Below are 53,749 nucleotides of genomic sequence, written 5' to 3'. Positions count from 1 at the left end.
ATAAGCTTGTAAATTCTGCGTGCATTGACATCGAACCCGCCATTATATAAACTAGATGAGAACCAGTTTATTCGACAGGCAGGAGGGACATTGCGATGCCGAAAAAGCCCAGCCGCACGACGTTTCATAAGCGTCTGGATCATATGGTTGCCCAGCTCAGGGAAGATATCGTCAGCGGCAAGCTCTCCGTCGGAGAACACCTGCCGTCCGAGGTGGAGCTCGGCAAGCAGTACCAGCTCAGTAAAAATTCGGTCCGCAAAGGACTGGAAATGCTGGTGGACGAGCAGTTGATCGAGAAGGTGCCGAGAGTCGGCAACCGGGTCAGCAGCCCCGCGGTCCAGGGCAGCGTTACGATCAAGCTGGGGTATTACACCTCTGTCATGGAGCAGATGGACTTGAACCGGCTGCTGTCGGATTTTCATGTTGCCTATCCGCATATCCGGGTGCAGACGGTAGCCCTTCCTTACGATAATTACGCGCAGGCGATCGAAGAATATATGAAGGGCGGCATGGTCGACGTATTTACGATCAACCATACCGATTATCAGCTTGTGGTGGACAGCGGCCGGCAGGAGTGGCTGGAGCCCATGAGCCCGCCCGCCGGGCAATACCCGTTTCTGCAGAACGCCTTCAAACACCGCGACCGGTACTTGGCGCAGCCGTTCGCCTTTTCCCCGGTTGTGCTGTGCTATAACCGCGATCATTTTGCCGACAAAGGTCTGGAGGAACCGGACAGCGGCTGGACGTGGGACGATTTGACCGAAACGGCGCAGAAGCTCGCGGATGAGCAGGGGCGGTTCGGGTTTTATTTTTATTTCCTGTCGCAGAACCGGTGGCCGGTATTTTTGCTGCAAAGCGGGGACGCGGTCCGCTACGACGCGCAGGGGCGTCCGTCGTTTTGCGGGACGAAGCTGATGGAAGGGCTGCGCAAATGCCGCGAGCTGGTCTACACGGAAGGCATGTTCCCGCGGTTTGCGGCGGAGAATGATGCCGACGCGGAAGCGCTGTTCCTGCAGGAAAAAGTGTCGATGATCATGACGACCTATTTCAGCTTGAACGATATCCGGGAGGCGGGGTTTTCTTTCGACGTGGCGCCGCTGCCGTACCTGAACGAGCCGAGGACGCTGCTGCTTTCGGTTGCGCTTGGGATGAACCGTCATTCGGAGCAAAAGGAAGCGGCGCGAACGCTGGTTGATTACCTGCTGGGAGAAGCGGCCCAGCTGACGCTGCGTCAGAACACCTTCAGCATTCCGAGCCTGAAGAAGGCCGCGGAATGGCGCGGGAAGGGAACGGTCAAGCATCCGTCGCGCTACCCCATGTACCGCGAAATTATTCCGTCGTTCCGCTGGACGACGGACATTCATCTGAACGCGAGACAGGTGGAGGCGATGCACCGGGAGCTGAAGTGGTTCTGGTCCCGGATGGAAGAGGAAGATACGATTTGCCGTCGGCTGGAGGAGGCGATCTCCTGAAGCCGGACGGCTTTTCTTTTTTCTGGGGCTGTGGAATTTTTTTGCGGACGGTTGACAGCGCTTTCCGAGATCGTTATAGTATAAATAAATACCAGATATGATCTAGTTTGTATCTGAAATCGTTTTTTCATGAACTGGATCATTATTGGTTCTTATGACTGAAAGGAGGACGGCCCGTCCGTCAAAAGAAAGCAGAGTTAACCGTCGATCAACGTCCGGTGGGTCTGAAACAAGTCATGGATTCGTCAGTTCAGTCTACAAGCGAGGAGGGTCACATCTATGACCAAACGTGCATTATCGATGATGCTGCCGGCTGTGCTTTCGCTCGGCATCATATTGTCCGGCTGCGGCTCGGATGATGCGAGCAGTTCTAACAACGCAGCCGCTCCTGGCGCGGCCGGGGATAAGGTAGCCGGAGAAATTACCGTATGGGGGCATCCTTACGTTGGCGACGATAAGAAGGAGCAGCTCAAAGCGTTCTGGAACGATACGATCGCTGCGTTCAAGCAGAAGTATCCCGACGTGAAAGTGAACTACGAAGAGATTCCGTGGAAAAACCGGGAGCAAAAAATATTGACCGCGCTCGCTGCCGGGTCCGGTCCGGATGTCTTCTATCAGCTTCCGGATCAAATTCCGCAGTTTGCCGGCAATAATGCCTTGGAGCCGCTTGACGCCTACGCTAAGGACATTCATACGGACGATTTCAGCAAGGGAGCGTTAGCCGGTGCAACTTATCAAGGCAAAATGTATGCGCTTCCGATTCTGCAGGAGGTCCAGACGCTGATCTACAACCCGGACGTGATCAAGGCGATCGGCGAAGATCCGGCGAAGCTGCCGACGACCTGGGACGAATTTGACCGCTGGGCCGAGAAAGCGAAGGCCAAAGGCTACTATGCGCGTAACTTCGAAGGCGGCGCGGGCTGCTGCAATGCGACGCTGTACCCGTTGCTGTGGCAGAGCGGCGGCAACGTGACGGACGGCGGAGGCGGCATTATTTTGAACAATGACCAAGGCGTACGGACGTTCGAGTATGTGAAGAAAATGTACGACAACGGCTGGATTCCGAAGGACTCGATCTCCAACGACAACCAGTTCCCTGAATTTTTGTCTGGCAAAATGCTGGCGGTCTGGGGACAAGGCTCGACGCTGGCTACGCTGAAAGCGCAGAAAAAACCATACGTGATCGGGGCGCCGCTGAAAAAGGAAAAGCAGGCGAGCTTCGGCACGGTAGGCATGTTCATCGTCTCGAAAACGAGCAAAAATAAAGCCGCTGCCGTCGAATTCGCCAAATTCCTCACGAATACGGATACGGCCAAGGCGTTCAATAAATTGACCGGCTATTTGCCCGTACGCAAATCGGCGGGCGACATTTATAACGACGACCAAGACATGAAGGAATTTATGAAGTACGCAGATCTGACGATCCCCGGTATCTCCCATCCGGCCGCCCGCGGGTTTATGCCCAAGATTCAAGCGGAGATCGGTGCGATGCTGGAAGGCAAGAAGACGCCGAAGCAAGCGGCCGAGGCCGCCGCCGAAGCGCTTAAGCTCGACGCGAAAAAATGATTCGAAAATTTAAAGTGGCGGGGAGGGGCAGCGACTGCCGCCGCCTCACTCAGCGCCTCGGACCTGCCGGAGGTGACGATTCGCCGTATGGAATCCGTACGAAACTCGCATATCGAAAAGCACAGCAGGCTGTCCGGCCGGATCGCGCAGAGCTGGAGAAAGAACGCCATCATCTACGTTTTTCTGGTGCCGGTGCTGCTGCATTTTCTCATATTTCAGTTCGCTCCGCTCGTTTTCAGCTTCGTGCTGACTTTCATGGATTGGCCGATGATCGGCGAGCCGTCCTTCGCGGGCCTCGGCAATTGGGAACGGTTCCTGCAGGATAAACTGGCCTGGCGGTCGATCTGGAACACGGTGCTGTTCTCGGTCTATTATATCGTGCCGACGATGGCACTCGGCTTGATTTTGGCGCTGCTCGTCTACTCCAGAGTCAAACTGGCGGGACTGTTCAAAGGGATGTTCTTCCTTCCGGTCGTCACGTCGTTCGTCATCTTGTCAGGCATCTGGGCCTGGCTGTTCAAAGGAACGGACTACGGGGTGATCAACCATCTGCTCAGCTATGCGGGAATCGAACCGCAGCTCTTTTTCTCCGATTCGAGGCAGGCGCTGCCGGTGCTGGCCGCTTTGAGCATTTTCAAAGTATGCGGCAGCACGATGGTATATTATTACGCCGGGCTGCAATCGATTCCGGGGCACCTGTACGAAGCGGCGAAGATGGACGGTGCGACGGGGTGGCGAACGTTCTGGAGCGTCACGTTTCCGTTGCTGCTGCCGATTCATTTTTACGTGGCGATCATTACGACCATCGGTTCGTTTCAAATTTTCGACTCCGCGTTTCTGCTGACGGGAGGCGGCCCGGATTATTCGACGACGACGATCGTGTACTACTTGTATCAGGAAGGCTTCACGTCGCTGCGCTTCGGGTACGGCAGCGTGCTGGCGTACGTGCTCTTTTTCATCATTTTTACGATTTCGCTTGTGCAGCGCAAATTTCTCGGCAAAGACGTGTCCTATCATTAAACTTCGCGGAGAAAGGGGGCGAACGGCATGACGGCTTGGCGAAAAGCGCTGGTCTATATCCCGCTCGTGCTGGCGGGCATCGCGTTCATGTTCCCGTTTGTCGTCATGGTGCTGGGTTCGTTCAAAAAGCTGGATGTGGCGCTCGCCGATCCTTCCTTTTGGATTCCCGACCGGCCGACCTGGTACAACTACGGTTACATTTTCAAGAGCGGCAGCATGATGCGCTGGCTGTTCAACTCGCTTGTCATAACGTTGCTGCCGGTGGCGACGCAGATGTTTTTCGCCGGCGTGCTCGGATATATTTTCGCCAAGAAGCGGTTTCGGTTCAAAGAGACGATCTTCTGGTGCTTTATGGCGATGGTCATGATCCCGAATCAAATGTTAATTATTCCCAAATACATCATGTTCAGCAAATTGCATTGGATCAACACGTATTCCGCCATTATCGTGCCGGAGCTGTGGGCGATCATGGGCATATTCCTGGTGCGGCAGTTCATGCAGACGATCCCGAAGGATCTGGAAGAAGCGGCTTATCTCGACGGGGCCGGAGATTTCAAAATTTTGTTCCGGCTTATGGTGCCGCTGGCCAAGCCGGCGCTGGCGACCGTCGGAACGTTTGCGTTCATCTCGTGCTGGAACGATTTGTTTACGCCGCTTATTTTTACGACGTCCGAGAAAATGTTCCCGCTCACGGTGGGTCTCGCATCCTTGTTGACCAAGGAGGGCAATTTCGGCTTCGAAATGGCCGGGGCGGTCATCTCGTTCGTTCCGACGTTTTTGATCTTTTTGTTTTTCCAGCGTTACTTCACCGAAGGCATTACGATGTCCGGCTTAAAATAATGGATTTAGATTCGGTTGGGAAAGAGAGAGGGGAGACCATCATGAGGGCAGTAGTCGCCATCAACGGAGAGGCGGAGGTCAGACAAGTGCCCGAGCCGGTCGTGGAGCCGAATATGATTCTGGTTCGCACCATTTGTTCGGCGATCAGTCCGGGCACCGAGATCGAAATGAAAAAGCGGGCCGGCGCAAGTCCGGTCTCGCTCGGCTACAGCGCGGTCGGCACGGTGCTCCAAACCGGAGAAGGGGTAACGCATGTCCGCCCGGGCGACCGGGTCGCCTGCTACGGAGCCCCGTACGTGAAGCACGCAGAGCTGCTCGCCGTGCCGAAAGCACTTGCCGTTCCTCTTCCGGACTCTTTGTCGGCCGAAGAGGCGGCGTTCGTCGGACTCGGAGCGATTGCGATTCACGGGCTTCGGCAAGCAGAGCTGCAATTCGGAAGCAAAGTAGCCGTGGTCGGACTGGGCATTCTCGGCCAGCTCACCTGTCAGATTGCGGAAGCGGCGGGATACCGGGTGTACGCGCTGGACTTGCTGGAGGAGCGGTGCTCGATGCTCCGGCGTTCCGGGCTCCAAGCGGTGTTTGGTTCCTACGAAGAGCTGGAGGACTCGCTGCGGGCGGATTATTTGGTCGAAGGCGCGGATGCGGTCGTCTTGTGCGCTGGCGGCGGGGGCGCGGAGCTGTTGAACCGGTCGCTGGGCTGGCTGCGGGACCGGGGCCGCATTGTCATTGTCGGAGACATGCATGCGGAGCTGTCCCGGGAGCTTATGTTCGCCAAAGAAGCGGAGCTGCGCATCGCGCGTGCGGGCGGCCCGGGGCGGTACGACGCCGCTTACGAACAGGATGGCGTCGATTACCCGATCGGCTTCGTGCGTTGGACGGAAGGGCGCAACATGTACGAATATATCCGCTTGCTTGGCGAGCGGAAGATTGACGTCATGCCGCTCGTTTCCAAGAAGCTTCCGGTGGACCGGGTAGAAGAGGCGTACGAATGGTACTTGCGCGCTCCGAAAGAAACGCTAGGCGTGCTGCTTACTTACTGACCGGAGGATTTGGGAACCTGTCTTCTTGCTATAAAAACAAAACAAGCCTTGCCGCAATTGTGCGGCAGGGCTTGTTTTGCAATTCCCATAAATGACACGATAGATTAGACCGTAAGCAAAAGTAAAATGATCGAGGTTAAGCTGAAGCACGTATTGATCAAGCAAAGAAACAGTACGACTTGCTTCGGATTCAAGCCGCTGCGCAGCAGCCGGTAATGCGCTTGGCTGGCGTCGGCTTGGTAGATCGGCTTGCCGTTCATCATCCGCTTGAACACGACGAACAGGTTGTCGAAGATCGGTACACCGAGCGCCAAGATCGGAACGAGCAGCGATAGTACGGTCGCGCCTTTGAACGCCCCGTCCAAGGCGATGACGCCGAGCAGAAAGCCGAATAGCGTCGCGCCCGCGTCGCCCATAAACACTTTGGCCGGGGGCTTGTTGTATTTCAAGTAGGCTAGCGCCGCTCCGACCAGGATGATGGCGAGCATCGCCGAATCGGACTGCGCTTTGGCCAGCGCGACAACGAACAGCGTGACCGCCGAAATCGCCGATAAACCGCCGGCCAGCCCATCCATGCCATCCGTAAAGTTAATGACTGTCGTCACCCCGAAAATCCACATGACCGTCAGAAAAAATTGCAGCCAAACCGGCAGAATGACGTCGCTTCCGGTGAACGGATTATGGAACCCGTAAAAGACGACGCCGGAGCTGTACACGATGACGGCTGCGGACAGCTGTACGATCAGCTTCGGCCAAGCGGCGAGTTCCTTGCCGTGGGTTTTGTACCAATCGTCCACCATGCCGATGACGAGGATCAACAGCGATCCGGCCAGGATGGCGGCGGACTGCTTCCAATCGTCCCGCACGAAGCACAGGTAGGTGATCACGAATCCCGCGAAGATAGCAAGTCCGGCCGTCAATGGGATCGGTTCTCTATGTATCTTCCTTTCGTTGTCGACTTTGGGTTTGTCGACAAAATCGATGCGAAACGCCAAGCGGCGCAGCGGGGGGATGAGCAGGAATACAATCGTAAATGACATGAGAAACGCGGCCACGTAAAGAATAAAAATCCCTCCACATTCCGTCAATAATCGAGTGGCTATGATTTTCCATTATACCACACGGCTTATCCGAGACAAAGCGCAGTCATCGGTTTATCAGGATTGCGTCAGGCAGCCTGGGCGTATGAGATCGGTATCAGGCTGCTACAAGCTTGCGTTTTCGTCTTTTGCCGCCGTCTCCTGCGGAGCGGGTTGGTTGTTCCGCCGCGAACGGTTTATTCTGGATTTGATCCATGTCCAGCCGCCGGCAAGCAGGGCGAGGACGATAACCCATCCTTTTTTCAAAAAGAGAGCAATCATGGCGAGAAACCCGACTTTTTTGGCAACGGCAAGCCCGGCGCCGCCTAAGATAAGGGCCGATAGCCCGTATTCCGCTACTTTGTCCTTCGACGCATCGAAGTCCTCGTACCGTTGGCCTTGTTTTGCAGCAATTTTGGGAATGATCTGACTGGCCAGCAGCTCCTGATCCTTCGCACGATGCTGAGGGTCGGAGATGAGAACGATCGAAATGTAACCCGTTCGGGTCAGCATACGGACGTTATAGTTCACGAGCGCTTCCTTTTGAGCGTTCTGGGCCGCAATCGACCAGGTAAGGTTATGCGTCTTCTCGTCGTAAAAAGGCTTCACGTCCCAACCGGTCACCTGCAGTTTGTTTTCATCCGGCACCTGCTTGTTCTGTTCTTCCGTTCCTTCCCGGTAGCTCTTGAGAATCGCATCGGTATCCAAATCTTTCTTCTCTTCGTCTTTAATATGTCCGGTATCGATATATTCAAGAATGACTTCCCATTGCTCTTGCTCGTTGACGGGAAAAATGCTGCCGATTTCTTTGCCTGACGGAATATCTTTCGAATCCTTCAACAGCTTGCGGGTGTCGTCGCCGTTCAGAAAAACGAACGGAGTGCCCAAATCCAAAGTGGCTACCGTCCCGAGGTCAACCTTGGTTCCCCCTTGAATCCAGCGGTAGTTGTTTCCTTTTGCTCCTTCGCCCTCGGCCGATGCTTGTCCGGCGACAAGCCCCAGCGAAAGCAGAAAGATGAAAGCAAGACGTAACGTTTTCAATCCAATCCCTTCCTTTTGTCGGTTCTTTGTTAGGACATACTTTCCTTTTATCGGATCGGTGAGCAATAAATTAATAAATCTAAAAAAAATTTAATAATAAAATATTTATCCGTATCGGTATCGCGCGGGCCAATTCGTTGCGAGTCAGGTGTTTGCCCCATATTTTTCGGCTGCAAGGGCATAATACCGACGACGAAAGGAGGAATAGTGCAAATGAGAGACGATTTGGCAGGCGATACGGAAGCTTGGCTGGACAAGCTGCACGAAACGCAGGAGAAGGATGAGAAAAACCGGGAGCATCAGGGGAAAGGCCATCCCGGGAAGCAGTTGCCGACAAAGCGGAAAAGCAACCAAGACTGATACCGTACTGAAAGCCCGCCGGAAGCGTTGATCCGTCGGGCTTTTGCATGGATCCGGCGTGTGACAGGGACGTCAGCTTGGTGTCAGTCAGTTGTCAGACAGCCATCAGCCAGTCCAAGCGCAACCACCTCTCTCTTTGTAACGTATAACTTTACGCTACCATAGAGAGGGGAAGAAGGAATGATGAAGAAAATGGCGCTGCTGGCGGCAGGAATGCTGCTGGCGGCTGCGGGAACGGCCTCCGCTTATGAAGCGCAGTTGAAGCCGTTTGCGGATCTGGCGCCCAAGGACTGGTCCGAGGACGCCGTATACTCCTTGTCTGCGCTCGGGGTGATCGAGGGCTACGAAGACCTGACGTATCGTCCGAATGATTCGCTGTCCCGGGAAGCGTTCGTCAAGCTGCTCGTGAATGCCGCGCGGCCGGATGCCGGGAACGTTCAGGGCAAAGCGGATGCGAAGCTGACGGATGTGTCGGCGGAGCGCTGGTCTTATCCTTATATTACCGAGGCGCTGAATAAGCAGTGGATCGATTTTATGCCGGATGCGTCGGGGGCGCTTCGTCCGGAACTTGCGGTGAAGCGGGAGGAAGTGGCCGCCGCCATCGGAAAATATTTGCTGAGCTTGGAAACGCCCGATGTTGCGAAGCGCTGGACGGAAGCCGAATGGACGAAGGAGCGGGAGCTGCGGCGCTTTTCCGATGATGGGGCAATAAGTAAGAGTTTGGCGCCCTACGTTTATTTTGCCGTCCGCCAAGGGATCATGGAAGGCGATGCGAACGGGTTTCGTCCCGCCAGCTCTTTGACGCGCAAGGAAGCCGCCGCGACGATGTACCGGCTCCTGAATGCCGGAATTGCGCAGCAAAAGCTAGAAGTTACAGGCTTCTATGCGATCCGTTCATACTCTGCCATCCAGCGGATGCCGCTGCTCGATCGCGCCGCGTTCGGCTGGTCCCGTTTATCCTACGAGGGAGCCGGAAGCGCGAAGCTGGATACGAAGTCGACGGAGTACCGGTTTCCGGACGGCTGGCAGGAGCCCGTCGATGCCGCCACCCGGGCGAAGCTCGGCAAGGAGCTGATGATTTTCGCGACCGAGCCGCGCGATCGCGTGAAGGAGTTTCTCCGGGATGCTGCGGCGCGGAAAAGCTTTGTCGAATCGCTAAAATCCGTGCTATCCGAATCAGGAGAGGCGTTCACGGGAGTTTGCCTCGACCTGGAGGGGCTGAAGGAAGCGGGCGCTGCAGCGGACTATGTGGCGTTTTTGCGTGAAGTGAAGGAGGGCCTCGGGAGCAAAACGTTAACGGTGGCCGTCCCGCCGACATATTACTATAAAGGGTATGACCTGCGCGGAATCGGCGAGGTCGCGGATAGCGTCATTTTGATGGCATACGATTTCACGCATCAAGATTCCGGGCTTCCATCGGCTCCGCTGCCGCTGGTTAGCGATACGGTGAAGCAAGCGCTCCTCTCCGTTCCTAAAGAGAAGCTGGTGCTGGGCATCTCGAAGCAGGCGAATCAGTGGGTCGCGACGGGAGGAAAGGTGACGCTGGCGCAGCCGGAAATCGCGGAGGTGGAGAAGCGGATGGCTTCCCCGGGCGTAGCGTTGAACCGCACTTATCCTTATTTTCTGAAGCAAATCGCTTTTCAAGACGAGCGCGGAAGCCATACGATCTATTACGAGGATGCGGACAGCATCGCAAAGAAGCTGTGGCTGGCCAAGTATTACGGACTAAAAGGCGTCTCGCTGTGGCATATGGGGAATGTGACCGCAGCCGATTGGGATACGATAGCCAAGCGCTAAAACGCAAAAAGGCAAATGGCTGCACGCTGATGGACAGATCGTCGGGCGTGCGGCCTTTTTGGCTTGTGCGGGGCTAGAGCAGAGCTGAGGGGCGCTCTTCTTTTTGAAGCAGGACGAACGAACAACGGTGGGGGATCGTCAGCTCTGTCACGCTACGGAACAGCCCGGCCATTTCTTGATCGACCTGCTGCCTGCTATCCGTATTCAGTTGGGAGAACCAGGAGATGGAGCGGACCTTGCCTCTCCAGGCATCCGGTGTAAAATGCAGCTCGTAGTCGAATTGTCCGCTGTCTTTTTCCCGAAAACCGCTCTCCGCCCATTCGTCATACCATCGCAAGGGAAACCCGTTGCGCCGCTCCGGGCTTTCAGCCATAGAACCTGGAGCCTTCAGCTTGCCATCCGGCATCTGCCTGCGGATCAGCTCGAACGTTGCGCGGACCGCTTCGCTCTCGGTCGCCAAGATGACCGAATCGACGACGGCCAGGAAGCCGCCCGGCTTAAGCAGCCTCCGTACTTCGAGGACGGCCTGCTGGCGGTCGAACCAATGCCATGCGCGTGCGGCCGTGACCAGATCGAACAGGCCTGCGGGCAATTCGGTTGCTTCCGCAGGAGCCTGCACATAGACCACGGAAGAGTCGCTAGCGTCTGCGACGCGGCGCGCTTCACCGACCATTTCGGTCGACGGTTCGATGCCGGTCACCGCTGCCCCGCGGCCGGCCAAGAGCCGGGAGAAGCTTCCCGTCCCGGCGCCGAGATCGACCGCTCGTGCACCGGTCTTCAAGGCGCCGTGGGTTTCCAGCCAATCGGCCAGCCTCGCAGGCAGTTCGTCGCGGTAGCGGGCATAATCCTGCGAGACGTTTCCGAAATTCACTTGTTCATTCATCCTAAATCGCCTCCTGAATACAGTATATTTCAATTGGCGATTAGGTAAATTTTTAATATTCGTTCATGATGAAAAATTATTTTTATGTCATGGACAGTTACATAAATGAGGTTCGGTAGCGTGGCGGGAACCGGAATATTTCCGCTCCTTTTATACCGCAAAAGGGGATTATCCGTTTTTCCGGATACCCCCTTTTTTCGTGCAAAGTAATCTTCTGTGCGGCTATTCCGGGAACGTCACGACGCCGATGGCGTTGCCGTCCGGGTCCCATGCGTCGAAGAAGCGCATGCCTCCTGCTCCGTGAATCTCGGATGTGCGGACCTGCCGCTCCGTAAAATAAGCGTACGACGCATCGACATCCGTAGTGTAAAAGTTAAAGGCTATATGCCGCGACTCGGGAAGCTGGTCCGTTTGATACAGGGTGAGTCCCGTTTGCAGCGGACCCGGTTCGTTAAACCGGAAGCCGACATAGCTGCCGTCCGGGCTTTCATAAACGATCCGGAAATTGAACAGGTTCATGTACCATTCTTTCGACCGGGAAATGTCCGTAACCGGGACAAAGACGGTGTCGATCCGTTTGATGTGTTTGCTCATCTGAAAAAACCTCCTTTGGATGCGTTGGATTTGGAAGATCGGGTTCCCGTAACAAGAAACGGAAGCCGAGGGCAAAACCGTACACGGTTTCGCAAAAAAGGTTCATGTGCTCACCATCAGCTTGTTACCATCCAGGTCCTCGACGGTAAAGTACAATTTGTCGGGAGCCAGCCTGTGTATGCCGCCGATTCGATAGCCTTGTCGATTCAGCCGCAAATACGCGGTGTAAATCGCCTCGGGGTTTCGCCCCCGAAGTCCGTCGACAAGGGCTTCGAACAACGTTGCGGGCGGAGCGGCTTGCCGTTCACCTGGCTGCGGGCCGTCCGCTTCCGCAGGCTCTGCCGCCAGCGCTCTCAGCTTGTTCCTTGCCCGGGACCGGGCGGCTTGCACCGCGCCTTCCGTAGAATCGATCATCGCTGCGGTCTCCCGCGCCGTAAAATCGAATACGTCCATCAGCAGCAAAATGACGGTCTGGCTAACGGGAAGCCGGTGAGCCAGCGTTTCCAGCAGCTCGCGAGTCCGGAGCCGGTTGTCTTGAAAAGCGAGCTGCGCCAAGTGAGCGTCTGTAAGCGGCACGGCGGGCTGGCGCATCATTTTGCGCTGCTTGTCGATCCACAGGTTTTTGGCGATGCGGAATAAATACGCTTTGCTAATCGGACGGTCAGGCTGCTCGCGCAGCACTTGCAGCACGCGAATAAGAGCTTCCTGAGCCAGGTCTTCGGCTTCCCAATGCGAACCGGTGATTTTCAAACAGTACTTGTTCAAGACGGATTGAATGTGGCGCATAGTACCTCCCCGACAAACCCGCAAATTCGGATTGCTCAACCTAATATTTCTCCAAAAGGAAACAAATACCTCCTTGTAAGCAATTTTCGTATAAAACCCTAATTATTGGTTACGTTTGCGGAATTATTAGTATAAACCGTGAACATTATGATCAAATAGTATACAATATATAAATGAATAGTGTACAATAAATGAGAATGACATGAAGACAGAAAGGGTTGGGGCATTACATGAAAACGACGGAGTACAGCTTCGATACGGCGGCGCTTCTTGCCGGGGGGAACGTTCATTATAATTTGTCGGTTCCTGTTTTGGTTGAAGCCGCGTTGAAGCGGCAGGAGGGGGAGCTTGCATCCAGCGGGGCGCTGCGGGCCTTTACCGGAAAATTTACGGGCCGTTCGCCCAAGGATAAATATATCGTGCAGGAGGCTTCCGTCGACGGCCACATCGCTTGGGGAGCCGTCAACCAGCCGATGGCGGAGCAGCACTTCGATCGTTTATTAGCCAAAGCGGCACAATATATGAAGGAACGCGAGCTGTACGTGTTTGACGGCTTCGCTGGTGCGGATGAAGAATACCGGCTGCCGATTCGCGTCGTAAACGAATATGCGTGGCACAATCTGTTCGTGCGTCAGCTGTTCATTCGGCCGACGGCGGAGGAATTGAAGGAGCACCGCGCGGAATTTACGGTGATTGCGCTGCCCGGCTTGCAGGCCGACCCTGCCGCAGACGGGACGAAATCCGGCACGTTCATCGCCGTTTCGATGGAGAAGCGCATCGTGCTGATCGGCGGCACGGAATATGCGGGCGAGATGAAGAAGTCGATTTTCAGCGTGTTGAACTATTTGCTGCCTTTCCGCGGCGTGTTTCCGATGCACTGCTCGGCCAACGTAGGAGACAAGGGCGACGTGGCGCTGTTCTTCGGACTGTCCGGCACGGGCAAAACGACGCTGTCCGCCGACCCGAACCGCCGTTTGATCGGCGACGACGAGCATGGCTGGTCGGACCGCGGCGTGTTCAACTTCGAGGGCGGCTGCTACGCCAAGTGCATCGGGCTTACCGAAGAAAAGGAGCCGCAAATTTGGAGTGCGATCCGGTTCGGAGCCGTGCTGGAAAATGTGGTGCTGCGCCCGGACACGCTGGAAGCGGATTACCATGATGGCTCCCGCACGGAAAATACGCGGGCCGCTTACCCGCTTGAATCGATAGCGAACGCGGTGATCCCCGGTACGGCGGGACATCCGGAGACGATTGTCTTCCTGACGGCGGACGCGTTCGGGGTGCTGCCTCCGATTGCGAAGCTGACGAAGGAGCAGGCGATGTATCATTTTCTGTCCGGCTATACGTCCAAGCTGGCCGGGACGGAGCGTGGCGTGACGGAGCCGGAGGCGACGTTCTCCGCTTGCTTCGGGTCGCCGTTCCTGCCGCTGAGTCCGAGCGTCTACGCCGAAATGCTGGGACGCAAGATTGACAAGCACGAATCCCGCGTCTACCTGGTGAACACCGGCTGGTCGGGAGGGCCTTACGGGGTAGGCAAGCGAATGAATTTGGCGTACACCCGCGCGATGGTCACGGCAGCCTTGGATGGCACGCTGGAGCAAGCGGAGTTTATTCCGGACCCGGTATTCGGCGTGCTGGTGCCAAGCCACGTTCCCGGCGTACCGGACGAAGTGTTGCAGCCGCGCAGCACGTGGGAGGACAAACAAGCTTACGACGCCAAAGCCCGGGAGCTTGCTGAACGGTTCGTCCAGAACTTCGGGAAGTTCGCAGATGCGCCTGAGGCAGTTCGCGGCGCCGGTCCTCGTTTGAGTTAAACTTAATTTGGAATACGTCAGTACCAGCCTGCAACAACGATTTTATCGTTGCTGCGGGCTTTTTGGCGTTTCTTATTCGCAGCATTAGGCCGCCGCTCTCACTTTAAGTTGGGATTAAGCGACTTTTCACTTTTTTTTTACAAACGGATGCTACATTGAAAGAGGTGATCAATGCTACATCGATTCAGAAAGGAGATACGCGGATGGCGTGGCTGCGCTACAAAAAATGGATCATCGGCGTCCTCGGCCTCTTGGTGGTCGGAGCCGGAACGTATGTGTATTTGCAACAAAAACCGAAAAAGTCGGCCGCCAGCGTACAGGAAAAGACGGTCGAGGTCAAAAAGGGGGAAATCCGGTCAACGGTATCCGGCACTTCCCAGTTTGAGGCAAGAGACATGCAGAACATTATCGCTCCTGCAGACGGAACGATCAAGACGATGAACCTGACCCGGAACCAGCCGGTGAAAAAAGGGGACGTCCTGGTGGAAATCGCCGATCCGGCGCTCGAAACGAACCTGCAGGAGGCGCGAACGAGCCTTCAACAGATGGAAAATGATTTGAACGATCTGCAGACCCAGCAGGGGAATATGCGCATCACCGCTCCGATCAGCGGCAAACTGACGTTGTCCGGCAACCTGGACACGGGCTCGAACACGACCAAATCGAGCCGTATCGGCACAATTGCGGACTTGTCCTCGTTAACGGTGAAGCTGCCGTTTTTGCTGGAGGATGCTTCGCAGCTGAAAAAGGGCGATGCGCTCGATTTGGCTCCCGACGGCTTCCTGTTGACGAAGACAGGGACGATCGCTTCTGTAGGAACTTTAACGAGGTCGGACAGCTCCGGCGCCAAGCTGGTCGATGTCGAAGTAACCGTAGCGAACGACGGGACGTTGGATGCCGGGATGAAAGTGAAAGGGACGGCGACGATTGGCGGACGCAGCGTCGACTCGCAGGAGAAGGCTGCGCTGGATTACATAAAAACCGAGACGGTGTTCGCTGGGGCGAACGGAAGCATCCGCGAACTGAAAGTCAAGTCCGGAAGCCATGTAGACAAAGGCGATCTGATCGCCGTGATCGGCAGCGACACGCTAAGCGGCGATATTTTGAACAAGCAGGCGACGATCGAGCGTCAGAAGGCGACGATTACGAGCCTGGAGGACAAGTTAAACCAATTGACGCTCAAGGCGCCTTTTGACGGGGTATTTTCTACGGATTTTGCCAACAAGAAAACGAATGTGCTGGCGAGCTATCCGGTAGGGGCCAAAGTCGAAGGGACGACCTTGTTCGGCGCGGTGGCCAGCCTCGATTTCATGCAGCTTCCCATTCAGGTCGACGAGCTCGATCTGCCGAGCGTGAAGAGCGGGATGAAGGCGGAAGTGACCGTCGATTCGCTGCCGGGGCGCAAATTTGAAGGAGAAGTGACCCAGGTGTCCACGGTCGGCACGACGACCAACGGGGTGACGTTCTACGACGCAGTGGTGGCGGTCAAAAACACGGGCGACCTGCGCTACGGTATGACGGGAACGGCGAACATTTTGATCCAGGATAAAAAGGACATTCTCGTCCTGCCGATGGAGGCGCTCCAGCAGCAAAAAGGCAAACGGTTCGTTACCGTGGAAGGGCCCGACGGCAAGCGGGAAGAGAAGGAGATTAAGATCGGCATCCGCAGCAAAACGGATGTGGAGGTTACCGAAGGGCTCAAGGAAGGCGACAAAGTCGTCGTGCCTGTGCGGCAGCAGCGGCAAAATTTGAGCCAGGCCGAGATCGACAGGCTGCGCCAGCAGTTCCAGGGCGTCCAAGGCGGAGGATTTCCGGGCGGCGGCAATTTCCAGTTTGCTCCAGGCGGAGGCGGTGCAGGAGGCACGGGCGGCTCAGGGGGCGGGAACCGCTCCAACGGAGGCGGCGGCCAATCCGGCAGATAACGGCGAAAGGAGGAATCCCGGCATGGAACCGATGATTGAGCTGAAGCACATTACGAAGGAATACGAACGGGGCGCGGAAAAGCTGCGCATATTGAACGACCTGTCGCTCACAGTGGAGCGGGGGGACTTCGTCGCCATCGTCGGGCCGAGCGGCTCCGGGAAGTCGACCTTGATGAACACGATCGGCTTGCTGGACGTGCCGACCTCCGGCTCCTACAAGCTGGACGGCGTGGCTACCGAGAAGATGACGGACAACCAGCTTGCAGAGCTGCGGAATAAAAAAATCGGATTTATTTTTCAACAATTCAATCTGCTTCCCAAACTTACGGCGCTGGAAAACGTGGAATTGCCCTTGCTCTACTCGGGCGTGCCGGCCAAGAAGCGCCGCGAAACGGCGCTCCAGATGCTTGAGCTGCTGGGAATGGGCCAGCGCGGCCATCATAAACCGAGCGAGCTGTCCGGGGGGCAGCAGCAGCGGGTAGCGATTGCGCGCGCGCTGGCGGTGTCCCCGTCGCTGATGCTGGCTGACGAGCCGACGGGAGCGCTCGATTCCAAGACCGGCAAGGAAGTGCTGGAGCTGATTATCCGGCTCAACGAGCAGGGCAATACCATCGTTCTGATCACGCACGATCTGCATATCGCCGAGAACGCCAAACGCGTGGTATCGATCCGGGACGGCCTGATCGTCCGTGACGAGAGACTGGCGGAGATTCCGGCCGGAGCGGCGGGTGTGACGGCATGAGATCGACGGAACTGATCACCATGGCGCTGCGGACGGTGCTGTCCAATCCGATGCGCACCATGCTCACCATGCTCGGCGTGATTATCGGCGTCAGCTCGGTCGTCACGCTCGTTGCGATCGGACGGGGCACGTCGGACCAGATCGAAAAGCAGTACGAGAACCTGGGCACGAACATGCTCGTCGTCAACGTGCTGGGAACGGGGCGGGCGCAGCAGCTTGATTACAACGATCTGATGCAGCTGGAGCAACTGCCGGAGTTTTCGTCGATCGCCCCGACGATCAATAAAGCGAACTCCAATATCAAGTACGACCGGACGCAGGAGAAGTTTACGGTGACCGGCACGAACGACCGCTATCTCAGCATTATGAAAGGCCAGCTCGAGACCGGACGCTTTATCGTCGACGCCGATCTTGAATTCCGCAACCCGGTTGCCGTGCTCGGCAGCGAGGTGTCGAAAACGTATTTCGGCACACTCGACCCGACGGGCGAGCAGATCAACATCGACGGCGTCGTCTTCACGGTGGTCGGCAAGCTGAAAAGCAAAGGCACCGGGGCAGGCGGGACATCGATGGACAACGCGGTTTTCGTCCCGCTCACGACGGCGCAGCGCACTTTCAAGCTCGGCAATATCCGGACGACCTATATCGATACGCCGACGAAGGAAGACATCTACAAAGCGCAAGATACGATCAAGCAGTATTTGACCTATAAATTCAAAAGCGACCAAGGCTTCAATCTCATCAATCAGGATGAGCTGATGAACGCGCGGGTCGCCGCATCAAGTACGCTCACGAACCAACTGATCAGCGTAGCCTGCATCTCGCTGCTTGTCGGCGGCATCGGCATTATGAACATTATGCTGGTCACGGTCAGCGAGCGGACGCGGGAGATCGGCATCCGCAAGTCGATTGGGGCGAAGCGGCGCAACATCCTTATGCAGTTCCTCGTCGAGGCGACGGTCATCAGCGGCATTGGCGGCCTCATCGGGCTGCTGCTCGGCAGCGGTCTGGCACTTGTCTGGCCGATGATCAATCCGAATCAGACGACCAAGCTGTCGATGGATATCGGCTTGTATGCGTTCCTGTTCTCCGTGCTCGTCGGCGTCGTGTTCGGCTTGTACCCGGCAAACAAAGCGTCCAAGCTTCGTCCGATTGACGCGCTCCGCTTCGATTAATCTTGACATCCAGTTTTTACTAAAGGAGGAACAGCTTTTGAAAAGCTTAAAAATGTTAACGAAACCGTCCCGTACGGCTTGGCTCGGAGCGCTGGCGATAAGCGCCGTATGCCTGTCGGCTTCTGCGCCGGCCGTTTATGCGGGAAAGCCGGGCGTTTTCGTAGCGAACGATACTTACTTTACGCTGGAGAACGCATCGCTTGCCGCGGGCGGCGATTCGCCGCTGATGCAGTTCTCGCTGAAGCTTCATAACGGCGGCAACGGCGCGGTCGATTTCAACGGCTACGGCGTCCGGGTGGTGGATGCGGCAGGGAATCGCTATCCGGCGCGTCTAGGCAGCAAGCAAAGCGCCCGCGTCCAGCCGGGCAAGGAGCAGACGTTCGATTTTTACTCCCAGCTTGCGCCGGGCATCAAGGCCGAGGGGCTGAAGGTGGACCTGTACGCCTGGGACGGAAGCGGGGCGGATCAGACGCGCGACATCGGCGCGCTGCCCGTGACGGACTCGCTCCCCGGAGGGGTATCAACGGCTTCGCAGACCATTGTGCGACTCAAAGACGCAGACCCTGCAGCCAAGGAGGATGTATTCCTGACGTTCGTGCAGGGGGACGGCTTCCGCGTCGTAGAGAACGGCAAGCCGTATCTGTATATGAACCTGTATGTGACCGGCAGCGGCAAAACGGAAGTAACGCTTCCATCAGGCCTTCAATACCGGCTGCTGACGTCCGACGGACGCACGCTTGCCGCCGCCCTTTCCGGCTCCGACAATTCTTCGCTGCTGCCGAATGAAACCGTTCAGCGGACCGTCAAGGCAGAGCTTTCCGAACAGTCCGTCGGTCCGTTGACTTTACAGTTGGTGACGTCGGATGCGGGCGAGGATAAGGTGCTCGGCAGCCTGCCGCTTGGCGAGCTTCCGCCGGCGGTCAAGCTCGGCAGCGAGAAGCCGCTGGCCCGATACGGAACGGGCAGCGGACTGACGGTCGTCGCCGAGAAAGCGACGGCCATCCGTCAGGAAGACGGCGTGCTCATGCAATCCACCGTGACGGTGCGCAATGACAGCGACCGGATGATCGCGGTACCTGCGCTGACCGGAGCTTACCAGTTCGGCAAAGACGGCTCGGCAGCAGCTTCGGAAGCCCGTTCCTCGCGAGACGCTTATTTGGCGCCGAAAGCGGCGGTATCGTTCAGCTACACGGCGCTGCTCCCGTCCGGCGTCGAGCCGAATGCAGCGCAGCTTGTGGTCCGTGTGAAGGAGGATGCGGGAGGGACAAGCGCCGGCTCGGGCACGACAGCGTCCGCCAGCGGCGGGAACACGTCTGCAAGTGCGAATACGGCCAACAGCGGCGCCGCGGGAAGTGCCGCCAGCACGGGAACAAGCGCATCCGGCACAACGTCCGGTTCGTCCGCCGGCGGTTCCGCTTCGGGCTCGTCCTCTGCGGGGGGAAGCACGGGCGGTACTAATGCCGCAAGCGGCACGAGCGGACAGACGAAGACAGGGACGAGCGGAAGCGGCGCAACAAGCTCCTCGTCTGGCACGGCATCCGGCTCGAAGACGGACGGGCGGCCGGTTATGGTCGTCGGCCTCCAAGGCGCTGCGCAGCAGTACAACCCGACGATGGCGGCCAAAAGCTACGAGTACGGTACGCCGCTGCCCCTTGCGGCAAGCAGCCTGATCGACTCGAAGCTGGACATGTCGCTTGTCGAGCTGCATTTGCACGAAAATACCGATTACGGGTACAAAACGGCCATAGCCAAAGTGAAGTACACGAACCGCGGAAGCTCGGTCCTGACGCTTCCGGACATCGGCACGGAGCTGCTGAACTCGCAAGGGCTGGCTTTCCCTGGCGTCCGGCAGACGACGGCGGCTGCCACCATCATGCCCGGAACAAGCTATGTCGTCGCTTATTCGTTCATGGTGCCGGCGGACGAAAAAGGGGATAATATCGCCTTCCGGGTGACGGATCCGAAAGCGATCGCGCCGGCCAAGCTGGATCTCGGCACGTTCCGCGTCGCCGCGCAGCGGGAAGAGGAATACGGCAAAATCAGCTTCTATCCGTTCGATGTCAACATCGATGCGAACAATCTGGCGACGACCTACAGCACGTCGACCGGCTATTCGTATCATCTGAATTTGTCGCTAACGATCGAGCAGCGGGAGCCGGTCATCATCGACCAGAACTTTTCGAAGATGGAGTTCGAGCTTGTCGACGGGCTCGGCCGGGTGCTCGGCTCGCAATCCGCCGGCTTCACCGGCACGCAGAAACTGATTACCGGCACGCAGCGCATTTCGTTCACGAACGTCAAGACGGAGCAGATCGAATCGGGCGTGACAATCCGCGTATACGAAACGATCGATACGCCGAACGGACCGGCCAAACGGATGGTCAGAGAGTTCCAACCGTAAATGCCCCCTCTGTCAAACAGAGGGACAGCAAAAGAAGGCATCCCCGGCCGTGCTTGCCACAGCCGGAGGATGCCTTCTTTTTCAGCGGTCGAGTCCGCTTATGACCGGTTGATGAGAAAAATCACAAAAAAATAACTTGAATCGGAACAGCAAATCTGTTTTGATGAAAAAGTGACTACCAAATTTAACCTTCGCTTACAAAAAAGGAGTGTTTTCTCCTCGTGGCTGCAAGTCCGAATGGCACATCCGCTCCGCTGCGGAATGAAGAAGATATGAACTCCGCCGGATCGTCCCAGGCTCACAACGGATTTTTGCGGCTGCTGGAAATTGGCGCCGCTTCCGCAAAGCTGGGGCTGACCTCCTTCGGTGGACCGGTGGCGCATCTCGGTTATTTCCGGGACGAGTATGTCGTCAAGCGCAAGTGGCTGGACGAGCGGGGCTACGCCGATCTGGTCGCCTTGTGCCAGTTTTTGCCCGGGCCGGCCAGCAGTCAGGTCGGTATCGGACTCGGCATCATCCGCTCCGGCTTGCTTGGAGGGGTGGTCGCTTGGCTCGGCTTCACGCTCCCGTCCGCTCTCGCCATGGCACTGTTTGCGCTTGCGCTGCATGGGACGCCCGTCGCCCAGGCCGGGTGGCTGCACGGGCTGAAGCTTGTCGCCGTTGCCATCGTCGCGCAGGCGGTGCTCGGCATGGGCCGCAGTCTGGCGTCCGACCGGCCTCGCGCCACGCTGGCCGTTGGGGCGGCCGCGTTCGCCCTGCTGGCCCCCAGCGCCGTCACGCAAGTGGCCTTGATCGCCGCCGCCGGCCTGTTCGGGGCATGGCGGTTCCGCCGGGCGGCCGAAGCGCCGCCCGAGCCCGTTCGCGTACCGGTCGGCCGGACCGCGGGCGCGATCAGCCTCGCGCTGTTCGCCGTACTGCTTGTCGCGCTGCCGCTGCTTCGGCAGGCGGCGCCCGGCATGGGGCTCGCGCTGGCCGACAGCTTTTACCGCGCAGGCGCGCTCGTCTTCGGCGGCGGGCACGTCGTGCTGCCCATGCTGGAGCGGGAGGTCGTCCCTGCGGGCTGGGTGAGCCCGGAGACGTTTCTGGCCGGGTATGGCGCGGCGCAGGCGGTTCCGGGACCGCTCTTCACGTTCGCCGCTTATCTCGGTGCTGCGGCCGCAGGAGGCGCCGGAGCCGCGCTGGCGACAGCCGCCGTCTTTCTCCCTGGCTTCCTGCTCGTCGTCGGCGCGCTGCCGTTCTGGAACGCCTTGCGGACGCATGCGCGCATGCAAGGGGCGCTGACGGGCATTAACGCCGCCGTCGTCGGCCTGCTGCTCGCGGCCTTGTACGATCCGATCTGGACGTCCGCCGTGCGGACTCCTGCCGACTTCGCGGCGGCTGCCGTTCTGTTCGGCCTGCTCGTCTTCTGGAAGCTGCCGCCTTGGGCGATCGTCCTCACAAGCGCCTTTTTCGGATGGGTGCTATCCTTGGGATTGGTCTAAACCTGCACATCAGACATCATGGCTCGCGACCCGCCCGAGGTCCGGGCTATTTTTTTCTGCGGAACAGGCGAGCGGCTCCTTTGCCAAGCTCCGTAAGCAGGACCATGACCGACAGCGCGCCGAGCGCATACGGGACGACAAGTGGAATGGCGCGCAGATCGGTAATATGCACCCAACGCAAAAAAAGCGGGTACAACAGCATCAGCACAACCAGGATTGCAGTTTTCACGGGCATTCGCCTCCGGGGCTTACATAGATTTCGACAATGAAATAAATTTCGCTGCCGAAACGTCAAAACCTGCCGCACGGAACGGGTGGGAAATGATTCCATTGGCCGTTCCGATCCGGGCGCGAAAGCTTCATTTTGGAATTTGTTAAATTTAGCAGATGTTCAATTATGGATTGACGGATGACCACCCTCATACTATGATAACATTATCGCTTTAAAGCATGTACACGTTAAATCCAGGAGGTCCGAAATCATTGAAAACATCCGCTAAACTGTTATCCCTGCTGATCGCAGTACCGCTGCTGGTCGCAGGCTGCGGGACCAAAGCGCCGGCACCCGCCAATTCGTCCGGAGGTGGAGACGCTTCCAAGCCTCAGGACAAGAAAGTTGTCAAAATCGGCATCTCGCAAATTGTCGAACATCCGTCGCTAAACGCGACGCGCGAAGGCTTCCTGGCCGCACTTAAGGACGGCGGCTTTGTCGACAAAGTGACCATGGACGTAGATTACAAAAACGCGCAAGGCGACGCTACAACGAACCTGACCATCGCTCAGAAGTTCGCCGCCGACAAAAAAGATCTGGTATTCGCCATCGCCACGCCGTCGGCTCAAGCCGCCGTGCAGAACGTGAAAGATGCGCCGGTGCTGTTCGGAGGCGTGAGCGATCCGGTGTCCGCGAAGCTCGTTAAAAGCCTGGACAAGCCGGGCGGCAACGTAACCGGTGCCGCGGATACGCATCCGGACGCCATTCCGAAGCTGATCGACTTCATTGCTTCCGATTTCCCGAAGGTCAAGAAGATCGGGATCGTGGCGAACGAAGGCGAAGCGAATGTTGCGTTCATGGTGAAGACGGCGGAAGCGGCGTTTGCGAAGCATAACATTCAAGTCGTCAAAGCATCGGTTGCGAACAGCTCCGAAGTGAAGCAGGCCGCCGAATCGCTCGTGGGACGCGTCGACGCGATCTACATCACGCTCGACAATACGGTTGTAAGCGCCGTCGAATCGATCATCAAGCTCGCGAACGACAAGAAAATTCCGTTCTTCTCCAGCGACCGCGATTCGGTAGAAAAAGGAGCTCTCGCCACCTACGGCTTCAAATATTACGATCACGGCTACCAAGCGGGCAAAATGGCCGTCGAGATTCTCAAGAACGGCGCCAAGCCGGGCGATATGAAAGTCAGCTACCCGGACAAGCTTGACCTGATCATTAACCTTGATGCCGCCAAGCAGGAAGGCGTCGAAGTCACCGACTCTATGAAAAATAAAGTACAGGATAAGAAAAACCTGCTCAGCGGTTCGGCAAAATAACTTCGTAAGACCCAGGCAGAGTGACCTTCCGAACGGACTCAAGGTCACTTTTGCATTTCTTTGCAGGAGGATGGACATATGCAAGACGCGTTGACAGGTTCCTTGGAACTCGGCATGCTGTATGCCATTATGGCGCTCGGCGTGTATCTTACGTTTCGAATTTTGGATTTTCCCGATTTGACGGTGGACGGCAGCTTCACGACCGGCGGCGCGATTGCCGCGGTCTTGATCTCTTCCGGCGTATCTCCGGCGCTCGCCACACTGGCGGCCTTCGGAGGCGGTCTCGTGGCCGGAGCTTGTACCGGACTGTTGCACACCAAAGGCAAGGTGAATGCGCTGCTGTCCGGGATTTTGATGATGATCGCGCTGTATTCGATCAATCTGCGGATTATGGGGAAAGCAAACATTCCGCTGCTTGGAGAAGATACGCTGCTGACGGACGTTCCGCTGCTGTTGGTCATGCCGATCGTCGTGCTGGTTGTCAAATTTGCACTGGACTGGTTCCTGCATACGGACCTGGGCCTTGCGCTCAGAGCAACCGGAGATAACCCCCGGATGATTCGCAGCTTCGGTGTGAACACGGACAACACGATCATCGTCGGCGTCAGCTTGTCCAACGGGCTTGTGGCGCTCTCCGGCGCCTTGATCGCGCAGTATTCGGCCTTCGCCGAAATTACGATGGGGGTCGGGATGATCGTCATCGGGCTTGCTTCGGTCATTATCGGGGAAGCGCTGTTCGGCGCGAAGACGGTATTTCGTGCGACACTGGCCGTCGTGCTGGGCGCGATCGTTTACCGTCTGATCGTGGCGATGGCGCTTCGCGTCGGCTTGGAGCCGACGGACATGAAGCTGATGACCGCGCTCATCGTTATCGGCGCTTTGACGCTCCCGATGATCCGGGGCAAGCTGCGTCAAAAATCGGTCATCCGGCAACGGGCGGCCGATCTCGAAAATTCTCGTGCCCGGAACGTTTCAGCGGGAGGTGGTCGATAATGTTACGCGTCGAACATGTTTCCAAGCTGTTTAATCCGGGGACGCCGGACGAAAAGCTCGCCTTATCGCATATTAACCTCCAATTGAAGGAGGGTGATTTTGTCACGGTGATCGGCAGCAACGGCGCCGGCAAGTCCACGCTCATGAATATCATCTCGGGCGTGATGACGCCGGATCTCGGGAAGGTCGTCATTGGCGGAAACGAGGTCGAATCGATGCCCGAGTACCGCCGCAGCGCATGGATCGGCCGGGTGTTCCAAGATCCGATGGCCGGCACCGCGCCAACGATGACGATCGAGGAAAACCTGGCCATGGCGTACAAGCGCAGCGAGCGCAGAGGGCTCGCCATCGGCGTTACGGGGCGCAGGCGGACGATGTTCCGCGAGCAGCTCAGCCGGCTCGGCATCGGGCTGGAGAACCGGCTGAACGCCAAGGTCGGCCTGCTCTCCGGAGGAGAGCGGCAGGCGCTCAGCCTGCTGATGGCGACCTTCACCGAGCCGCGCATTTTGCTGCTCGACGAGCATACCGCAGCGCTCGACCCTTCGCGGGCGGAGCTGATTACGTCGCTGACCGAGCAGATCGTCGCCGAGCTTAAGCTGACGACGCTCATGGTCACGCACAATATGGATCAAGCGATCCGGCTCGGCAACCGGCTCATCATGATGGATAAAGGACGCATTATTTTGGATGTGCCGGAGCAGGAGAAGCGGGGGCTGACCATCGAAGGGCTGCTGCAGCAGTTCGAGCGGATCCGCGGCACCAAGCTTGCGGACGACCGTGTCGTGCTCGGTTAAGAGCAAAAGAAAAACGCCCAGCGCAACAGGCGAGGCGTTCCGTATAACCGATAGGATGGAAAAGCCATCGAACCGTGAAGGTTCGGTGGCTTTTTGCAATGCTAACTCTTGCGGCCTTTCAGCAGAAACAGGATGGCGAATTGGGGAAGCACCAATTGCCGTCTCCAGCGGGACGGCTGCCGCAGCAGGCGGTACAGCCATTCCAGATTCAGCTTTTGCCAGACGATCGGGGCGCGTTTGACTTTGCCTGCGATGACATCCAGGCTGCCGCCGACGCCCATCGCGAGCTTGACGGATAACCGGCTTTTGTACTTGAAGATCCATTTTTCCGCCCGCGGCGCGCCCATGGCGACGATGAGAAGGTCGGGCTTGACGCTTGCGATCTGCTCTACGAGCTGTGGTTCATCGTCAGCGGTAAAGAAGCCGTTATGCCGGCCGGCGACCTTGAGGCCCGGGTATTGATTCTTGATGATGTCGACGGCTTTCTTGCTCGTCTCTTCGTCGGCCCCCAAGAAGTAGAACGACCATCCGTGCTCGTGGCCGAGCGCCAAAAGCCGGAGAAGCATCTCGTAGCCGGTTACACGCTCGGGCACCGGCTCGCCCTTAAACCGCGAAGCCAGGACAATGCCGATGCCGTCGGGCGTAATCATGTCCGCCTGCTCGACAATGCGCCGCAGCTCGCTATCTTTTCTTGCATTCATCACAATTTCGGGGTTGGCCGTAATCAGGTGAAACAACTGCGGATCGTTCCGGTCCAGCCGGCGATGCAGCTCGTTTACGGTTTCGTCTAAAGATAGTTTGGAAAAGGGTACGCCTAAAATGGAAACGGTTTGCATCGGTATCTCCTCTACGTTCATTTCCTCCATCTTACCACAGAATTGCCGGGGAGGAGAACATCCCGCAAAGGACCGATGCGGCCGCTCCCGACGAATATGCCGGCTGCTAGCCCCTCCGGTTACTGCCGGATTAAGCCGTTCCGCGCCAAAAACTCACCGTTAAACGTAATGGGCACGCCCGCACCGTTACGCTCCGCATGAATATGAAGATGCGGCTCCGACGTATTTCCCGAATTGCCGACAAGGCCGATGGGTGTATTCACATCCACGGTATCTCCCACTTTTACCTTCACGCTGCCTTTTTGCATATGCGCGACGTACACTTTGGTATCCAGGCAGCCGATCGCGACATGATTGCCGGCGGGCGGCACGCCTTCCGGCAGCTTTTCCGACAGGGTGGGCGCTCTGTCCTCGAACCCGTCGACCGCTTCCAGCACTTTGCCGTTGCACGGGCTGTACAGCGTATCGCCGTAGATGGCATAGGCTTGCAGCTCGTTGGGGTAGATGCCGTTTGTTCTCCAGCCTCCGGCATTCAGTTTCACGACATCCAGCGCGTATTGCTGCGGCAAGTATTCGTGGTGGTAGTTGACGATCGTCCGGCTGCCGCCGTGCGCGACGTCATAAGTACCGCCGCGCAGCGGAAAGCGCAGATCGACCGCCTCTTCGGACGCTCGGTGTCCGGTCAGCGCGTAAGCGCCCAGAAAAACAAACAGCGCGGCGAAGACTGCGGACAGCGCAGGGCCTACCCATGAAACGAAAGAACGCGGCGGCCACAGCGGCACGTTCCGGTTATTTCTTACGGCGCGCACGACGGAATAAAGCCAGAACGCGATGAGGGCGTAGCGGAAATAATAGCCGACCCAATCCCACCTTCCGACGTTCAAAATGTAGATGCCATAGGAGGTGGCAATAAGGAACCATCCGAAGCACGCCAGCTTGCTCTGGCGTTTCCGCCCGAGCTCGATCATGAAATAGACGGGGAAAAACAAGCTTGTCAAAAATAACATCACAATGCTGAACCACATGCATATCCTCTCCTTTCGCTCAAGTATAACTAGCCGGATTTACTTCGGGTGAAACAGCAGCTTACCGGAGCCTTAATTTTTTGCCGTTAAGGTTCCGTTAAGAATCCGTTCCTCTGCGAGTAAACGCGGTGTGGTATGATAAGTGAAGCGATATGCCGGGGAGGAAGGATATGGAATGCAGGCGAACGAAGCAACCATTTTACTGGTCGACGACGAGCCGACCATTGTCCGTATGTTGAAGAAGGTGCTGGAAAAAGAAGGATTTGCTCATATCGATACGGCGGCGACGGGCGAAGAAGCGCTCGCGGCGTGCGACAGCAGGTCTTATGATTATATTGTGCTCGACGTAATGCTGCCTGGGCAAAGCGGGTTTGAGGTATGCCCGAAGCTCCGGCAGCGCACCGATGCGCCGATTCTGTTCCTGACAGCGCGCTCTTCCGATCTGGACAAGCTTAGCGGCTTCGCCTTGGGCGGAGACGATTATGTGACCAAGCCGTTCAATCCGCTTGAAGTGGCTGCCCGGATCAAAGCGAAGCTCAGAAGGATTGTCAAGTCCGCGGAAGGGCCCTCCACGCAGGGCGTCTACGATTTCGGGCGGTTTCGGCTGAATGAGCTTGCGGGAGAACTGACGGTTGAAGACAGGCGGATTCCATGCCCGGCTCAGGTGTTTCAGCTGCTCTTGTTTTTCTGCAAGCATCCGAACCGGATTTTCAACAAGCAGGAGCTGTACGAGCGGGTATGGGGCGACTCCGGCTTCAGTGACGATAACACCGTTATGGTCCATATTTACCGCATCCGGGAGCGCATCGAACGCAATCCTGCGGAGCCGGAATTGCTGGTAACGGTCCGGGGGCTTGGTTACAAGCTGGTAAGAGGCGGAAATGATGACGTTTAGGCGGGCCGATGGAGCGGCGAATGAGGAGCGGAATGTAGGGGAAGGTCCGGCTCCCGCCTCGGTCTCGTCACCTGTGTCGGACGGAGGCAAGCGGGTCATCCGGCGGCTTATCGGCCATTTCAGCCTGCGGCTGATCGTGACCGGCATTCTGCTCGTCGTGTTGGCAGTCTTGATCTTGTACTGGATGCAGCTAAAGCTGCTGGATCTTGATGCGGGCCGCAGCTTTGCGCAGGCCGGCATGCTGAAGCTGATCGACACGATGGAAGTGGATGAGACGGGAACGCCTCATTTTGACGAGGAGCTGCTGGACCTTGTGAGAAGCGAAGGTGGCTGGCTGCAAATGCTCGACAGTCAAGGGAGAGCAACCTATTCGGTGTATACGCCCGGGGACGTACCGACCGCTTATAAGCCGGGGGAATTTGAAGCTTACTGGAGAAAAAAGGAGCCGTTTCCGTATGATTTGGCCGTATGGATTCGGCAGCGAGGCGGCGTAACCTATACGCTGCTCTATGGCGTCATCCCGGAGGAGAAGCGTCTGCTGGAGATGATCGTGGAAAAGGCCGGCGCGCCGGGGCCAAGCTCGATGCTGCCTGCAGGCTTGGAGGACCGGCTCAAGGAGGCGGATGCCGCGTTGCAGCTGCTGGACCCGTCCGGGCGGCAGGTTGCTTTGTTCGGCAGCGCGGGGAACGTGTTGACGGAATACTCCCTTCAGGAGCTTGCACTCCGGTCGGTTTACGGCAACAGATACGATCTCAAGCAGGCCTCTCATTACGATTCCCGCACGCAGTATACCTGGGTTGTGACCATCCCGTTTCATGAGAAAGGGATTTTTGCGGGAGTTCTGAAAAACGAGATCAGCGTCGTGCTCGTTGCGTTTGCCGGCTTGCTGATGACGACGCTGCTCCTGTTCCTGTTGCTGTCGCTCTGGTACGCCAACCGGTTCGGTGGACCGGTGCTCCATATGATCGACTGGCTTCAGCAGCTCGGGCGCGGTCAGTTCCGCGAGCCGCACGGACTTCGGGGTCCCCGCAGCCTGGACCGCAAGGGCCGGCTGCAGCGCCGGTACCGTTTGTTCGCTGACGTGTTCCTTTCGCTAAGGCGGCTGACCGGCATTTTGAGCCGCAACGAGGAGATGCGGGTCAAGCTGGAGCAGACGAGAGAGGAATGGATCACCGGAGTATCCCACGATTTGAAAACGCCGCTCACGTCGATCAAAGGCTATTCGCATATGCTGGAAGCGCCGGATTACGGCTGGTCGACTGACGAAATCCGGGAATTTGCCGGCGTGATCCGCGAGAAGGCGCAATATATGGAGCTGCTGATCGACGATCTCAGCCTGACTTACCGCTTGCAGAACGAAGCGCTGCCGCTGGAGCTGCGGGAGACGGAGCTGAACGATCTGACGGACATCGTCATTCGCCGTTTTCGGACGAATCCGAGATTTTCGGGTGCGCATATCGTCTTTCGACCCGCCCCTAGTCCGCTTGTTACCCGTGTAGACGAACGATGGCTCAGCCGGGCGATCGTGAATCTGCTGGCGAACGCAGTCCTGCACAACCCCGAAGGAACGGACGTGGAAGTAAGCGTCGCGGAGGACGGAGAGGCCGAAAACTTCGCCCGCTTGGAGATCCGCGATAACGGCTGCGGGATGGATGAGGAGACGGTCGGCCGGCTGTTCGAACGGTATTACCGCGGTACGAATACCGAGGGAGGATCGGACGGAACGGGGCTCGGGATGGCGATTGCCCGGCAGATCGTTCTGGCCCACCACGGGAATATCCGGGTGGAGAGCGAGCTTGGCCGAGGGACGGTTGTGACGATATGGCTCAGGCAAGCTTCGCCACAGGTTGAGGCTGTGTAGCAGGATCAGGTATAATTTTCCTTAACGTGAGCAGGGGAGGAAGACAATATTGATGGACGAGACGTTGAGGATAGCCCGGGAGGTCGCCTGCGAAGCGGCCGCAGCCGCAGGAAAGCTGGCGAAGGAGCATTTTGACCGGGATAAAGAAGTGATGGCCAAAGGAAATCAAGGGGATTTGGTGACCGCGATCGATCATTTGGCCGAGAAGGAAATTTTGAACCGGCTGCGGGAGCGGTTCCCGGACCATCGGATTCGCAGCGAGGAGAGCGGCTGGTCCGGAGCGGAAAGCGATTGGCTGTGGCTGGTCGATCCGCTGGACGGGACGAATAACTACGCGATCGGGCTGCCGGTATATGGCGTATCGCTGACGCTCATTTACCGGGGAGAGCCGCGGCTGGGCGTCATCTACGATTCGCAGCTGGAAAATTTGTATGTCGCCGAGCAGGGAAAAGGAGCTTTGTGCAACGGGCTGCCGATTCGCGTCAAGACATCCGCAGCCGCCGGACGAATGACTTTGGGCTGGATTCAAGGGCATGACGTCGGCAAGGGCGGACAGGCTACGATGCTGAAGCACCATCTCGACGCGGGCAGCAAACGGGTCCTGTCGCTATGGGCGCCGACGCTGCTGTGGAGCATGCTCGCGCGCGGCGATTTGGACGGCATCGTGCTGTACAATTCCGAAGGCGAGGATTTGTACTCCGGCCTGCTGCTGGCAAAGGAAGCGGGGGCGGCGGTCGTCGACTTCGACGGCCGGCCGTTCGAAGGCATGAACCCCGAGCCGTATATCGTCGCCTGCCCTCCGGACCGTCTGGAAAGTCTGCTTTCCATGGTCCGGGCGGGACTCGTCGGGTAGGCGCAACGGGGGGGAGGAGAACCGGAGTGACTTATCCGATCCGGGTTCGCGCCTGCGCGCTGATCCTCCGGGACGACAGCGTGCTGCTGATCGAATTTACGGATGCAAACGGGACTCATTACAATCTGCCTGCCGGAGGCGTCGAAGCCGGGGAGTCGGTCATCGAAGCGGTGATCCGGGAAGCGCGGGAGGAAGCCGCTACTGACGTCGAGGTCGGACCGCTGGCCTTCGTGTACGAATACGCCCCGCATCGAAGCGACCACGTGTATGGCGCCACGCCCAGCGTCCACCTTATATTCGATTGCAAGCTGAAGGAAGGGTCCGTGCCCGCAATGCCCGCGTGCCCCGATCCGAATCAAACGGGCGTGCGGTGGATTCCGCTTTCCGAGCTGGACAAGATCGTATTGTACCCCAACCTAAGAAGGCAGATTGCCGATTATGCCGCGAGGCGGACCGGGACGCCGGTATTCTTCGAGGAGCATCAGCTCGACAAGTACCCGCTTCCATCTTCCTAAAACAGCAAAAACCTGACGATGCGCAGCCCCAAGCCGGGCCGGCCGTCAGGTTTTTCTTTTTCACCGCTTCGTTACAAAATGCTTGGCAGCACCTTGATTTCACGATCCAGCTTGGGCAGGAACGAATAATTCGGATTAAAGGTGAAAATCCGTTTCATCTGGCAGGACAGCATCACGACGGCCGTCATCGCTTCAGTAAGTGAGAAGCGGTAGTTCGGAAAATCGATAATGAGCCGCTTCGATTCCCGCTCCAACTCCGGCGTTCCCGGCACGATCGTCAGCACGCCCTGCTGGACCGCTTTTTCCATCGTGTTCAAGAAGAACTGCGCATCCGAATAATCAAAATGATTGCGCAGCCATTGGTGCGTTTCGAAAATTACATAGTTCGTCGTAGCCAAATGCCGGTCCATATCGTCCAGGTCGAAGAACAGCGACCGGGCCTTCAAATAGTACGGGTCCTCCGGATTCATAAACGCCATCAGGGCGGACTGTTCCAGAAAGACGGCTTGATGCAAGGCTGCGGAATCATGCACGATCATAGCTCTGCACCTCCTCGCCCGTATACCGTTCCTTCCGCTTCGTCAAGCCGTCGAGCTGCAGCAGCGGATTTTTTTCCTTCTGCTCCAGCGTCGCTTGAAATGCCATCTCGTGGGACCGCACGGCAAAATATTGGTCGATCATATAGTGAACCACGGCGCTGACGGTCGTCTGTTCGGTTTCGGCCATTCGTCTGCACTTATCGTAAACCTCGGGCTCCAGCTCGATGGCGGCGGTCTCGACGGCTTCTCCCTCCGTCGAAATGAGCTGGGATGCGGCGGATTTCCACTTCCTCAGCTGGCTCTGCATGAAATCCTTGGAACTGCTCATGGGCGTCACCTTCCACAACACAATTTATATGGGCTTGAATGCGCAAGCCGACTTCCTTATACTGTTCGACAAAAATCGCCGTTTTTGGGGGATTTTCGCCTTTATCTGAACGTGTTCATGCTTTGAACATAGTTATTTAACCGTTTGGTCCGATTTTGAACACAATTTGCTCAAATTTTTCGTGTAACGTTAAGGAGTACGGCCCCTTTTTCGGCTAATCCCCCCGCAAAATAGGGGGGGCGGGAGAATGCTATAGTATCTTCACCGGCAAAAGGAGCATTGTCTGCATGAATTCTTGGAAAGTACTGGTCGCCGACGATGACCCGAACGTCAGGGAGATCATTCGGCTTTATTTTGAAAAGCAGCACATCAGCATGATTGAGGCGCAGGATGGCGAGGAGGCGCTTGAGCTTGTCGAGAAAGAAGCGCCGGACATCGTCATTCTCGACGTCATGATGCCGAAGATGGACGGCTTCGAAGCATGCCGCCAAATTTTAAAGAGATTCGATATTCCCGTCATCATGCTGACGGCGAAGCGGGAAGAATTCGACCGGGTGCTCGGGCTTGAGCTCGGCGCCGACGATTACGTCACGAAGCCGTTCAGTCCGCGGGAACTGGTAGCGCGGATCAAGGCGATCTTCCGCCGGATGCAGCGCCGCAAATTGCCGGGAGAACCAGATGAACCGGTTGCCATCACGTTTGAGGGGTTATCCATCAACACGGAGCGCCGCGAGGTGCTGGCCGGGGAGGAGCGAATCGTTCTTCGCCCGAAGGAGTTCGATCTGCTGACGCATCTGGCCCGGTCGCCGGGGACGGTGTATACGCGGGAACAGCTGCTGGAGCAGGTGTGGGGCTACGAGTTTATCGGGGATATCCGGACGGTCGACGTGCACGTGAAAAAATTAAGGGAGAAGCTGCTCCCGTACCGCAGCGACTGTATTCATACGGTGTGGGGCGTAGGGTATAAATTCGAGGTTCAGGAATAATGCTCGGTATCGGCAGAAGCATTTTCCGCCGGCTGCTGTTCGGCCATATGTTCACCATGCTGCTGGGCCTGTGCGTCGTCGGGTTTCTGCTTTCGCTGCTGACCAAGGGCTACATCGTCGATTCGCAAAAGGAAGAGCTGCTGCGCAAGGCGAAGCGGGTCAACCTGGCGATTCAAACCGTCGCCGTCCCGGACGATCGCGTCAAGGAGCAGCTCTTGTTCTTCGATCAGACGTTTGACGCGCGCATTTGGCTGTTCGACCGGAGCGGCAAAATCGCTGCCACCTCCAGCAAGGACGAGGTGTACGTCGGCAAATCCGTCGACTCTGCCGTCGTGCGTAAAGTCTTGAACGGCGAAGAGGCGCTGCTGAACGAGCCGCGGTTCGAGGGGCTCAAGGAGTCGATGCTGTCCGTCGTCGTCCCATGGGGCAAGGACAATGAGGTATACGGAGGAATCGTCCTGCACGCCTCGGTGGCCGGAATGAACGAAACGATCACGTTAATGCGGGAAACAATCCTGTGGGTCACGCTCGTGGGCGTGCTGCTGTCGGCGGCGACGGCGTCGTATTTGTCGTGGTCCATCTCCCGGCCGCTGCGGAGGATCGATAAGCTGGCGCTGCGTATCGGGCATGGAGATTACGGCGAGCGGATCGAGATTTATTCGAACGACGAGATCGGAGAGCTGGCCGCCACCATCAATCAAATGGCGGACAAGTTGCAGCGTACGGACGAAGACAAGCGCAAGCAGGAGCAAATCCGCCAGGACTTCCTGGCGAACGTATCCCACGAGCTGCGAACGCCGCTGACGGCTATGCAAGGGTTTCTGGAGGCGCTGCAGGACGATCTGATCGACGATGCGGCCAAGCCGAAATATTACGACATCATTTACAAAGAAACGCTTCATATGAATCGTTTGGTGGATGACATCGCCGATCTGATCAAGCTGGAAAACGACGAGATTGCCTTGTCCCGCAGCCCGGTGGACGTGCGGCAGTTATTTGCGCACATCGCCGCCATGTTCGGGCCGGAGGCTGCCGAGCGCAACACGACGATCGAAATGCAGACGGAAGAGGGACTGCCGGACGCGTATGCGGACCGGGACCGCTTCGAGCAAATTATGAAAAATTTAGTGAAGAATGCCGTGAAATTTACGGAAAACGGCAAAATCTTGCTGAGCGCCCGCGCGGAAAGCGAATTGCTTGTCATTCGCGTGGCGGATACCGGCATCGGCATTTCTCCCGACGATCAGGAGATGATCTGGGAGCGCTTTTTCAAGGTGGACCGCGGCCGGAGCAAGAAAAGCAGCGGTACCGGGCTCGGACTGGCTATTGTCCGGGAGCTGGTCGAGTTGCACGGCGGGACGATTACCGTCCGCAGCGAAGTCGGCCAAGGAACCGTATTCGAGTTCCGGCTGCCGGCGGCTCAGAACGCAATACACGAAGGAGGAAGACAACATGTTAAAGCGATTTGATACGCTGTACGGCATTGATTTGGGAACTTCGAATACGGTGATTTACCAGCACGGGAAAGGCATCGTTCTACGGGAACCGTCCGTGGTGGCGATCCGGCAGGATTCGGGCGAGATGGTGGCGGCCGGTACGGAAGCGCAGGCCATGATCGGCCGGACCCCGGGCAATATCGACATCATTTATCCGCTGATGGACGGGGTGATTGCCAACTTTGACATTACGAGCGCGATGCTTCAGCATTTTATTAAAAAAATTCAAGGGCGGGCCCCTTGGTTCCGCAGCTCGCAAGTATACATATCGGTGCCGTGCGGCATTACGAACGTGCAGAAGCGCGCCGTCGAAGAGACGATGGTGCATAAAGGCGCCAAGAAGGCGGTAGCCGTGGAAGAGCCGCTTGCCGCGGCGCTTGGGGCCGGACTTCCGGTCGACCAGCCGATCGGCAGCTTGGTGCTTGATATCGGCGGGGGGGCGAGTCAAGTGGCCGTGCTGTCGCTTGGCGGCATCGTGGTCAGCCATACGGTGCGGCGCGCAGGGATGTCGCTTGATCAGGATATCATCGAATACGTCAAAAAGACGTACAATCTGGCCATCGGCGAACGGACCGCGGAGGAGATCAAGAAGCAGATCGGGTCGGTCGTCGAGCGGCAGAAGGACAAGGCCATCGATATTAAAGGGCGGGATTTGATCGACGGTCTGCCCCGGTCGCTTCGCTTGACCTCCGGGGAAATTTTCGAATTGATGGACGATTTTCTGGCGACCATTCTGGACGCGATCCGGGTGACGCTGGAGCACTGTCCGCCGGAGCTTGCCGGAGATGTGGTGGAGCGGGGCATCCTCCTGTGTGGAGGCGGCTCGCTGCTTCACGGGCTGGTCGAGCGGATTCAGGCGGAGACCAGCGTCCCCGTCCATCTGGCGGCGGAGCCGCAGGATTGCACGGCGCTGGGAGCGGGGATGATGATCGACTTCAAGCGGGAGGGCTGGAGCCGCGGGAATGCGATCGCCGGGCGGAACGCCGGCGTACAGGCGGAAGAGGAGCCTCTGCGGCAGGACGCCTAGAAGACGGCCCAGGCTCAGAAGCTGCTGAAGAGCCCGGAAATAAGCCGTTGACCGTTCATGGAATTGCCGCTAAGCTATGAAAAAAGCTTGGGCACATAGGGAGGCGGTTGTCATGGCGGTAAAGCGGCTGGGCTGCTTGCATGCGCATCATTCGAATATCCGGTATTTGGAGGAAGGCCTGGATCGCGAGGCGTTCTCCTGTCTGCACTTTGTCGATCCTGGCGCGATCCATTGGCTGACCCGGGCAGCATCCGAAGCGGAGACGCGGCAGGTGCAAGTGAAGCTGCGCGGCCAACTGGAATGGATCGCCGGCTGCGGGGTGGACGCCATCGTCATCACATGCACGAATTATATCGCCGCACTGTCGCCCTTGGAGCAAACGCTCGAAGCGACGGGCGGCATTCCGGTCATCGCGATCGACGAACCGTGGTTTGACGAGCTGCTGAAACTTGGGGACGAGGCGGTCGTCGCCTTCACGAACCCGGCCACTGTAGAAGGGACGATGGAGCGGCTGCATGCCCATGCCAAGCTGCAGGGCAGAGCGTTCAAGGCGCAGACGGCGGTGTCCGACCCGGGCTGCTTCGAGCTGCTGCTGCAAGGACGGGATGCGGCGTATGCGGAGCAGGCTGAAGCGTTCCTGCTGGGCTTGGTAGAGAGGGCATCTGCCCCGGTCGCGGCGGCGCAATTGTCGATGACGGACGCGGCCGCACGGGTCGAAGCTTCGTCCGGCGCCCGGGTGCTGTCTCCGATGCAGGCGCTTCGCAGCAGGTTGGAGGGGCTGCGGTAACGCGATCCGGTCTTGTCATAGTTATGTAATAAATCCATGGTACATTTTTCTCGCAACACTACATACGACAACAAGTTGTGGGAGGAAATGACTATGAAGATGAACAAGCTCGTATCGGTTGGCCTTGCCTGCGCCATGCTGCTCGGCGGGGCGGTATCCGCAAGCGCTGCACCGGCTGCCGCGCAGAAGCCAAGCCAGACTGCCGTGAAAGAAGCCAAGGCTCAGCATAAGCAAGCCAAGGCGTCGCAGCAGGCCGAGCAGCTCGCGCAGCTGCAGGCAAAAGCGGCAAGTCTCGGGATCGCGACCGACGGCAAGACAGCGAAAGAGCTGAAAGCGTCCATTCAGGAAAAGCGCAAGGCGCTCGCCGAGCAGAAGCGCGCCGAAGCGCTGGCCAAGCGGAAAGCCGAAGCGGAGAAGCTGGGTATTTCCACCCAAGGCAAAACCGCCCAAGAGCTCGCCAAGGAGATTCAAGCGAAGAAGCAGGAGCAGAAGGCAAGCAAGCAGGCGAAGAAGCAAGAGCACAAAGCGAGCAAGCAAACGAAGAAGAGCAGCTAGTCACAAGTTACTCTCGTCCAAGCCCGCAAAGGTCTGCCCGTACCCCATCGCAAGATGGACGCGGCGCAGACCTTTTTACTATCGCATGGTCGGCACGGGCTACTCCTTGTTTGACACCGGCCCCCTCGTTCAGGCATGATGATAGAAACAAGCCGAGGAAAGGAGCCGCGACCATCGTGAAACGGGTATTGCAAGGAGGCGTCCGCTTTTACCGCAAATGGATCTCGCCGCTGAAACCGCCGACCTGCCGGTTCTACCCGACCTGCTCCGCCTACGCGCTGGAAGCGCTGGAGAAGCACGGTGCGGCTCGCGGCTCGTGGCTTACGGTGAAACGGATCTGCAAGTGCCATCCGTTCCATCCTGGGGGAGTGGATCATGTCCCTTGACACGGACGGTTCATTTTCGATATATTTGGCTTAATAATCCCATGAACGGATGAGTACTTTGCCGGAAGCCGCACAGAGAGCCGGAGACGCTGAGAACCGGTCGGCCGATGCGAAGGAAGATGGTCCGGGAGGATATGAAGGCGAGCCATGCTCGCGGTCGAAGCCGGCCGCAGGCGGTAAGCTTTCATCGTAGCTCCGGCGTTAACGGATGGTCAGCGATTGACCGTAAAGCCTCGAACGGCGCTTTGGTTCGCCATGCGTCCGAACGGGGGAAGTTGGGTGGTACCGCGTGAGTTCGAAGCTCTCGTCCCATAGGGATGAGAGCTTTTTTGCATTTTCAATTTACTAGGAGGTCATTGGAACATGTCTGAAACCAAGAAAAGCTTTTACATCACGACACCGATTTATTACCCGAGCGACAAGCTGCACATCGGCCACGCGTATTCGACGGTGGCGGGCGACGTCATGGCGCGGTACAAGCGGCTGCGCGGGTACAATGTCATGTACTTGACAGGCACCGACGAGCACGGGCAGAAGATCGAGCGCAAAGCGCAGGAGACGGGCAAGACGCCGCAGCAGTTCGTGGACGATATCGTCGCCGGAATCAAGGACCTGTGGAAAAAGCTCGACATCTCGTACGACGATTTCATCCGTACGACCGACGCGCGCCACAAGCAGGCCGTTGAGAAAATTTTCACGAAGCTGATCGAGCAGGACGATATTTACCTCGGCCATTACGAAGGCTGGTACTGTACGCCGTGCGAGTCGTTTTTCCTCGAAAACAAGCTGGTCGACGGCAAATGTCCGGACTGCGGACGCCCGGTAGAGTGGGTGAAGGAAGAAAGCTACTTTTTCCGGCTCAGCAAATATGCCGACCGGCTGATCGAGCATTACGAGAAGCACCCGGAGTTCATTCACCCGGAATCCCGCCGCAACGAGATGATCAACAACTTCATCAAGCCCGGTCTGGAGGATCTGGCCGTCTCCCGGACGACGTTCGACTGGGGCATCCGCGTGCCGGGCAATTCGAAGCACGTAATCTACGTCTGGATCGACGCGCTCTCGAACTATATTACCGCGCTTGGCTACGGCAGCGAGGATGACAGCCGCTACCAGACGTACTGGCCGGCGGATGTGCACCTGATGAGCAAGGAGATCGTGCGCTTCCATACGATCATCTGGCCGGCGATGCTGATGGCGCTTGGTCTGCCGCTGCCGAAGAAGGTCATCGGCCACGGCTGGCTGCTGATGAAGGACGGCAAAATGTCCAAATCCAAAGGCAACGTCGTGGACCCGGTCACCTTGATCGACCGCTACGGCCTTGACGCGCTTCGCTATTACTTGATGCGGGAAGTGCCGTTCGGCTCTGACGGCACGTTTACGCCGGAAAGCTTCGTAGAGCGGATCAACTTCGATCTGGCGAACGACCTCGGCAATCTGCTCAGCCGGACCGTGGCGATGATCGACAAATATTTCGGCGGCGAGGTGCAGCCGTACGTTGCCGGAGCGACCGAATTCGACGCTGCCGTATTGGAGACGGCCGAAGCGACAGTTGCCAAAGTCGAGGAAGCGATGGAGAAAATGGAGTTTTCCGTAGCGCTCTCCGCGATCTGGCAGCTTGTTAGCCGCACGAACAAATACATCGACGAGACACAGCCATGGAATCTTGCTAAAGACGAGACGAAGCGGGAGACGCTCGGGTCCGTGCTGTACGTGCTGGCTGAATCGCTGCGCATTTCGTCCGTGCTGCTGCAGCCGTTCATGACCGAGACGCCGCGCCGCATGTGGCAGCAGCTTGGCATCGAAGCCGGTTCGCTCACCGTATGGGACACGGTACATGCTTTCGGCACGCTGCCTGCCGGCACACGCGTGGCGAAGGGCGAAGCGATGTTTCCGCGTCTCGAGGCGGACAAGGAGATCGCGTTCATCGCGGAATCGATGAGCGGCGGTACGGCGCCTGCGGCGGAGTCCGCGTCTGAAGAGCCGAAGGCTGAGGACGCGAAAGCGGAGACGGCCGCCGTGCCAGCGCCGGAGGCTTCGCCTGAGATCTCGATCGACGATTTCTTCAAGGTCGACCTGCGGGTGGCTGAGGTCATCGCCGCGGAGCCGGTGAAGAACGCCGACAAGCTGCTGAAGCTGCAGCTCGATCTCGGCTACGAGCAGCGGCAGGTTGTCTCCGGTATCGCCAAATACTACACGCCGGAGCAAATGGTCGGCCGCAAAGTCATCTGCGTCACGAACCTGAAGCCGGTCAAGCTGCGCGGCGAATTGTCGCAGGGCATGATTTTGGCCGCATCGCAAGGAGACCGGTTGACTCTCGCGACAGTTTCCGATTCAATTCCGAACGGATCTGTGGTAAAATAAGGGTTGTTCACGTGAACAATTGATAGATATCATGGTGGGAGGCTTCTTGTATGCAGAAGAACGACGGAATGAATTACGCGCCGCAGGGGAAACCGAATCCGGTCGTGAAGCCGGGCGAGTTCGCTTTTGCCGCGATAGGGCTGGATCACGGCCATATTTTCGGGATGTGCAACGGCCTGATGGAAGCTGGAGCCGATTTGGTTGCCGTCTACGACCCGGACCCGGTGAAAGTCGAAGCGTTCGTCAAGCGGTACCCGCAAGCCAAGGCCGCCGCTTCGGAGGAAGAGATCCTTCTTGATCCGAGTATTCAACTCGTAGCGGCAGCGGCCGTCCCTTCAGAGCGCGGAGCGCTTGGGGTTCGTGTTATGAGCGCGGGCAAAGACTACTTTACCGACAAGACGCCATTCACCGCGTTCTCGCAGCTTGAAGCCGCCCGTGCGAAAGTGAAGGAAACGGGCCGGAAGTACATGGTCTATTTCAGCGAACGGCTGCATGTGGAAAGCGCCGTGTTCGCCGGGGAATTGATTCAGAAGGGCGCCATCGGCCGCGTCGTGCACGTGATGGGCTGGGGCCCGCACCGGTTGAACGCGCCGACCCGCCCGCAGTGGTTTTTCGAGCGGGAGAAGTACGGCGGCATCCTGTGCGACATCGGGAGCCATCAGATCGAGCAGTTCCTTTTCTATACCGGCGCCAAGGATGCCACAGTCGTCAGCAGCCGGGTAGCCAATTATCACAACAAGCCGTACCCGGAGCTGGAAGACTTCGGTGACGCCACGCTGACCGGCGATAACGGCGCAACCTTCTACTTCCGCGTCGATTGGCTGACGCCGGACGGCCTCGGCACTTGGGGCGACGGCCGGACGCTCATCGTCGGTACGGACGGGTACATCGAGCTGCGCAAATATATCGATATTGCCCGGGATAAGCAGGGGGACCACGTGTACTTGGTGAACAAGGAAGGCGAGCGGCATTTCTCCGTTCACGGCGAAGTCGGCTTTCCGTTCTTCGGGCAGTTGATCCTCGACTGCATTCACCGGACGGAAAATGCGATGACGCAGGAGCATGCCTTCAAAGCGGCCGAACTGTGCTTGAAAGCCCAACAGCAAGCGATTCGCGTCGAATAGCTTACAACCGTATAGATCGAAATACCCCTTTGCCGGAATTAGGTGCAAAGGGGTATTTTTGGCTTTATCGTAATTTCTACATTTACCGTTGACAAGTGGATAGGCGGGGCGTATAATCGTCGTTGTTAATGAAAAAAATTACGATTTACGTCTCGGAGGGCATCATCTCATGAAGCGAACATTCATCAAACGGGCCATCCTTCCCGTCATCCTGGTTCTCCTGCTGTCTACACTGTTGTCCGCTTGCGGAGGACGCTCGCAGCCTGCGCTTGTGAACGGCAAGATCAATATCGTAGCCAGCTTTTATCCGTTATATGATTTTGCCACCAAAATCGGCGGAGATCACGTCAACGTCGTCAATCTGGTGCCGGCCGGCGTCGAGCCCCACGATTGGTCGCCGAAGAGCCGCGATATCCAGAACTTGACCAAGTCCGATCTGTTCGTCTATTTGGGCGCCGGCTTCGAGGGTTGGGTGCAGGATACGCTGGACAGCTTGAAGAAGGACAGCAAGGCCGTTGTGGTCGAAGCAAGCCGCGGCATCGAGCTGCTTCCCGGTACGGAAGAGGAACACGGGGATGAGCACGGCCACGACGAGAAGAAAGAAGCAGGCAAGGATGCCCACGGTCACGATCACGGCAACACGGACCCACACGTATGGCTGAGCCCGGCTAATGCCAAGCAGTTGGCCGTCAACATCAAAGACGCGCTGATCCAAGTCGACGGTGCGCACAAAGCGGACTACGAAGCGAACTTCAAAAAGCTCGCCGACCGCCTCGACCAATTGGACGGCAAGTACAAGAGCGAGCTTGCCAAGGTGTCCAAGAAGGACATTGTCGTGACGCATCAATCGTTCGGATATTTGGCCAAAGCTTACGGACTGAACCAGAAGGCGATTATGGGGCTTGCCCCGGATGCCGAACCGACGTCCAAGGATATGAAAACTATTTTGCAATTCATTAAAGACAATCAAGTCAAATATATATTCTTTGAGGAGCTAGTATCCGACAAACTGGCCAAGACGCTTGCGAAGGACGCCGGAGTCGAGACGCTTGTCCTCAGCCCGCTTGAAGGGTTGACCGAAGAGCAGGCGAAAAAGGGTGACGATTATGTGTCCCTGATGGAAAACAATTTGAATAATTTATTAAAAGCATTACAATAGAAGGGAGACCTTCCGTATAAGGAGCTTTGCCATGCAAACGAATGCTCGCTTTGGATGTCATCAACAGATCGTTACGATCGATGACATCTTTTTTTCTTATGAAAATAAACCCGTGATTAACGGCTTGAATTTCTCGATTCTGGAACGCGATTTCGTCGGATTGGTCGGCTCCAACGGCGCAGGCAAGACGACGCTGCTGAAGATGATCGTCGGGCTGCTGAAGCCGGCGCGCGGCGAAATCCGTCTCTTCGGCCAGCCGATCGACCAATTCCGCGATTGGGAGCGCGTCGGGTACGTGCCGCAGAAAAATGCGCTGAATCCGCTATTTCCGGCAACGGTTCGCGAAGTCGTCACCTCCGGGTTGTTCGGCAAAAAGAATATGTTTCGCCGGCTGAGCAAGCAAGAGCGCAGCAAAGCGGACGATGCGCTCTACGCGATGCGGATCGAAGATCTGGCGGACCGGAGGATCGGCCAATTGTCCGGCGGCCAGCAGCAGCGGGTGTTCCTCGCCCGGGCGTTAATTAACAACCCGGAGCTGCTTATTCTGGACGAGCCTACCGTCGGCATCGACGCCGAGACGCAGGCCGGCTTTTTCCGCATGATCCGGCATATGCACCAGCATCATCACATCACGTTTATCATGGTATCGCACGATATGGATATGATACAATCGTATCTCGGGGAGAACTCGGTGCAGAAGAGCGGCGGCCTATCGTTCTACGTCAAGCATACGCACGAGCCGGAAAATTGCCGCGAAACCGATCTGACCCACTCGATGCAGCAGCTTAGAGAGACGATTGAAGTATAACCCTGACCGTGGAATAACGGCAGGATGCAGCGGGCAGATAGGAGAGAATTGGCTTTGGATATCTTTACCGAATATTTTTTTCAGCGGGCGCTGATCGGCGGCTTGCTCATCGGCTTGACCGCTCCGCTTATGGGCGTATTTCTCGTGCTGCGTCGCTTGTCGATGATCGGGGATACGCTCGCGCACGTATCGATCGCGGGGGTCGCGCTCGGATTTTTGATCAACGTATACCCGATAGGCGTCGGGCTGCTGTTCGCCCTGCTGGCTTCGTTCGGCATCGAACGGCTGCGCAAAGCGTACAAAACCTACGCCGAACTATCGATTGCGATTATTATGTCGGGCGGCGTGGCGCTTGCGACCTTGCTGTTTACGATCGGCAAAGGCTTTAACATTAACGTCATGAGCTACTTTTTCGGCAGCATTTACACGCTGGACAATACCGACCTTTGGGTCGTCGGCGGCGTTGCGGCTATTGTCGTGGCGTTCGTGCTGATCAACTACAAAGAAATGTTCCTGCTCTTCTTCGACGAAGATGCGGCCGGCGTGAGCGGACTGCCATTGCGCTTCTATAATATTATGATCACGATGCTGACGGCGCTTGTCATCAGCGTCTCGATCAAAATCGTCGGGGCGCTGCTCGTTTCCTCGCTGCTGACGATTCCGGTCGCCTGCAGCCTGCTCGTCGCCCGCAGCTTCAAGCATTCGATCTTCTGGTCGATTCTGTTCTCCGAGCTTGCGGTCATTACCGGACTTGTCTCCGCAGGCGTGTGGGACTTGGCTCCGGGAGCGACGGTCGTGCTGTTGCTGATCGCCATACTCGTCGGCATTTTAACGGTAAAACGGGGACTTCGCTTGTAAGAAATGGTAAAAAGGATGGTGAACGGTAGCCGTGGAACTTAACATTTGGATCGCGCTGTGGGCAGGCTTCGTTTCTTTCATATCGCCCTGCTGCTTGCCGCTGTATCCTTCGTATTTGTCCTACATAACCGGCGTTTCCGTCGGGCAGCTCAAGAACGAGCAGAGTGCCAAAGAAGTTCGGTTCAAGCTGATTACCCATACGCTCAGCTTCATTCTCGGGTTCTCCATCATTTTCTATACGTTGGGACTCGGGGCGAACGTCATCGCCAACGCGTTCTTGGATTACCGCGATTTGCTGCGGCAAATTTCGGCGATCATGATCTTCGTGATGGGATTGTTCCTGCTCGGCATTTTTCAACCGCAGTGGCTCATGCGCGAGCGCAAGCTGCAGATCAAGTCGAAGCCGGCCGGCTACCTCGGCTCGCTGCTGATCGGCATCGGCTTCGCCGCAGGATGGTCGCCCTGCATCGGCCCGATTCTGTCCGCGATGCTGATGCTGGCGGCAACCGAACCGAATTCCTGGCTGCCGCTCATTTCCGCTTATTCGCTTGGGTTCGCGATCCCGTTCTTTATCCTTGCGTTCTTCATTGGATCGACCAAATGGATCTTGAAGTATTCCGCAACCATGATGAAAGTAGGCGGAGGCGTGATGCTCATCGTGGCCGTACTGCTGTACACGGATCAAATGACCCGCATCACGATCTGGCTGCAAGGCATTACGCCATCCTGGATCGGCTGACGCTCACGTAAAATAATCGATCTTCGCCTGCGGAAAATGGGTGAAGATGCGCTCGCTAATGAATTCGCGCAGCGCTGTCGCCTGTTCGTCAGGATAGACATACTTGCCCTGGCCCCACCGGCCCCATTTGTATTTCCGCTTGGCTTCGTCCATCTCCAGCTTCGTCTTCGGATAGCGCTGGTGGATAATATTTTTGGCTGTTTTCGTAAAGCGGTGTTGAATCAATTCGAACGTCAAGTCAGAGGTCGCTTCCGGGGGAAGGGCCTCTTTTAATTTGTGCAGCAGTGCTCCATAGCCTTCCTCCCAGCCTTCGTGCCAGATGATGGGTGCGATGATGAAACCGAGCGGATAGCCGGCCTTGGCGACTTTGCCCGCCGCCTCGATGCGCTCGTAGAAGCTGGAGGTCGCCGGTTCGAAATTTTTGATGACATAATCGGCATTGACGCTGAACCGGAACCGGGTATGACCGTTATGCTTGGCATCCAGTAGCGGTTCCACGTGGTGAAATTTCGTGACGAAACGAAGTCGGCCCAGCGGTTCCCGGCCCATAAATTCGATGTATTCCTTCAGCGAGCCCGAGATATGCTCAAGCCCGACAGGGTCGGACGTACAGGCCGCCTCGAAGCGGGTAATTTCCGGCGCTCTTTCCTCAATATATTGCTTGGCCTGCTTCAGAATATCGTCGGTATTGACATAGACCCGGATATAAGGCTTCGCCCCGAGCGTCGTCTGCAGATAGCAGTAATGGCAGTGCGCCATACAGCCGGTCGCGATCGGGATAGCGTACTCGGCCGACGGCTTGGACGTATCGAATTTCAGCGTTTTGCGGATTCCGACGACTAGTGTCCGTTTGGCGATCCGGTATTTCTCCAGATCGCTCTCGCCCGGAAGGTTCGTAATCCGGTTATGGGAGGTCGTCATGCGGATCGGAAGTCCTTCCTTGAGCGCCCATTCATGGATTCGCTTGCCTTTGGGATAGTCCAAGGCGTCGGGCTCAAAATAGACAAGCTCCGGGACAAACACCTGCGTCTGGCGGATCGGGGGGGTGAGCAGCTCCGTGGCCATATGCGAGATCCCTCCTAATGGTACGAATCGTATCGGACTTGCTTACGGAATGCGGCTGTGATATAGTTAAGAACGCTTATAACGACCTTAGGATGCTTCATTCACTCGGTGCGCACACATGGGAATTTGCTGCGCTGCACACGAGGTTTTTGTCCTTCACAGCAAAGTCTTGCTTTGCATAAATCAATCAGTGTATCATTAAATTACCGAGATTCGTCTTTGGAACACGGGAGGAACGCGGAATGGCTACGCCCAGTATGGAAGATTATTTGGAACGAATTTATAAATTAATCGATGAGAAAGGGTACGCGCGCGTTTCCGATATCGCCGAAGGACTTGAGGTTCACCCGTCTTCGGTGACGAAAATGATTCAGAAGCTCGACAAAGACAACTACTTAATTTATGAAAAATACCGAGGTCTTGTGCTGACGTCGAAAGGGCAAAAAGTCGGCAAACGATTGGTCGACCGCCATCATCTGCTGGAAGAATTTTTGACGATCATCGGGGTATCGGAAGAAAATATTTACAAGGATGTCGAGGGCATCGAGCATCACTTGAGCTGGGATTCCATCACCTGCATCGAGACGCTGGTTGAATATTTCAAGCGTGACGCCACCCGAGGAGAACAGATGTTTGCCCTTAAGAAAGAGCTGGAAGAATCGTAAGTCTCCGAGAATCGGGGGCTTTTTTTCTTTTCCTGGCATAGGGACAATTCGTCGCCTCATACATACTCTTGGAGAGACTTTGCGGGAAGAGGGGATGCGGGGTGAGAATCAATGCGGTGTTTGAAGGCGGCGGCGTGAAAGGAATCGCGCTTGCGGGGGCCGTATCGGCGGTGGAGCAGCTCGGACACTCGTTTCATCAGGTGGCGGGGACGTCTTCTGGGGCCATCGTCGCCTCGTTGGTTGCGGCGGGATACCGCGCGGACGAGCTGAAGGAGATTATCGAGGGCACACCTTTTCGCGCGTTCTTGCAGCGCTCCCGGATCTTCGATACGAGGCTGGTCGGCCCGTTGGCCCGTTTGTTTATTAAGAAAGGCCTGTATTCCGGAGAAGCGCTGGAGCATTGGATCCATAAGCTGCTGCTGGCCAAGGGCATCCGTACGTTCGGCGACCTGAAGCCGAATCAGCTCCGCATTATCGCCTCTGACATCTCCGGCCGCAAGTTGCTCGTCCTGCCGGACGATATCGCCCATTACGGCATCGATCCCCGCCGGTTCATGATCGCGAAGGCCGTTCGGATGAGCACGTCGATTCCTTACTTCTTCGATCCGGTCATCATACGCAAATCGTTGGAGCACCGTCTGCCCGGAGAAAAATTCATCGATCAGTTCGTGTACATCGTGGACGGGGGACTGCTCAGCAACTTTCCGCTGTGGATCTTCGATTCGACGGAAGCGCCGCCGATCGACCAAATGATCCCGACCATCGGCTTCCAAATGGTGGGCCGCGGCACTGGGCAGCCGAACGCGATTCACGGTCCGGTCAGCATGATGCGGGCCTTGTTCTCGACGATGCTGGAGGCGCATGACGACCGCTATATCCAAGAGACGAACCGGTTCCGTACGGTCAAAATTCCGACGCTCGGCGTCAGCATCACCGATTTCGACATCGCGACCGAGCAGAGCCTGAAGCTGTTCGAATCGGGACAGCGGGCGACGCATGACTTTTTCGCGCATTGGAAGATGACCGAGTACAAGCATAACTATTTGACCCACGTCTGCCGGGTTCCCAACCGCTATTCCAAGAAAGCTTGAAAAACAAAAGCGGCAAGCGCTCTTGGGGAGAGGCTGCCGCTTTAAAGGTACGATTAATCTAAATCAATGGTATTTGGGTGGTTCGTCCGAGCTGTCCTTGCTGCCTTGAATAACGCGGAACGTGGCATTGCGCCGCTTTCCTTTTTGAAACCGGGAGGAGGACGGCCGTTTCGCTTGTCTCCATCGGTTCGGCGGGAACTTGTACAGGAAGAAAATCACGCCGAATACGAGAATCGGAATAATATAGGTGCCCGGACTGGAGAGAACACTAGCCAGTATCCCGATGGCGATCAAGCCGAAAATCACGTAAGCGACCGTGCTGTTGCGGTTTCTCATGCAGGACCCCTCCTTGTCTTTAGGTTAAATTTGCCGGTCGAGCTCCCGCATCCGGTTGAAGGAGGCAATGGATACTTCCACTTGGGAATCGTCCGGTTCTTTGGTCGTGAGCAATTGCAGCCACAGGCCGGGATAGCCGAGGAAACGAAGCACCGGAATGTCCCGCAGGCTGTTGGTAAACCGCAAAACTTCGTAGGATACGCCGATCACAAGCGGAAGCAGCACGATCCGTTGAATGATCCGCTCCAGGAACGAATCGTATTGAAAGAACGAGTAAATCACGACACCCACGATGACCGTAAAGACGATGAAGCTGCTGCCGCACCGGTAGTGCAGTGTGCTGAATTTTTGCACATTTTGTACGGTCAGTTCCAGGCCCGCCTCGTAAGCGCTAATAACTTTATGTTCGGCTCCGTGGTATTGAAATAAACGTTTGATCATCGGCGTAAGCGAAATAAAATAAATATACCCGACAAGCAAAATAATCTTAATCAAGCCTTCGATCAGGTTATGCCCGATCTGGTTCTGGAACAATCCTCCGAACAGCATCTGCTCGATGGTCGGCGGAACAAGGGTAAAGACGAACTTGCCGAACAAAAAGGATAAAATCCCGACGACCGCTACCCCGAGAATCATGGAAATCCTGCCGGTCAGCGATTCCTTCTTCTCTTCCTTAACCACACCTTCTTCCTCGGCAAACACCTCCGCCGAAAAATTCAAGTGCTGCGCCCCTTTGGCGCTCGCTTCGACAATCCCGACAATCCCCCGGATCAACGGAATTTTCTTCAATGCCTGAACCCAGCCGATTTCTTTTCTGGGAACCTCAAGATAATGGATGGTATTATCTTTTCGGCGCACCGCCGTAACGTTCACCTTCTGGCCGGCAAACATGACGCCTTCAATCACGGCTTGGCCGCCGTAAACGGCCGTTGGTTGATTCTTTTCCGACAATACAATACACCTTCTTCTACTATGAATAAATAACGATGAATGATGCCATATCTGTATTTTAGCGAATCCGCAGTCATATTGCCACTTGTTTATCGGTGGAACTTTTGCACATACTAGTGGATATCCGAAATCGAGGAGGGATTTGGGCATGAATCGCCGAAGCGATAGGAAGTTTCGTACGAATCGGTGGAATTTCGCGGTATATATCGGTTTTTTTGCCGGATTGATCTGGGGCGGGGTTCAAATGCTCGCCAACTATTTTCATTTTACTTCGCTATCGCCGGGATTTTTGCTCGAGCCCTTGTACAAGCATTCTTACTTGATGACATGGCGGGGATATTTGCTGGGGTGGCTGGCGTTTATCGCCCTGTCCGTCGTTGCCGCTTTATTGTATACGATGTTATTCGCCAAAGCGTACGGTCCGTGGTATGGGGTCGGGTACGGCGTCGCCTGGTGGGCGTTCTTGTTCCTGCTGATCGGGCCGGTCACCGGGATGATGAATTGGATCGCCTATCTGGATCTGAACACGGTGGTGACCCAAGCGTGCCTGTTTGTGCTATGGGGAGTGTTTATCGGTTATTCCATCAGCTTCGAATTTACGGACGAGCGGGAGCGGGAGCCGTTTGCCGACGGCCGGGACGAACCGGAGATAACATGATTCCGCGCGGCGTGCAGACTATCCCCGGGTATGCGTGATTCGGATCGCCTAAACATTGGTAAAACCGCTTTATTTGGCCGCCTGAGCCCGCAAAAAAAAGTTCTCAAACCGGGGAAGGTTATGGTAAAATGGCTAAGTGTGTGCGGATTTATCAGGTTGGGAGGTTTCACGGATGAAGCACATTTTGTTGTTGAACGGGCCGAATTTGAACATGCTTGGCATCCGGGAGCCCGGCGTCTATGGAAGTCTGTCGCTTCAAGCGATAACGGACAGGCTGACCAAGCTGGCGGAGGAGCTCCACGTCGGATTGGAGTGCTATCAGTCGAATCACGAGGGTGATCTGATCGACCGCATTCATGCCGCCTATGGGCAGAAAGCCGGAATCTTGTTCAATCCGGGAGCGTTCACGCATTACAGCTACGCGATCCGCGATGCCATCAGCGCTGTAGGCATCCCGACGGTTGAAGTACATATTTCGAACATTCATAAAAGGGAAGCTTTCCGCCACGTATCGGTAATCGCCCCGGTAGCCGTGGGCCAAATCGCGGGTTTCGGCGCGAACAGCTACGAGCTGGGCTTGCGGGCGCTGGTCCAGTATATTGATAGCGCGGAGGGATAGCAAATGCAGCAACAGCGAATCGGGCGGCTGCGCAGTCTTTTGGAACAAAAAGGCTTGCCGGCGCTGCTCATCACGAATGCGACAAACCGGAAATATATGACCGGCTTCACCGGATCGGCGGGCTACGTGCTCATTACGGCCGATCGGGCCGTATTGCTGACCGACTTTCGTTATGTCACACAGGCATCGGAGCAAGCGGCAGGTTACGAGATCGTCGAGCATCGGCCCAAGGTCGTGGAATCGATTAACGACCTGCTTCGCAAATGGGGCATAGCCAAACTTGGCTTCGAGCAAACCGACCTCAGCTACGGCACCTACAGCAGCTACGCCGAAGCGCTCGGCGGGATTGAATTCGCGCCGACCGGAGGGCTGGTCGAGTCGCTTCGCATGATCAAGGACGACGGGGAAATCGCCGTCATGCAGCAGGCGGCCGATCTGGCGGACCGTGCGTTTGTCCACGTTCTCGGGCTGCTGAAGTCCGGGGTTAAAGAGCTGGACATTTCACTCGAAATCGAAATGTTTGTGCGCAAGCATGGCGCCGCTTCGACTTCGTTCGAAACGATCGTCGCTTCCGGCGAACGCTCTGCGCTGCCGCACGGCAAAGCCAGCGACAAAATTATCGGGACCGGCGAATTTGTAACGCTCGATTTCGGAGCCTATTACAAAAGCTACTGTTCCGACATTACCCGCACGGTCATCGTCGGTACGCCGACGGATAAACACCGCGACATCTACAAGATCGTTCTCGAAGCGCAAATGGAAGCGCTCGAGCGAATCAAGCCGGGAATGACCGGCAAGGAAGCGGATGCCGTCGCACGCGATATTATCAAGCGTTACGGCTACGGCGATCATTTCGGCCACGGCACGGGTCACGGGCTCGGGATGGAAGTTCACGAATCGCCGCGGCTGTCGGTGCAGGGCGATGTTGTACTGGCTCCAGGCATGGTGGTTACCGTGGAACCCGGCATTTATTTGCCAGGCTTCGGCGGCGTCCGGATCGAGGACGATATCGTCATCACGGAAACAGGCAATCGGAGGTTAACACAATCCAGCAAAGACTTGATTGTGATACCATAACTTTAGGCAACTTGGTAGCGGCATAAACCAAGGCGAAGGCAAGGATAGGTCCGGATGATCCGGAGACTGATTCTTACAAGGCTTGAGGCACTGTCGTCTGCTCACATTTTAGGGAGGTTTTTGTAGTGATTTCAGTTAACGATTTTAAAACAGGCTTAACCATTGAAGTAGACGGCGATTTGTTCACCGTTGTCGATTTCCAGCACGTTAAACCGGGTAAAGGCGCTGCCTTCGTCCGCTCCAAGCTGAAAAACCTGCGCAACGGCAACACCGTCGAGCGTACGTTCCGCGCCGGTGAGAACGTGAGCCGCGCTCACATCGAAAACCGTCAAATGCAATATCTGTATGCCAGCGGCAAAGAGCATACGTTCATGGATACCGAATCGTTCGACCAAATCAACCTGGAAGAAAAGCAAATCAAGTGGGAACTGAACTTCCTCAAAGAAAACATGAACATCAATATCATGAGCTACCAGGGCGAGATCCTCGGGATCAACATGCCGAACAGCGTTGAGCTGAAAGTCATCGAAACCGAGCCGGGCATCAAAGGCAACACGGCGCAAGGCGCGACCAAGAACGCGAAAGTCGAAACCGGCTTGAACGTTCAAGTGCCGCTCTTCATCAACGAAGGCGACGTGCTCTTGATCGACACCCGTGAGGGCCAATACATCTCCCGCGCTTAATCTGAGCGGTGGAAAATCCTTACCTTTCTTCGGAGAGGTAAGGATTTTTTTGTTTTAGCCGTATTACATGTAAAAAATGGTACAATAGCGACTAGGAACAATTTGGGATCTTAGGAGATCGCACAATGAAGCTTATCGGAAGCATGACGGAACACTATTACAGGGAACACTTGATTGAATTGAACAGGTCTTTATTTGATGATCATTCTATGAAGCGATTGCTAGGAATCATACAGCAGGCTTTTCCTGATATGAAAACCGCTATTATTATTGCAATTACGCCCGATCAGGGCGAAGATGTTTATACCATTCTGATGAATAACGATTTTATTGCCTATATTGAATTGGACCGCTATAACCTTGAAACAGAACCGATTATTGAATCGAAGCCTGTAAAAGATTATAAGCGCGGTCTTAGTAGGATCGGGCAGATTCAGTTAGCCGTCGCAATGGATTTGGCAGAGAGGAATTAATATGAATGATTTCTGCACGAAAATAAAAATTGAGTAGAGTATGGAGATACACAATAGGAGTTATCTATCGACCGCTAGAACAAATCCACCTAAGCTTGCAATGGATACGCCTTTGCTCACCCTACTACTAATCATTAATTTTAATTACATACACGAATGCTGCCTGTGAAGAAATTGGCCGTCGGTTGGATTACGATCCGCTGTTCTCTGTTTCTATCGTTCCGCAAGTGGATCTTTTTTCAGCTATGAAAAGCTGTTTGGGGCAAAGGATAAAACAAAAGCAGATGTTGAAAACGAAAATGCGGTTAAGGATACAACCATTGATCGAACAAGAAGGCTGTTTTATGTTACATGTAGTCATGCTGAAAAGAGTTTGGCTATTGTAGCTTATTCGGAAGAGCCGGAAAAGGTTAAGAAACATGTTCTAGAAGAGGGTTGGTTTGAAGAAAGTGAAGTAGAGAGTATTTCATAAAGATATTTTGGGAGTTGGAATTTTGAGTCATTGAAAGTTTGAAAGGCAAGCAAAGTTACTAAAGTATACTTCTTTTAAGGATGATAAACATTGAGCACTTGGAGAAGTAAAGCATTAGAGTTATTTTATGATATTAGATTTACCTTCCTCTATAGAGACGCGAGTATATATTCTTTAATTTTTGAACTGAGGAGAAAAGTTGTTCAATCACACAAAGATAATGACATTGAATATCTTGACAAAATTTATAACTATGCGGAGTGGTGTTTTAATCAAGAAAAACGAAGTTACTATATTTGGAATGCAATATGTGTAGGGTTTTATGAACACCTTGTTGAAGATGAAATTGTTCGTCATGCGATACCTTACAGAATTAGACCCTATATTTTTGAACAAGTACAACCACTATTAAAATGGAGACTAGAAAAAAATGAAGAAGTTTATAAGGAACTATTGTAACAGTACAACAAGACTAACAATACTAATTTTGAATGCTAACTTGAAAGCGTACTTGTTATAAATTTTCTAAGGAGGTTAATCAGAAGATGAATGAAGACATTTTGCGGTATCCAATCGGCCAGTTTAACCCAGTGACGACTATGTCAGAGGAGGAACGTAAGAGTTATATGAAAGAAATTGCAGATATTGTTCCTTCTCTGCGGAAGATTGTGGGAGACTTCAATGAGGATCAACTTCAAACTCCATACCGTTCCGGTGGTTGGACGGTGCAGCAGGTCGTTCATCACATGGCCGATAACGATGTCAACGCCTACCTAAGATTAAAGCGGGCTTTAACCGAAGAAGAGCCTATGGCCAGTTCATATCGCCCCAATTTGTGGGCTGAGCTTAGCGATTATAAGGATACTCCGATAGAAATCTCCCTGATGCTTTTAGAGGCGCTTCATCATCGACTAATCAATACAATTCACGGTTTGAAACCAGCCGATTATGATAGAAGGTTCAATACCGAAGTCCTTGGCTGGATCACCGTGGATGTCGCGATTCAAAGATTCATTTGGCATAACAAGCATCATACTTCCCATATTCAATCTTTAGCACAACGAATGAACTGGTGAAGATTGGGTCATTCGTAAACAGAATAGGGAAGCACAATACTTACGCCGAGGATGAGTCCCATGCAGGATATTCAATTTTTTGAAAATCAGATACAATTTCAAAAGT

Annotated in this window: 55 protein-coding genes (1 of these 55 running past the window's edge); 42 read left to right on the top strand and 13 right to left on the bottom strand. The window is 56.1% G+C overall.

Translation table 11 applies throughout. From position 1 onward, the window contains the following. Window positions 1-95 precede the first annotated feature (95 nt). The 5 genes from QMG93_RS24710 (at window position 96) to QMG93_RS24690 (ending at window position 5,938) form a co-directional block, all read left to right on the top strand. Entirely contained in the window at window positions 96-1,472 is a 1,377-nt protein-coding gene (locus tag QMG93_RS24710; RefSeq protein ID WP_281941218.1) for an extracellular solute-binding protein, read from the top strand. A gap of 279 nt (window positions 1,473-1,751) precedes the next feature. After that, on the top strand, window positions 1,752-3,038 hold the full coding sequence (locus QMG93_RS24705) for an extracellular solute-binding protein (RefSeq protein WP_281941216.1): 1,287 nt from the start codon (window positions 1,752-1,754) through the stop codon (window positions 3,036-3,038). Between the two features lie 87 nt (window positions 3,039-3,125). After that, entirely contained in the window at window positions 3,126-4,058 is a 933-nt protein-coding gene (locus QMG93_RS24700; RefSeq protein WP_281941214.1) for a carbohydrate ABC transporter permease, read from the top strand. Between the two features lie 27 nt (window positions 4,059-4,085). After that, window positions 4,086-4,898, top strand: coding sequence for a carbohydrate ABC transporter permease (locus QMG93_RS24695; protein WP_281941212.1), 813 nt, complete (start codon window positions 4,086-4,088; stop codon window positions 4,896-4,898). A 41-nt stretch (window positions 4,899-4,939) separates the two neighbouring features. Continuing rightward, a complete protein-coding gene (locus tag QMG93_RS24690; protein ID WP_281941210.1) occupies window positions 4,940-5,938 on the top strand; it encodes a zinc-dependent alcohol dehydrogenase in 999 nt (332 codons plus the stop codon). A 104-nt stretch (window positions 5,939-6,042) separates the two neighbouring features. Here the strand turns inward: QMG93_RS24690 and QMG93_RS24685 are convergent, their stop codons facing one another. Next, on the bottom strand, window positions 6,043-6,978 hold the full coding sequence (locus tag QMG93_RS24685) for an MraY family glycosyltransferase (RefSeq protein ID WP_281941208.1): 936 nt from the start codon (window positions 6,976-6,978) through the stop codon (window positions 6,043-6,045). Window positions 6,979-7,143: 165 nt separating this feature from the next. Next, window positions 7,144-8,058, bottom strand: a complete 915-nt coding sequence (locus tag QMG93_RS24680) for a DUF2167 domain-containing protein (protein WP_281941207.1) — start codon at window positions 8,056-8,058, stop codon at window positions 7,144-7,146. A gap of 213 nt (window positions 8,059-8,271) precedes the next feature. Between QMG93_RS24680 and QMG93_RS24675 the strand changes: the two genes are divergently transcribed. Then, window positions 8,272-8,418, top strand: coding sequence for a DUF4023 domain-containing protein (locus QMG93_RS24675; RefSeq protein ID WP_082420707.1), 147 nt, complete (start codon window positions 8,272-8,274; stop codon window positions 8,416-8,418). Window positions 8,419-8,598: 180 nt separating this feature from the next. Then, a complete protein-coding gene (locus QMG93_RS24670) occupies window positions 8,599-10,215 on the top strand; it encodes a glycosyl hydrolase family 18 protein (protein ID WP_281941202.1) in 1,617 nt (538 codons plus the stop codon). 73 nt (window positions 10,216-10,288) lie between these two features. Here the strand turns inward: QMG93_RS24670 and QMG93_RS24665 are convergent, their stop codons facing one another. From QMG93_RS24665 to QMG93_RS24655, 3 genes are all read right to left on the bottom strand, one after another. Next, on the bottom strand, window positions 10,289-11,098 hold the full coding sequence (locus tag QMG93_RS24665; protein ID WP_281941199.1) for a class I SAM-dependent methyltransferase: 810 nt from the start codon (window positions 11,096-11,098) through the stop codon (window positions 10,289-10,291). A 222-nt stretch (window positions 11,099-11,320) separates the two neighbouring features. Beyond that, a complete protein-coding gene (locus QMG93_RS24660) occupies window positions 11,321-11,692 on the bottom strand; it encodes a VOC family protein (RefSeq protein ID WP_281941197.1) in 372 nt (123 codons plus the stop codon). A 102-nt stretch (window positions 11,693-11,794) separates the two neighbouring features. After that, complete coding sequence (locus tag QMG93_RS24655) at window positions 11,795-12,478, bottom strand: RNA polymerase sigma factor (protein WP_281941195.1); 684 nt, start codon at window positions 12,476-12,478, stop codon at window positions 11,795-11,797. A 230-nt stretch (window positions 12,479-12,708) separates the two neighbouring features. On the opposite strand from QMG93_RS24655, the gene pckA reads away from it, so the two are divergent. From pckA to chrA, 6 genes are all read left to right on the top strand, one after another. Continuing rightward, window positions 12,709-14,292 carry a phosphoenolpyruvate carboxykinase (ATP) gene (pckA, locus tag QMG93_RS24650; protein ID WP_281941193.1) on the top strand — a complete coding sequence of 528 codons (1,584 nt, stop codon included), beginning with the start codon at window positions 12,709-12,711 and terminating at the stop codon, window positions 14,290-14,292. A 203-nt stretch (window positions 14,293-14,495) separates the two neighbouring features. Beyond that, on the top strand, window positions 14,496-16,214 hold the full coding sequence (locus tag QMG93_RS24645; RefSeq protein ID WP_281941191.1) for an efflux RND transporter periplasmic adaptor subunit: 1,719 nt from the start codon (window positions 14,496-14,498) through the stop codon (window positions 16,212-16,214). Window positions 16,215-16,236: 22 nt separating this feature from the next. Next, entirely contained in the window at window positions 16,237-16,956 is a 720-nt protein-coding gene (locus QMG93_RS24640; protein WP_108530590.1) for an ABC transporter ATP-binding protein, read from the top strand. After that, window positions 16,953-18,131, top strand: a complete 1,179-nt coding sequence (locus QMG93_RS24635; RefSeq protein ID WP_281941187.1) for an ABC transporter permease — start codon at window positions 16,953-16,955, stop codon at window positions 18,129-18,131. Before QMG93_RS24640 ends, QMG93_RS24635 begins: the two co-directional genes overlap by 4 nt. Before the next feature lie 37 nt (window positions 18,132-18,168). Continuing rightward, window positions 18,169-20,532, top strand: coding sequence for a hypothetical protein (locus tag QMG93_RS24630; protein WP_281941185.1), 2,364 nt, complete (start codon window positions 18,169-18,171; stop codon window positions 20,530-20,532). Window positions 20,533-20,804: 272 nt separating this feature from the next. Next, complete coding sequence (gene chrA, locus QMG93_RS24625) at window positions 20,805-22,013, top strand: chromate efflux transporter (protein ID WP_281941228.1); 1,209 nt, start codon at window positions 20,805-20,807, stop codon at window positions 22,011-22,013. Between the two features lie 46 nt (window positions 22,014-22,059). On the opposite strand, the gene QMG93_RS24620 is transcribed toward chrA, so the two are convergent. After that, on the bottom strand, window positions 22,060-22,248 hold the full coding sequence (locus QMG93_RS24620; protein WP_281941183.1) for a hypothetical protein: 189 nt from the start codon (window positions 22,246-22,248) through the stop codon (window positions 22,060-22,062). A gap of 248 nt (window positions 22,249-22,496) precedes the next feature. Here QMG93_RS24620 and QMG93_RS24615 point away from each other — a divergent pair, with 248 nt between their 5' ends. The 3 genes from QMG93_RS24615 to QMG93_RS24605 all read left to right on the top strand — a co-directional run bounded on the left by QMG93_RS24615 (window position 22,497) and on the right by QMG93_RS24605 (window position 25,336). After that, window positions 22,497-23,549 (top strand): ABC transporter substrate-binding protein, encoded by a 1,053-nt coding sequence (locus tag QMG93_RS24615; protein WP_413789330.1) that lies wholly within the window; start codon window positions 22,497-22,499, stop codon window positions 23,547-23,549. Window positions 23,550-23,627: 78 nt separating this feature from the next. After that, the gene (locus tag QMG93_RS24610; RefSeq protein WP_281941179.1) at window positions 23,628-24,542 is read left to right on the top strand and encodes an ABC transporter permease; all 915 of its coding nucleotides are present in this window, start codon (window positions 23,628-23,630) and stop codon (window positions 24,540-24,542) included. Then, the gene (locus tag QMG93_RS24605; RefSeq protein WP_010497563.1) at window positions 24,542-25,336 is read left to right on the top strand and encodes an ABC transporter ATP-binding protein; all 795 of its coding nucleotides are present in this window, start codon (window positions 24,542-24,544) and stop codon (window positions 25,334-25,336) included. Before QMG93_RS24610 ends, QMG93_RS24605 begins: the two co-directional genes overlap by 1 nt. A gap of 101 nt (window positions 25,337-25,437) precedes the next feature. Here the strand turns inward: QMG93_RS24605 and QMG93_RS24600 are convergent, their stop codons facing one another. Beyond that, window positions 25,438-26,172, bottom strand: a complete 735-nt coding sequence (locus QMG93_RS24600; protein ID WP_281941176.1) for a WecB/TagA/CpsF family glycosyltransferase — start codon at window positions 26,170-26,172, stop codon at window positions 25,438-25,440. 119 nt (window positions 26,173-26,291) lie between these two features. Then, window positions 26,292-27,197 (bottom strand): M23 family metallopeptidase, encoded by a 906-nt coding sequence (locus QMG93_RS24595; RefSeq protein WP_281941174.1) that lies wholly within the window; start codon window positions 27,195-27,197, stop codon window positions 26,292-26,294. Between the two features lie 175 nt (window positions 27,198-27,372). Here QMG93_RS24595 and QMG93_RS24590 point away from each other — a divergent pair, with 175 nt between their 5' ends. Genes QMG93_RS24590 through QMG93_RS24575 form a run of 4 tightly spaced genes read left to right on the top strand, consistent with a single transcriptional unit; the run spans window position 27,373 to window position 31,321 of the window. Further along, window positions 27,373-28,092 carry a response regulator transcription factor gene (locus QMG93_RS24590; protein WP_281941172.1) on the top strand — a complete coding sequence of 240 codons (720 nt, stop codon included), beginning with the start codon at window positions 27,373-27,375 and terminating at the stop codon, window positions 28,090-28,092. After that, window positions 28,079-29,953: a sensor histidine kinase gene (locus QMG93_RS24585; protein ID WP_281941171.1), complete on the top strand. Its 1,875-nt coding sequence runs from the start codon at window positions 28,079-28,081 to the stop codon at window positions 29,951-29,953. The genes QMG93_RS24590 and QMG93_RS24585 overlap by 14 nt, the downstream gene beginning before the upstream one ends. Before the next feature lie 52 nt (window positions 29,954-30,005). Continuing rightward, window positions 30,006-30,806 carry an inositol monophosphatase family protein gene (locus QMG93_RS24580; RefSeq protein ID WP_281941169.1) on the top strand — a complete coding sequence of 267 codons (801 nt, stop codon included), beginning with the start codon at window positions 30,006-30,008 and terminating at the stop codon, window positions 30,804-30,806. Window positions 30,807-30,832: 26 nt separating this feature from the next. Next, the gene (locus QMG93_RS24575; protein ID WP_281941167.1) at window positions 30,833-31,321 is read left to right on the top strand and encodes an NUDIX domain-containing protein; all 489 of its coding nucleotides are present in this window, start codon (window positions 30,833-30,835) and stop codon (window positions 31,319-31,321) included. A 71-nt stretch (window positions 31,322-31,392) separates the two neighbouring features. Here QMG93_RS24575 and QMG93_RS24570 read toward each other — a convergent pair whose 3' ends face one another. Together QMG93_RS24570 and QMG93_RS24565 are read right to left on the bottom strand one after the other, a co-directional pair. After that, window positions 31,393-31,860: a type II toxin-antitoxin system VapC family toxin gene (locus QMG93_RS24570; protein WP_281941165.1), complete on the bottom strand. Its 468-nt coding sequence runs from the start codon at window positions 31,858-31,860 to the stop codon at window positions 31,393-31,395. After that, window positions 31,847-32,188: a hypothetical protein gene (locus QMG93_RS24565; RefSeq protein WP_281941164.1), complete on the bottom strand. Its 342-nt coding sequence runs from the start codon at window positions 32,186-32,188 to the stop codon at window positions 31,847-31,849. Before QMG93_RS24565 ends, QMG93_RS24570 begins: the two co-directional genes overlap by 14 nt. Before the next feature lie 287 nt (window positions 32,189-32,475). On the opposite strand from QMG93_RS24565, the gene QMG93_RS24560 reads away from it, so the two are divergent. From QMG93_RS24560 to QMG93_RS24505, 12 genes are all read left to right on the top strand, one after another. Then, window positions 32,476-33,174, top strand: a complete 699-nt coding sequence (locus QMG93_RS24560) for a response regulator transcription factor (RefSeq protein WP_216793782.1) — start codon at window positions 32,476-32,478, stop codon at window positions 33,172-33,174. Beyond that, window positions 33,174-34,643 carry an ATP-binding protein gene (locus tag QMG93_RS24555; RefSeq protein ID WP_281941162.1) on the top strand — a complete coding sequence of 490 codons (1,470 nt, stop codon included), beginning with the start codon at window positions 33,174-33,176 and terminating at the stop codon, window positions 34,641-34,643. The genes QMG93_RS24560 and QMG93_RS24555 overlap by 1 nt, the downstream gene beginning before the upstream one ends. Next, complete coding sequence (locus tag QMG93_RS24550; protein WP_281941160.1) at window positions 34,627-35,697, top strand: rod shape-determining protein; 1,071 nt, start codon at window positions 34,627-34,629, stop codon at window positions 35,695-35,697. Before QMG93_RS24555 ends, QMG93_RS24550 begins: the two co-directional genes overlap by 17 nt. A gap of 112 nt (window positions 35,698-35,809) precedes the next feature. Then, window positions 35,810-36,484, top strand: a complete 675-nt coding sequence (locus tag QMG93_RS24545) for a hypothetical protein (RefSeq protein WP_281941158.1) — start codon at window positions 35,810-35,812, stop codon at window positions 36,482-36,484. A gap of 93 nt (window positions 36,485-36,577) precedes the next feature. Further along, complete coding sequence (locus QMG93_RS24540; protein WP_281941156.1) at window positions 36,578-37,039, top strand: hypothetical protein; 462 nt, start codon at window positions 36,578-36,580, stop codon at window positions 37,037-37,039. Between the two features lie 176 nt (window positions 37,040-37,215). Then, window positions 37,216-37,425, top strand: a complete 210-nt coding sequence (yidD, locus tag QMG93_RS24535; protein WP_025847146.1) for a membrane protein insertion efficiency factor YidD — start codon at window positions 37,216-37,218, stop codon at window positions 37,423-37,425. Window positions 37,426-37,788: 363 nt separating this feature from the next. Further along, the gene (metG, locus tag QMG93_RS24530) at window positions 37,789-39,789 is read left to right on the top strand and encodes a methionine--tRNA ligase (RefSeq protein ID WP_281941155.1); all 2,001 of its coding nucleotides are present in this window, start codon (window positions 37,789-37,791) and stop codon (window positions 39,787-39,789) included. 50 nt (window positions 39,790-39,839) lie between these two features. Continuing rightward, on the top strand, window positions 39,840-40,913 hold the full coding sequence (locus tag QMG93_RS24525) for a Gfo/Idh/MocA family protein (RefSeq protein ID WP_281941153.1): 1,074 nt from the start codon (window positions 39,840-39,842) through the stop codon (window positions 40,911-40,913). A 169-nt stretch (window positions 40,914-41,082) separates the two neighbouring features. Beyond that, window positions 41,083-42,072 carry a metal ABC transporter substrate-binding protein gene (locus QMG93_RS24520; protein ID WP_281941151.1) on the top strand — a complete coding sequence of 330 codons (990 nt, stop codon included), beginning with the start codon at window positions 41,083-41,085 and terminating at the stop codon, window positions 42,070-42,072. Between the two features lie 31 nt (window positions 42,073-42,103). Beyond that, entirely contained in the window at window positions 42,104-42,880 is a 777-nt protein-coding gene (locus QMG93_RS24515) for a metal ABC transporter ATP-binding protein (RefSeq protein WP_281941150.1), read from the top strand. 54 nt (window positions 42,881-42,934) lie between these two features. Continuing rightward, window positions 42,935-43,738 (top strand): metal ABC transporter permease, encoded by an 804-nt coding sequence (locus QMG93_RS24510; protein ID WP_281941149.1) that lies wholly within the window; start codon window positions 42,935-42,937, stop codon window positions 43,736-43,738. A gap of 31 nt (window positions 43,739-43,769) precedes the next feature. Beyond that, window positions 43,770-44,477 (top strand): cytochrome c biogenesis CcdA family protein, encoded by a 708-nt coding sequence (locus QMG93_RS24505; protein WP_281941147.1) that lies wholly within the window; start codon window positions 43,770-43,772, stop codon window positions 44,475-44,477. A gap of 3 nt (window positions 44,478-44,480) precedes the next feature. Here the strand turns inward: QMG93_RS24505 and splB are convergent, their stop codons facing one another. Then, a complete protein-coding gene (splB, locus tag QMG93_RS24500; RefSeq protein WP_281941145.1) occupies window positions 44,481-45,542 on the bottom strand; it encodes a spore photoproduct lyase in 1,062 nt (353 codons plus the stop codon). A 242-nt stretch (window positions 45,543-45,784) separates the two neighbouring features. Here splB and mntR point away from each other — a divergent pair, with 242 nt between their 5' ends. Both mntR and QMG93_RS24490 read left to right on the top strand, forming a co-directional pair. Further along, a complete protein-coding gene (gene mntR, locus QMG93_RS24495; RefSeq protein WP_281941143.1) occupies window positions 45,785-46,207 on the top strand; it encodes a transcriptional regulator MntR in 423 nt (140 codons plus the stop codon). 101 nt (window positions 46,208-46,308) lie between these two features. Then, window positions 46,309-47,298 carry a patatin-like phospholipase family protein gene (locus tag QMG93_RS24490; protein ID WP_281941142.1) on the top strand — a complete coding sequence of 330 codons (990 nt, stop codon included), beginning with the start codon at window positions 46,309-46,311 and terminating at the stop codon, window positions 47,296-47,298. Window positions 47,299-47,361: 63 nt separating this feature from the next. Here the strand turns inward: QMG93_RS24490 and QMG93_RS24485 are convergent, their stop codons facing one another. Together QMG93_RS24485 and QMG93_RS24480 are read right to left on the bottom strand one after the other, a co-directional pair. Next, window positions 47,362-47,634: a hypothetical protein gene (locus tag QMG93_RS24485; protein WP_281941139.1), complete on the bottom strand. Its 273-nt coding sequence runs from the start codon at window positions 47,632-47,634 to the stop codon at window positions 47,362-47,364. A 24-nt stretch (window positions 47,635-47,658) separates the two neighbouring features. Further along, on the bottom strand, window positions 47,659-48,585 hold the full coding sequence (locus QMG93_RS24480; protein ID WP_216793797.1) for a DUF1385 domain-containing protein: 927 nt from the start codon (window positions 48,583-48,585) through the stop codon (window positions 47,659-47,661). A 148-nt stretch (window positions 48,586-48,733) separates the two neighbouring features. Here QMG93_RS24480 and QMG93_RS24475 point away from each other — a divergent pair, with 148 nt between their 5' ends. The 8 genes from QMG93_RS24475 to QMG93_RS24440 all read left to right on the top strand — a co-directional run. After that, the gene (locus QMG93_RS24475; protein WP_281941138.1) at window positions 48,734-49,243 is read left to right on the top strand and encodes a YqhR family membrane protein; all 510 of its coding nucleotides are present in this window, start codon (window positions 48,734-48,736) and stop codon (window positions 49,241-49,243) included. Between the two features lie 172 nt (window positions 49,244-49,415). Next, window positions 49,416-49,862 carry a type II 3-dehydroquinate dehydratase gene (gene aroQ / locus QMG93_RS24470; protein ID WP_281941136.1) on the top strand — a complete coding sequence of 149 codons (447 nt, stop codon included), beginning with the start codon at window positions 49,416-49,418 and terminating at the stop codon, window positions 49,860-49,862. Between the two features lie 3 nt (window positions 49,863-49,865). Next, complete coding sequence (locus tag QMG93_RS24465; protein WP_281941134.1) at window positions 49,866-50,939, top strand: M24 family metallopeptidase; 1,074 nt, start codon at window positions 49,866-49,868, stop codon at window positions 50,937-50,939. A gap of 125 nt (window positions 50,940-51,064) precedes the next feature. Beyond that, window positions 51,065-51,622, top strand: coding sequence for an elongation factor P (gene efp, locus QMG93_RS24460; RefSeq protein ID WP_010497515.1), 558 nt, complete (start codon window positions 51,065-51,067; stop codon window positions 51,620-51,622). 125 nt (window positions 51,623-51,747) lie between these two features. Then, window positions 51,748-52,095 carry a hypothetical protein gene (locus tag QMG93_RS24455; protein WP_281941131.1) on the top strand — a complete coding sequence of 116 codons (348 nt, stop codon included), beginning with the start codon at window positions 51,748-51,750 and terminating at the stop codon, window positions 52,093-52,095. A gap of 562 nt (window positions 52,096-52,657) precedes the next feature. Then, entirely contained in the window at window positions 52,658-53,026 is a 369-nt protein-coding gene (locus QMG93_RS24450) for a hypothetical protein (protein WP_281941129.1), read from the top strand. A gap of 86 nt (window positions 53,027-53,112) precedes the next feature. Beyond that, window positions 53,113-53,643: a YfiT family bacillithiol transferase gene (locus QMG93_RS24445; RefSeq protein ID WP_281941127.1), complete on the top strand. Its 531-nt coding sequence runs from the start codon at window positions 53,113-53,115 to the stop codon at window positions 53,641-53,643. A gap of 60 nt (window positions 53,644-53,703) precedes the next feature. Continuing rightward, window positions 53,704-53,749 carry the beginning of a hypothetical protein gene (locus QMG93_RS24440; protein ID WP_281941125.1) on the top strand. 506 nt of this gene lie beyond the right edge of the window, so 46 of the gene's 552 nt are visible here — the first part of the coding sequence; it begins with the start codon at window positions 53,704-53,706; its stop codon lies beyond the right edge, outside the window.

The organism is Paenibacillus tyrphae, assembly GCF_027925525.1.
Taxonomy (GTDB): domain Bacteria; phylum Bacillota; class Bacilli; order Paenibacillales; family NBRC-103111; genus Paenibacillus_G; species Paenibacillus_G tyrfis_B.
Note: the sequence above shows the minus strand (reverse complement) of the source record. Positions and strands in the feature narration are given on the sequence as shown.

Bases quoted from the DNA above. Each gene is read 5' to 3' on its own strand.
- QMG93_RS24645 (WP_281941191.1), top strand. From the start codon at position 14,496: ATGGCGTGGCTGCGCTACAAAAAATGGATCATCGGCGTCCTCGGCCTC.
- QMG93_RS24660 (WP_281941197.1), bottom strand. From the start codon at position 11,692: ATGAGCAAACACATCAAACGGATCGACACCGTCTTTGTCCCGGTTACG.
- QMG93_RS24710 (WP_281941218.1), top strand. From the start codon at position 96: ATGCCGAAAAAGCCCAGCCGCACGACGTTTCATAAGCGTCTGGATCAT.
- aroQ (WP_281941136.1), top strand. From the start codon at position 49,416: ATGAAGCACATTTTGTTGTTGAACGGGCCGAATTTGAACATGCTTGGC.
- QMG93_RS24565 (WP_281941164.1), bottom strand. From the start codon at position 32,188: ATGAGCAGTTCCAAGGATTTCATGCAGAGCCAGCTGAGGAAGTGGAAA.
- QMG93_RS24695 (WP_281941212.1), top strand. From the start codon at position 4,086: ATGACGGCTTGGCGAAAAGCGCTGGTCTATATCCCGCTCGTGCTGGCG.
- splB (WP_281941145.1), bottom strand. From the start codon at position 45,542: ATGGCCACGGAGCTGCTCACCCCCCCGATCCGCCAGACGCAGGTGTTT.
- QMG93_RS24620 (WP_281941183.1), bottom strand. From the start codon at position 22,248: ATGCCCGTGAAAACTGCAATCCTGGTTGTGCTGATGCTGTTGTACCCG.
- QMG93_RS24685 (WP_281941208.1), bottom strand. From the start codon at position 6,978: ATGTCATTTACGATTGTATTCCTGCTCATCCCCCCGCTGCGCCGCTTG.
- QMG93_RS24515 (WP_281941150.1), top strand. From the start codon at position 42,104: ATGCAAACGAATGCTCGCTTTGGATGTCATCAACAGATCGTTACGATC.
- QMG93_RS24700 (WP_281941214.1), top strand. From the start codon at position 3,126: ATGGAATCCGTACGAAACTCGCATATCGAAAAGCACAGCAGGCTGTCC.
- QMG93_RS24550 (WP_281941160.1), top strand. From the start codon at position 34,627: ATGTTAAAGCGATTTGATACGCTGTACGGCATTGATTTGGGAACTTCG.
- QMG93_RS24635 (WP_281941187.1), top strand. From the start codon at position 16,953: ATGAGATCGACGGAACTGATCACCATGGCGCTGCGGACGGTGCTGTCC.
- QMG93_RS24540 (WP_281941156.1), top strand. From the start codon at position 36,578: ATGAAGATGAACAAGCTCGTATCGGTTGGCCTTGCCTGCGCCATGCTG.
- QMG93_RS24670 (WP_281941202.1), top strand. From the start codon at position 8,599: ATGATGAAGAAAATGGCGCTGCTGGCGGCAGGAATGCTGCTGGCGGCT.
- QMG93_RS24595 (WP_281941174.1), bottom strand. From the start codon at position 27,197: ATGTGGTTCAGCATTGTGATGTTATTTTTGACAAGCTTGTTTTTCCCC.
- QMG93_RS24465 (WP_281941134.1), top strand. From the start codon at position 49,866: ATGCAGCAACAGCGAATCGGGCGGCTGCGCAGTCTTTTGGAACAAAAA.
- QMG93_RS24585 (WP_281941171.1), top strand. From the start codon at position 28,079: ATGATGACGTTTAGGCGGGCCGATGGAGCGGCGAATGAGGAGCGGAAT.
- QMG93_RS24580 (WP_281941169.1), top strand. From the start codon at position 30,006: ATGGACGAGACGTTGAGGATAGCCCGGGAGGTCGCCTGCGAAGCGGCC.
- QMG93_RS24445 (WP_281941127.1), top strand. From the start codon at position 53,113: ATGAATGAAGACATTTTGCGGTATCCAATCGGCCAGTTTAACCCAGTG.
- QMG93_RS24655 (WP_281941195.1), bottom strand. From the start codon at position 12,478: ATGCGCCACATTCAATCCGTCTTGAACAAGTACTGTTTGAAAATCACC.
- QMG93_RS24675 (WP_082420707.1), top strand. From the start codon at position 8,272: ATGAGAGACGATTTGGCAGGCGATACGGAAGCTTGGCTGGACAAGCTG.
- QMG93_RS24485 (WP_281941139.1), bottom strand. From the start codon at position 47,634: ATGAGAAACCGCAACAGCACGGTCGCTTACGTGATTTTCGGCTTGATC.
- QMG93_RS24640 (WP_108530590.1), top strand. From the start codon at position 16,237: ATGGAACCGATGATTGAGCTGAAGCACATTACGAAGGAATACGAACGG.
- QMG93_RS24590 (WP_281941172.1), top strand. From the start codon at position 27,373: ATGCAGGCGAACGAAGCAACCATTTTACTGGTCGACGACGAGCCGACC.
- QMG93_RS24475 (WP_281941138.1), top strand. From the start codon at position 48,734: ATGAATCGCCGAAGCGATAGGAAGTTTCGTACGAATCGGTGGAATTTC.
- QMG93_RS24600 (WP_281941176.1), bottom strand. From the start codon at position 26,172: ATGCAAACCGTTTCCATTTTAGGCGTACCCTTTTCCAAACTATCTTTA.
- QMG93_RS24520 (WP_281941151.1), top strand. From the start codon at position 41,083: ATGAAGCGAACATTCATCAAACGGGCCATCCTTCCCGTCATCCTGGTT.
- QMG93_RS24560 (WP_216793782.1), top strand. From the start codon at position 32,476: ATGAATTCTTGGAAAGTACTGGTCGCCGACGATGACCCGAACGTCAGG.
- pckA (WP_281941193.1), top strand. From the start codon at position 12,709: ATGAAAACGACGGAGTACAGCTTCGATACGGCGGCGCTTCTTGCCGGG.
- QMG93_RS24545 (WP_281941158.1), top strand. From the start codon at position 35,810: ATGGCGGTAAAGCGGCTGGGCTGCTTGCATGCGCATCATTCGAATATC.
- chrA (WP_281941228.1), top strand. From the start codon at position 20,805: ATGAACTCCGCCGGATCGTCCCAGGCTCACAACGGATTTTTGCGGCTG.
- QMG93_RS24525 (WP_281941153.1), top strand. From the start codon at position 39,840: ATGCAGAAGAACGACGGAATGAATTACGCGCCGCAGGGGAAACCGAAT.
- metG (WP_281941155.1), top strand. From the start codon at position 37,789: ATGTCTGAAACCAAGAAAAGCTTTTACATCACGACACCGATTTATTAC.
- QMG93_RS24610 (WP_281941179.1), top strand. From the start codon at position 23,628: ATGCAAGACGCGTTGACAGGTTCCTTGGAACTCGGCATGCTGTATGCC.
- QMG93_RS24555 (WP_281941162.1), top strand. From the start codon at position 33,174: ATGCTCGGTATCGGCAGAAGCATTTTCCGCCGGCTGCTGTTCGGCCAT.
- QMG93_RS24605 (WP_010497563.1), top strand. From the start codon at position 24,542: ATGTTACGCGTCGAACATGTTTCCAAGCTGTTTAATCCGGGGACGCCG.
- mntR (WP_281941143.1), top strand. From the start codon at position 45,785: ATGGCTACGCCCAGTATGGAAGATTATTTGGAACGAATTTATAAATTA.
- QMG93_RS24690 (WP_281941210.1), top strand. From the start codon at position 4,940: ATGAGGGCAGTAGTCGCCATCAACGGAGAGGCGGAGGTCAGACAAGTG.
- QMG93_RS24455 (WP_281941131.1), top strand. From the start codon at position 51,748: ATGAAGCTTATCGGAAGCATGACGGAACACTATTACAGGGAACACTTG.
- QMG93_RS24570 (WP_281941165.1), bottom strand. From the start codon at position 31,860: ATGATCGTGCATGATTCCGCAGCCTTGCATCAAGCCGTCTTTCTGGAA.
- QMG93_RS24705 (WP_281941216.1), top strand. From the start codon at position 1,752: ATGACCAAACGTGCATTATCGATGATGCTGCCGGCTGTGCTTTCGCTC.
- QMG93_RS24665 (WP_281941199.1), bottom strand. From the start codon at position 11,098: ATGAATGAACAAGTGAATTTCGGAAACGTCTCGCAGGATTATGCCCGC.